We start from the raw sequence: 56,768 nt of genomic DNA on the forward strand, positions 1-56,768 counted from the left end.
TGCTCAAATTGTGCATCAATGCCGTAGTGATCGATCACTAAAAGCTTTACATGTAACGTTTTAATCAGCTCTATCAGCTCATCTGCATCGTTTGATTTTAAGATTCTGACTTCATAGGGAATGGAATCAATAATATTGCCTTCTAAGTTTTGGCAGGCAAAAATGACTTCACCTTCTAAGTTTTTGGCAAAGACAAGATTGCGCATGACATGTCCAAGCCCAATGGTGCTTGAACTATCACTCCGAATCAAAGTTTTCATGAAAGCAAAAGAGCTTTATACATAAATTCAGCGCGTATCCAGTCTTCAGGCGTGTCAATGTCTTGTACCAAGTGGCGAGGTAAAAGCACCGCCGTGGAGTGAGGTGCAAAGATCACTTGACCTTCCAACCACGCTTCGGGCGTTCCCCAGTAAAATTGTCCCGCATCGTGGTACGCTTCCTCTAAATCTTGACTCCTCGTGTTAAAGTGTTCAGGCGAGAACATCTCAACACGGTCATCTTTGGTGAGTCGAATCGCACGCTGAATGGGAAAAGGAAAACTGGTCGCACTAAACGCATAAGAAGCTTTGGTAGAGGCTAGTTTTTCATATGCTTCTTGGATGTACTTTGCTTGCACAAATGGTGCAGTGGCGTAGATACAACAGACCGCTTCAACATCGCTGATGTCGTGTACCGAAGCGGTAATCGCATGGGCGATGACGGGAATGGTTGCTGTGTGGTCATCGCTCAATTCTTTGGGGCGCATAAAAGGAACTTCAGCGCCCAATATTCGTGCCAAAGTGGCGATTTCTTCGTCGTCCGTACTCACGACAATTTTGTCAAAACAGCCACTTTTTTGGGCTGCTTCGATGCTATAAGCGATCATGGGTTTACCGCAAAATGCTTTAATATTTTTACGAGGAATACGTTTACTTCCTCCACGCGCTGGGATAATGGCAAGTCTCATAGATGGCATCCTTTGATGGAAGCGAGTGTTTCAAGCAGTGTGTCTGCTACCATACGTGCTTCTTCCATACTCATACCTTGATGGCAGGGGATAGAGAGTTCAGCTTTGTAAAAATCTTCCGTTGTTTCTAACCGTTGTTCACCAAAAAGCTTTTTGTAGTAACTAAATTGATACACAGGTTTGTAGTGGACTTGTACTCCAAGTCCTTTAGCGTGTAAAGCTTTGAAGATCTCTTCTTTGGAACACCACAAAGAACGATCAAGCAGAATAGGGTAGAGATGGTAGGTGCTTCTTTTAGATGTGTCGAGAGCAATTGTTGTAAAGTAAGGGTTTTTCGCAAATCGATCATCGTAGTAGTGTGCTATCTCTTTGCGTTTGTCGATAAAGGCGTCTAAACGTTTAAGTTGTGAAAGCCCCAATGCACACGCTACATCGCTAAGACGGTAGTTTTCACCCAGCGTAATCATGTCGGAATTCCAGAGCTCTTTTTTGACAATACCATGACTTCGTAACAGTTTTGCTTGCTCATAAAAGGCGGTATTATTTGTGGCAATTGCACCACCTTCAAACGTCGTGATCGGCTTGATGGCGTGAAAACTAAAGATGGTCATATCGGCAACAGTGCCTACTTTTTGCCCATTTATTTCACTGCCAAGCGCATGGCTTGCATCTTCGATGAGCAACAGTTTGTGTTTGTCACAAAGTGCTTTAATGGTATGAATAGGCAGTGGATTTCCGCCAAAATCCACAGGCGCTATTGCTTTGGTTCGAGGAGTGATTAACGCCTCTATTTTGCGCTCATCCATATTGCCATCATAACGAATATCGCAAAATACAGGAGTTGCCCCACATTGGATGGCAGTGTTCGAAGTAGCGGCAAACGTGAGAGGTGTTGTGATGATCTCATCACCCTCTTGAAGTCCGATGATCTGATAGGCGACATGTAAAGCTGAAGTGGCGGAGTTCATCACGCAAACGTGCTTTACGCCCAAGTAGTGTGCTAGCGCTTCTTCAAAGTCACTCACTTTTTTACCACCTGTGAGAAAATCGCCTTTCAGCGTCTCAACAACTGCATCTATATCGCTTTGGTCTATGCTTTGTTTGCTGTAAGGAATCATGCGTTTATCATCTCCATCAAGCCTTTGGCATCAAGCCACTGTGTATTGGTCTCAGAACTGTATTCAAAGCCGTATTTCACAGGCGTTCCTGTTTCTCCAATGGCATTACATGTAAAGTCGTTTTGTTGTGTAAAAAGAATGCTCGGTTGAATGACATAATGGTCATGAAATTCAAGTGTTAAGTGGCTGTCATCTTTAGGAACCATGACTTCGTGCATCTTCTCACCAGGACGAATACCGATGATTTTTACACCCAAATGCGGTGCCATACTTTTGGCTAAATCAACCATTTTCATAGAGGCAATTTTCGGGATAAATATCTCGCCACCCTTCATGCGTTCAAAGTTTTTAAGTACAAAATTGACCCCTTGCTCAAGCGTAATCCAAAAACGTGTCATCTCCGCTTCAGTAATAGGAAGTTCTTTAACACCCTCCGCAATGAGTTTTTTAAACAAAGGAACGACAGAGCCACGACTTCCTACAACATTGCCATAGCGGACAACAGAAAATTCGGTTCGTCTTGCCCCTCTGATATTATTGGCGGCGACAAAAAGTTTATCGCTAGCAAGTTTGGTTGCACCGTAAAGATTGATAGGATTGGCCGCTTTATCGGTAGAAAGTGCTATGACTTTACTCACACCGCATTCAAGGGCTGCATCGATGACATTTTGTGCACCATAGATGTTGGTCTTGATGCATTCCATTGGATTGTATTCTGCTATGGGGACGTGTTTGAGTGCTGCGGCATGAATGACATAATCAACACCATACATCGCATTTTTGAGGCGATCAACATCTCGCACATCGCCAATAAAAAAACGCATCACTGGGTCAGTGAATTGTTGTGCCATTTCGTACTGTTTAAGTTCATCTCTGGAGTAGATAATGATTTTATTGGGTTTGTATTTTTTTAAAAGAATTTCAGTATATTTTTTGCCAAAACTACCTGTGCCACCGGTGATAAAAATATTTTTTCCATTAAACACGATAACCCTTTGTGTCAATATTTTTGATTTTAAAGCAATTTTAATTCCGCTTCCTCTATTTGACATTCGTATGATAGGAGTAGTATAATGAATGTATCTTTAAACGAGGAGCATCTGATGAAAGTTTCCAGTAGTTCCAATACGCAAGTACTCAATTTAATTACCCAAAACAAGTCTCAAACAGACATTATGTTAGAAAAAATCAATGCGACAAAAGAGCTTAGTGGTAAAGATGGCGCTAACTTGGTGGTTTCCGATACGTTAGCTTCTCAAATTGCTTCTTTAAGCCAAGGTGTGCAAAATGCCAATGAAACCATTGGGATGTACCAAATAGCAGACGCTTCTGTTCAAGCTATCCAATCAGGAACGGACAAGCTGAATGATCTCTCTGTGCGTTACAACAGTGCGACGCTAGGATCTGATCAAAAAGCCATTTTAGAAAAACAGTTCAACGAGATCAGTAGTTCGATGCAAGACATTGTTGCACAAACGACATACAATGGTCAAAACCTCCTCAGCGGTAATTCTGGACTGAGTGTTTCTGGCGTCAGTGACTTAACGATAAAAGATCAAGAAGGTATCGCTAATTTTAGAGAAAACCTCAGTTCTCTTTCTTCAACCATTAGTTCTCAGCTCAACAGTGCAAGCAGTAGCATTACAACTTCATTGACCGCTATGACGAACTTAAGCAGTGCCAATGCGCAAATCTCAGAAAAACCACTCGATCAAAAGATTGCAGAAATCAACAGCGATCAGATCAAACTTAGCAGTTCTGTCTTAACCCAAATTCATCAAAACAGTATGATGCAACAAAATATTTCGGCACTTTTAGTTTAAAAGTGCCTTCCTTTATTTAGCCTCTTCCCATGCCACGAATCAATAATAAAATTTTTTATGAAAACGCTATAAAACGTTATGGCTGTACGGCTAAAGGCTTAAATTGGAACTCCAAACAGTCACAACATACACGTTTTGAAGTGATTCATGAACTTTTAGCAGATCACTTACCATCAAGCTCCATTATCGATGCAGGATGTGGCTTTGGCGATCTTTATCTTTTCTTGCAACAAAAAGGTTCTTTGCCACGTAAATATGTAGGCTACGATATGCTCCAAGAAGCTATCTTTGTTGCGCATAAGCGTACCAAACAACAGTGTGTGCATAAAGACATTTTAAACGATGACCTTGATTTTGCTGACTTTTATGTGGCGAGTGGTTCGATGAATATTTTGAACCGTGCGGAGACTTTTTTATTTATTCGCCGTTGTTTTGAAGTTTCGAAAAAAGGCTTTGTTTTCAACATGCTCAGAGGTGAAGAAAAAGAAGGGCATTTTAATTATTTTTTACCCGAAGAGATTGAAGAGCATGTGAGTGATTTTGTTTATGATGTTGAGATTTATGATGGGTATATGGACGGTGATTTTACGGTATTTTTGAAGAAGGAAGGTGTATGAAAAAACTTTTACTAGGAGTCATTGGACTCTATTTGGTAGCGATGGGGTATTTGTACTTTACTCAAAATGATCAGCTCTTCCCAGCCAAATTGATCGAAAAGCAAGCCAAAGTGAGTGGTGAAAACATTGAAGGACTCTCTCTACGTGTAAGCGATGCTGTCGTGTTGGATGGAGTCGTGCGCAAGGATGAAGCGAGCGATGCAGGACTGATTCTCTATTTTGGTGGCAATGCCGATGATGCAACACGTTTTGTTTTAGATGTCAAAGAACTTCAAGGCTATGATATTGTTGCTTTTAACTACCGAGGGTATGTTGGCAGTAGTGGAACACCCAGTGAAGAAGCTCTCTTTAACGACGCCCTAAAAATTTACGATACCTATGCCAAAGGTCGTAAAGTTGTTGTCATTGGACGAAGCCTTGGTACGGGGGTTGCGACCTATCTTGCAAGCAAGCGGGTGGTCGATGGTTTGGTTTTGCTGACACCGTATGATTCGATTCTTTCCATTGCAAAACTCAAATACCCATTCTTCCCGATTGACCTATTGCTACAAAATAAATTTGAAAGTGTTGACTACCTCCCTTTTGTAAAAGCAAAAATTGCAGTGATAGAAGTAGAAAATGATGCTACTATTCCACGGTATCATCTTGAAAAGCTTTTAGAAGCGATGCCCAGACGTCCTTTGCATGTCATTCTTGCCCATACTACACATGGAAAAGTGCTCGAACACCCAGCCTTTACTAGTGAACTTCAAATCATATTAGGAAAAATTAGTGAATAAAGTTTATATCAAACACTCCGTTGTCCCAAAATTAAGACGCTTTACCCCGTGGGTTTATGCTAACGAAATTGACTCTAGCTTAGAGGAGTTTCAAAGCGGTGAAGTCGTCGCACTCTTTTCCAAAAAAGATGGTTTTTTAGGAACAGCCTATGTCAATCCAAAATGTGCGATTTTCGCGCGCATTCTTAGCTTTGGCAAAGAGGAGATTAGTAAAAAGTTTTTCCATAATCGCATCAAAAGAGCCATCGCAAAGCGTGAAGCGTTACTTTCGGGGACAAATGCCGTACGTCTCATCCACTCCGAAGCTGACTTCTTGCCAGGGCTTATCGTTGACAAGTATGGAGACACGCTCTCCATTCAGATCAACACCGCTGGTATGGAAACTTTTCGTGAGCTAATACTCAGCACACTCAAACAACTCGTGAATCCTTCGTGGATTGTCGAAAAATCGGATGAGCACTCACGCGAAATCGAAGGATTAGAGAGTAAAAATGGCACACTTTTTGGTACACCTTCTAAAGAGTTTGAACTTAAAGAGAATGGGTTAATTTTTTTAGTGGACATCGAAGATGCCCAAAAGACGGGCTTTTACTTAGATCAGCGTAAAAACAGAGCGATTTGTGCGAGCTACATTAAAGAGAATGATACGGTACTTGATATCTGTTGTAATGCGGGTGGCTTTGGCATCTCTGCCCTTGCCAAGGGCGCTAAAAATGCCGTCTTTGTGGATATCTCCGAATCAGCTATAGAGCAAACCAAAGTAAATTTACAAGCCAACGCGATGGAAACGTATGAAACCTATGCTGCCGATGCGTTTACGTTTATGAAAGAGAAAAAATACAAAAACAATTTTGACCTAATCGTTCTTGACCCGCCATCCTTCGCAAAAACAAAAGAGCAAGCAAGCGGAGCTAAACGAGGATTTAAACACCTTTTGATGGAATCCACCAAAGCGGTAAAAGATAGTGGCTTAATCGCGCTGTTCTCATGTTCATTTCATGTCGGCAAAAAAGAGCTTTTGGAAATCGCTATGGAAGTGTCACACGATCTTAAAGTGCAATACATCCTCCTAGAGCAAATGCAACAAGACAGTGACCATCCGTGTTTGATTAATGCAAGTGCATCGTTTTATTTGAATGGGTTGTTGTTGAGGGTTGAGAAGTAGCTTTCTGGCTACTTCTCAAATGAGATTAAAAATTTCTGGCGTCGCAGTGAACATTTGCACAATGCGTGGGTCATCTTGACTGTATCCATAAACAGCAACATAAATCTTTTCAAGCCATCTTTGCAAGGTTGTTTTAGGAATTTTACGCACGTTTGGATGATAGACCAAAAGCTTCATCTCTGGAGGCGCTTCAACGCTTTGCAGTGCTAAAATATAATCAAACGAATCAATTTTCAATGCGCCCAAATGGCGGTAAAATTGTTCTCGTTTCTCACGGATTTCTTTATCGGGTGAATACTCCTCAGGCGATTCGATCTCAATGAGAAGCGCTCGTATGCCATGCATTTTAAAAAGCTGTTCAATGCTATTTTTTAAAAGTGTTGAGCCAAGACCTATGCCTCTTTGTGTCTCATCAATCGCCATGTATTCTAGCAAGAAAAAATCTTCATTGTGCGGATGATACATAATGCAAAATCCAACAATTTTTTCGTCATTGTATGCCAAGTAGATGGTATAAAAAGAGGCGTGAATCATTTGCAAAAGTGCGTTGCGAGATTTTTGTTCACTGAGTGGAAAAGCAGTAGAGTAGATGGCATAAAAGCCATCAAACTCGTGTGTATTATTTCTCTCTAAAGCGCTTACTTTTAAAGCCATAAGAGGTTATTTTAAAATACGTGGTAAGGTAATGCCTGTTTGACCTTGGTACTTACCGTGTTTGTCTTTATAGGTGGTTTCACATGGCGTGTCACCCTCTAAAAAGAGCACTTGCGCGATGCCTTCATTGGCATAAATTTTAGCAGGCAATGGCGTAGTATTTGAAATTTCGATGGTGATGTGACCCTCAAATTCTGGCTCAAATGGTGTGACGTTAACGATGATGCCACAACGAGCATACGTACTTTTGCCCAAACAAATGGCAAGGACATTTTTAGGAATTCTAAAGTACTCAACCGTACGTGCCAATGCAAAAGAGTTAGGTGGAACGATACAGATGTCACCTTCAAAATCGATAACATTTTTATCGTCAAATTCTTTAGGGTCAACGACCGTCGAATTAACATTGGTAAATATCTTAAATTCACGTCCTACACGGATGTCATAACCATAACTACTGACACCATAACTTACAACATCTTTGCCGACCTGACCGTCGCAAAAAGGCTCTATCATACGCTCTTTGAGCGATTTTTCTCGTATCCAACTGTCTGCTTTTAAACCCATAACTTCCCTTAAGTGATCGTATATATTTTGTATGGTATTATAACACATTTTATGTCATGCCAAAAAATGGCAAATATTTAGGAGAAACCGAATGGACAAAAATGAGATCAGAGAGTTAATACGTATTTTCGATAAAAGTGATATTACAAAACTGAAAATCAAAGAAGGTGATTTTAGCATTGAGTTACAAAAAGGTTTTGAGGGTGGTGTAACGTATACCGCTGCTCCAGCACCTGTTATGCAAGCAGTAAGTGTAGCTCCAGCAGCAGCTCCAGTTGCACAAGTGGTTGGAGGAGAAGCAAGCATTAATGCTGCACCTGCAGGCTTAAGTATGAAATCACCGATGGTAGGAACATTCTACAAATCTCCAGCACCTGGTGCGGCTCCGTTTGCAAAAGTGGGCGATATCATCCGTAAAGGTCAACCTATTGGTATTATCGAAGCGATGAAAATCATGAATGAAATCGAAGCAGAGTTTGACTGTAAAGTTCTAGAGATCCTTGTTGAAGATGGTCAACCCGTAGAGTACGACATGCCAATCTTCGCGGTGGAGAAAGTGTAATGAAGATTGAGAAAATTCTTGTTGCCAATCGTGGTGAAATCGCCCTTCGTGCAATAAGAACCATCAAAGAGATGGGGAAACAAGCGATTGCGGTTTATTCCACTGCGGATAAAGATGCACTCTATCTTCAACATGCCGATGCAAGTATCTGTATTGGTGGTGCAAAATCATCTGAGAGCTATTTGAGCATTCCTGCGATCATTAGTGCGGCAGAGATCAGTGGTTGTGACGCGATCTTCCCAGGGTATGGTTTCCTCAGTGAGAACCAAACGTTTGTAGAAGTGTGTAAACACCACAACATTAAATTTATTGGACCTTCTGTTGATTCTATGGTTTTAATGAGTGATAAATCAAAAGCCAAAGAAGTGATGAAAAAAGCGGGTGTGCCGGTTATTCTTGGTAGTGAAGGTGCCCTTGCAAGTGTTGAAGAAGCGAAAAAACTCGCCGAGCAAATCGGACTTCCTGTTATCGTTAAAGCAAGCGCTGGCGGTGGTGGACGTGGTATGCGTGTGGTTGAGAAGATGGAAGATTTGGAAAAATCATTTCTTGCAGCTGAAAGCGAAGCGCTCAGTGCGTTTGGTGATGGCACACTTTACATGGAAAAATACATTAAAAATCCACGTCACATTGAAGTACAAGTCATTGGCGATTCATTTGGCAATGTGGTACACATTGGAGAACGTGACTGTTCGATGCAAAGACGTCACCAAAAACTCATTGAAGAGTCTCCTGCTATTGCACTAGATGACAAAACAAGAGCACGCTTACATGAAGTTGCAGTTAAAGCAACCAAATATATTGGCTATGAAAATGCGGGTACATTTGAGTTTCTTTTAGATGCCGATAAAAACTTTTACTTTATGGAAATGAACACACGTCTTCAAGTTGAACACTGTGTCAGTGAAATGGTGAGTGGTATTGACATTATTGAGTGGATGATCCGCGTTGCTGAAGGTGAAAAGCTTTTTGATCAAAGTGCCTTAACATTCCGTGGACACTCTATTGAGTGTCGTATTACTGCTGAAGATCCTGTCAAGTTTATTCCAAGTCCAGGTAAGATTACGAAGTACATCATTCCTGGTGGACGTAATGTGCGTATGGACTCTCATGCGTATCAAGGATACTCTGTTCCACCACATTATGATTCGATGATTGGTAAGCTTGTTGTTTGGGGTGAAAATCGTACCCGAGCTATTGCGAAGATGAAACAAGCACTCAGTGAGTTACAAATTGAGGGTATTAAAACGGTAAGAGATTTTCATTTAAATATGATGGATAATGCAGATTTTGTTGAAAACAGATTTGACACAAACTATCTTTCTCGCTACTAAATTAACTAAGGTCGCCAAGTGGCGACCTTAACTTTTTACTTCTTTAACCTATGGTGCTCTTATAACTTGAATATTTGCAGAAGATTTTAATTTCTCAAAATACTCTTCAATTCCTTTTTGCTCTCTACCTTCGCCTAGTTTATTATAAATATAATTTTTTGCCTCATCAAATGAGACACTTTGAACGTTGAACTTATCTTTGACAAAGAACATGACATAGTTTGAATCGTTTTTACTAATAGACGTAAATTTACCTTTTGGTGTTTTATTCAAAAGTGTTAAAAGTTTTGGATCCGTTTTACCTGCGTCAATTTTGCCTTCTTGGAGTTGAACGTCATTGGCTGCACTCATTGGGTTGTTTTGAATAGCTGTTAGGCTTTGTTGATTTGCACTGGTATAAATGGTTACATCAAAAGAGCTAGCTTGCGAAAATTCGTGGAGATTGTCATTGTAATAAGCTTTAAGTTCGCCATCTCCAATTTGTTGCATTTTGGCATTAACAATTTTTTTATAGAGTTTGTCGCGTTGAAGTTTCTTTTTTAAATCTTCTTTGTATTCAGCAATGTCGATATTTTTTGAGCGAATCATATTTAGAAAATCATATTGGTTCATATTGTTACTGATTGCTAAGTTTTCGATGTATTGATCAATTTCAAAATTGTCAACGGTAATGCTTTGTTTTTTAATTTCAGACTCTTCTAATTTTTGTCTAACCAAAATATCTAAAGACTCTTTTTTAGAGATATTAAAGCGTTGAGAGTATTTGAAAACATCATAAAGTGTGATGGGTTCTTTATTAATAATCACAGAAACGCCATCAACGGTGCCCGCATTTGCAGGTGAAAAAAGAAGGCTTGCACCTAAAGTTACAAAAGTTAACACCTTTAGTTTAATCTTCATCAATAGTCCTTTGTTTTAAGAAAAATACCTATATAATCGTGCTGTATTATAAATAATAGGCTACGAATGATAACATTTTTTTTGACAAAAAAAATTAAAAAAATGTTTTTATTCTCGCTTCTGTGGATTTTTCGTTTCTCGCGTAACAAAATGATACATAATTTATACATAACTTATTAAAAATCAATCGTAAGGTATAGACATGGTTGTGACACGTTTTGCCCCTAGTCCTACGGGATATTTACATATTGGAGGGCTTAGAACTGCTCTTTACAGTTATCTTTGGGCAAAAAGAAACAGTGGAAAATTTTTGTTCCGTATTGAAGACACTGATCTTGCTCGAAATTCCAAAGAGGCCGCTGATGCCATTGTTGAAGCCTTTAAGTGGGTAGGTTTGGCACATGAAGGTGAGATCGTCTATCAATCTGAGCGTTTTGATCTCTATAAAAGCTATGTCAAAAAGCTTTTAGAAGAAGGAAAAGCGTATAAGTGTTATATGAGCAGAGAAGAGTTGGACGCACTTCGTGAGGCGCAATCAGCACGAAAAGAACGCCCACATTATGATGGTAGATACCGTGATTTTACAGGTACACCTCCTCTTGGGGTAGAGCCTGTTATTCGTATTAAAGCGCCAATGAGTGGGGTAATTTCTTTTGTGGATGGTATAAAAGGTGAGGTAAATTTCAATGCAAGCGATATGCTTGATGATTTTATTATCGCACGTAGTGATGGTACGCCAACGTACAACTTTGTCGTTGTCATTGATGATGCATTGATGGGCGTTAATGAGGTTATTCGTGGGGATGATCACCTCTCCAACACACCAAAACAGATCATTTTATATGAGGCTCTTGGCTTTGATATTCCAAAGTTTTACCATGTTCCGATGATCCTCAATCCAGAGGGTAAAAAACTCTCTAAACGTGATGGTGCAGTCGATGTTATGGAGTATAAACGAGAAGGGTATCTTCCAGAAGCATTGCTTAACTTCTTGATTCGTTTAGGATGGAGTCATGGCGACCAAGAAATTTTCTCTTTTGATGAGATGAAAGCACTGTTTGATCCTTCAAACATTAACAAATCCGCTTCTGCTTACAATCAAGAAAAACTTGTTTGGCTCAATGCGCATTATATTAAACAAGCAACATATACTCGTTTGATTGAAGAATTACGCTTTTTTGATCTTGACCTTTCGTTACATTCAAAAAAAGAGTTACTTATTGACGCACTCAGAGATCGAGCAAAAACATTGGTAGAGTTTGCGAGTTTGGCTAAACAAATTTTAGAAGCACCAATGTGTTACGATGAAAAAGCAGTTGAGAAGTTTTTAACAGTTGATGGCATAAGTGTTTTGGCGCAGTACTTGGTTGCACTAAAAAGTGAAAAAACACTTTTAATGGCGAGTGAATTTGAAACATTTACTAAAGCATTTTTAGAGGAACGTGGTCTTAAACTCAAAGATCTTGCACAAGCCATTCGTATAGCGATGGTTGGAAGTTCTGTAAGTCCTTCAATCTTTGAAGTGTTAGAAATTATCGGTTATGATGAAGTTGTCGAAAGAATTGAAAAATTAATATCTTATAAAAGGAGTTGAAAGTGAGTAATAAGGGAAAAGTAACTAAAGAAGAGTCTTTAGACTATCATATTGGCGGAAAAATTGCGATCAGTGTTAAAACACGTTGTGATACTGCTAGAGATCTTTCAATGGCCTACACTCCGGGTGTTGCACATCCATGCTTAGAGATTGAAAAAGATAATGAATTAGCGTACAAATATACCAACAAAGGCAATCTTGTTGCTGTTATTACCGATGGTACTGCCGTTCTTGGTCTGGGTGATATTGGCGCAATTGCAGGCAAGCCCGTTATGGAAGGAAAATCTGTTCTTTTCAAAAAATTTGCTGATGTTGATGCGTTTGACATTGAGCTTGATGAACACGATGCTGATAAAATCGTAGAGATTTGTAAAGCACTTGCTCCAACATTTGGTGGAATTAACCTTGAAGATATTAAAGCACCAAAATGTTTTGAAATCGAGACAAAGCTTCAAGCGGCAGTAAATATCCCTGTTATGCACGATGACCAACACGGCACTGCAATGATTACATCGGCTGGACTTATAAATGCCCTTGAAATCAGTGGCAAAAAAATTGAAGACATGAAAATCGTTGTATCCGGTGCTGGAGCTGCTGGTATTGCTTGCGCTAAAATGTACAAACTCTTAGGTGCAAAGAAAATTGTAATGATCGATACTAAAGGTGTTATTCACTCTGGTAGAACTGACCTTAATAAATACAAAGCAGAGTTTGCTCTTGAGACAAGCGATCGAACACTTGAAGATGCAATGAGAGGTTCCGATATGTTCCTTGGTCTCTCCGCTCCTGGTGTTGTAAGCCAAGAGATGGTTAAATCAATGAATCCTTACCCAATCATTTTTGCTCTTGCAAACCCAACGCCAGAAATTTTACCTGAAGAAGTACATGCAATTAGAGATGATGTTATGATGGGAACTGGTAGAAGTGACTATCCAAACCAAGTTAACAATGTACTAGGTTTTCCTTTCATTTTTAGAGGTGCTCTTGATGTGAAAGCAACAAAAGTTACTGAAGGTATGAAAATGGCAGCTGCTGTTGCTATGGCAAAATTAGCTAAAGAAGACGTGCCTGATTATGTTAAAGCGGCTTACAATGGCGAAGAGCTTAAATTTGGTATCAATTACATCATTCCAAAACCATTTGATAGAAGAGTTTTTGTATGGATTTCTGCTGCGGTTGCTGAAGCTGCAATCAAAGATGGTGTTGCACGTGTCAAAGATTTTGATATGAACGCTTATAAAGCAAAACTTCAAGCTATTATTGATGCGGAGCAAAAATAAGTGAAAAATGTTCATCTCATCAAACACCCTTTGATCGAGCATAAGCTTTCGATTTTAAGAGATGAAAAAACAGAGCCCTTTCAGTTTCGACTTTTAGTCGATGAAATCTCTTATTTGATGCTGTTTGAGGCTACAAGAGATTTACCATTACGTGATGTAAGTGTGCAAACACCTGTGGCTGTTGCAAATGCGAAAAAGCTTGATGTCAAGATTATGATTTGCCCGATTCTTCGGGCAGCTCTTGGCATGCTGGACAGTGTTTTTAAACTTATTCCTGATGCAAGTGTGGGTTTTTTAGGGTTTCAACGCAATGAAAAAACACTTGAAGCAGAGTTTTATTATGCAAAACTTCCTGTAGATCACACAGAGCGTACAGCGATTATTATTGACCCGATGTTTGCAACAGGTGGAACAGCGATTGATGCGGTGAATTTCTTAAAGAAAAAAGGTGTTCAAGATATTCGATTTCTATGTCTTGTTGCCGCTCCTGAAGGGCTTAAAAAGTTTCATGATGTACATCCTGATGTTTCTGTTTATACGGCATGTATTGACGATGGACTGAATGAAAATGGTTACATCGTTCCAGGTCTTGGAGATGCTGGCGATAGAGTTTTTAATACCTTAGGCGTATAAGAAGAGGGTTTCCTCTTCTTATACTGCTCCTTGGTCGATCATCGAGTCGGCTACTTTTCTAAATCCTGCAATATTTGCCCCTAACATCAAGTTTCCTTCGTTGTTAAACTCTTTGGATGTGTTGTAGGCGAGCTCAAAAATAGACTTCATAATGGCAAATAACTTGCTATCAACTTCAGCAAAGCTCCATTTTTGCATACTGGCATTTTGGCTCATCTCTAATTGGCTTGTTGCAACACCACCCGCATTTGCAGCCTTGGCTGGGCCGTAAAACATTTTGTGAGCAAGCATAAAGTCAATGGCTCCTGGGGTGCTTGGCATATTAGCCCCCTCATTGACCAATCGACAGCCATTTTTGTAAAGTATTTGAATGTCAGTGAGGTTAAGCTCATTTTGAGTAGCGCTTGGAAAGGCTGCAAAACAAGGAATTCCCCAAACACCATTTGTCCCCATAGGATAGTCACTTACGGGAATATATGTAGCCGTTGGATGGACTTTGGTGTATTCGCTTAAGTCTTTGCGCTCAATCTCTTTAATGGTTTTTAAAGAGTGAAAATGGATGCCATTTTTATCGTAAATCATCCCTTTTGAGTCACTGCATGTAACAGGAGTTGCCCCTAGCTCATAGAGCTTTTGAATAGTGTAAAGGGCTACATTTCCAGCACCTGAAACGGTGCAGGTTTTACCTTTGAGTGAGTCTCCCGCTTTGTTAAGAATGTTTTCTGCAAAATAGACAGAACCGTACCCTGTAGCTTCAGTGCGTGCGAGTGATCCGCCCCAGTTGAGTCCTTTACCCGTAAGCACTCCCTCAAAGTGACCTGTAAGGCGTTTGTATTCGCCAAACATATAGCCAATTTCACGCCCACCGACACCAATGTCACCGGCAGGAATATCTTTGGTTTCTCCGATATGTTTGGAGAGTTCGACCATGAAAGATTGGCAAAAGCGCATGATTTCACCCTCACTTTTACCTTTTGGATCAAAGTTGCTCCCGCCTTTTGCTCCACCAATGGCCAAACCTGTGAGTGAGTTTTTGAAAATCTGCTCAAAGCCTAAGAACTTGATGATGCCTAGATTGACACTCGGATGAAAGCGAAGGCCACCTTTATAGGGACCAATAGCTGAGTTAAACTGTACACGGTAGCCAATGTTGGTTTGAATTTTACCTTGGTCATCCATCCAAACAACACGAAAGAGAATTTGACGCTCAGGGATAACAATACGTTCTAATATATTGTATTGATCGTACTTAGGCTCGGATTGAAGAAGGGGTTCAAGGGTGGTCAAGACCTCTTCTACTGCTTGGTAAAATTCGGTTTGACCGGGGGTGCTTTGAATCGTGGATTTCAGAATTCTATCGATATCGCTCTTAACTGACATAAGGCAACTCCTGTAAGGATTTTACGATGAAGGCTTCTGGAGGCGTTTTGCTTTTTTTAAAAAGATGAAAAGTGCTTTTTGCTCTTTCTTGCCAATAGTATAGCTGATAAGTTTGAGATATTCTTTAATATCATCAGCTAAAATTCCTCGCTCTTGGGAGTATTTTTTCAAAATATAATTGGGAATTTTGATAGGTTGTTGAACAAATTTTTGAGAGAGTTTTTTGTAAAAGCCTTGGCGTTCGTTTACACAAAAACGTGCGAATACGAAAGGAAGATGGTATTTTTCATGCCATGTTTTTGCCAAATCAACGTAGTTCTCAGGGGCTTCTAAATAGAGCTTTAACGCCCGATCTCCAATAAAAACTTCGCCTTCAAGCCCAAGGACACGTGCTAGCATATTGGACGTTGCAGACGCAGGGTCTCTTTTGGCGTCACCTTCTTTAATGATGACACTTTTAACATTTTTTTGCGCCACAATACCAATAGGCAATGGCGTGATTGATTTGCGTTTACTTTCGATACTGGAAATAAATGCGGCATCCACAACACGTTTTCTAAATTTGCGATTTATATTGGACGGAACGGACTTCTGATGCTCACATGAACGTTTGAAAGCGTTGGGAAGGGAAGAGCGTTTCAAGAAAACATGAAAGGGAAGAAGATTGATATAATCTATCTTACCAAAAACCATACAGACTCCTTGTTTTGGGAAAAAGTATTATAACTTAGATAGCTTAACAAGATGATTTACTAAGAAGAGTTACTAAGAAGAGTTATACCCAAAAATTGGTACAATAAAATCAAAAGAATTGAGGATGTAAAGCGTATGTTAGAATCATTATTTACCCTTGAAGCGCTTATGGCATTATTGACATTGACCGCTTTAGAAATCGTACTCGGCATTGATAATATTATTTTTATTGCTATTTTAGTAGGTCGTTTACCTGCACATCAAAGAGATAAAGGTAGAATTTTCGGTCTTGCTCTCGCGATGATTACACGCATTTTACTTTTATTGTCACTCTTTTGGATTATGAAGCTTACAACACCTCTTTTCACGATTTTTGCCCAAGAAATTTCAGGACGTGATCTTATTTTGATTGTAGGAGGTCTTTTTTTACTTGCTAAGTCAACGACTGAAATTCATCAAGATATTGAAGAGGCTGGAGAAGAAGAGCATGAACTTAAAAAGGGATCACGCGGTTTTTTCAACACACTTATTCAAATCGCAATTTTAGATATTGTTTTTTCGCTTGATTCTGTTATTACCGCTGTGGGTATGGCAAATGACATTATCGTTATGATTTTAGCCGTTGTGATTGCTGTAGGTGTCATGATGTTTGCTTCAAAAAGTATTTCCAATTTTATTGATGCAAATCCGACTATAAAAATTTTGGCACTTTCCTTTTTGATTTTAGTTGGAGTTACGTTGATTGCTGAGGGGTTAGATTTTCATATCTCTAAGGCGTATGTCTATTTTGCAATGGCATTTTCTCTTGCTGTAGAATCTATTAATATTTACAGTCGCAAGAAAAAAGCTAAAAAATCTGTTCTTAAAAAAGAGGCGTAATGTTTTCTGCTTTTCGATCTTCTCAAGCTTTTGCGATTGACCTTGGAACAAATAATACATTGGTGTATCAGCCAAGTCGTGGCATCATTTTAGACGAACCAACTTCCATTGCGTTTGATAGCAAGCGAAGTTCTTTTTTTGATTGTGGAGCCTCATCGAAGCGTATGTGGGGTAAAAATCCAAAACATATCGAAGTGATGCATCCACTCTCTAAAGGAGCGATTGCTAATTTGACAGTGGCAAAAGCTTATATCAAAGAGGTGATAGCACGTATTACACAGAGCCGATTTTTTAAACCGACTATTGTGGTAAGCGTCCCGAGTGATCTGAATATGATGGAGCGTAATGCGGTCATGGAAGCCTGCAAAGATGGGGGTGCGCGTGAAGTCATGCTTATCAAAGACCCTTTTTCCGCAGCACTAGGCTCTGCTCAATCAATCGAGCGACCCAAAGGTGTTTTGGTCTTAGATATTGGTGCTGGTGTGAGCGATATTTCACTGCTTTCATGCAATGGGATTGTGATGTCTAAAACGCTACGTATTGCAGGTAATGATATTGATGAAGCCATAATTGAGTATTTTAAAGCGCATAAACGTATCCTGATTTCTCAAAATGATGCTGAAATTTTGAAAAAAGAGCTTGGGAATCTTTTTGAGATAGAAGAAAAAATGATGAAGATTAATGTCAAAAATCTTATTTCCCGTCTTCCAGAAAGTTTTTTAGCAAGTTCTTGCGATGTGCACCGCGCTATTTTGCCATTAGCGGACAAAATGGTTTCCCTCACACACAGTATGCTCTCTGAACTCCCACCATCCTTTGCACAAGATATTTACGACCAAGGCATTTTGCTCACCGGTGGCTCATCAATGTTACAAGGGCTTGATCGTTATCTTTCTCAAAAGTTAGAGATTGAAGTGAATCTTGTTGAAAATCCATTGCAGAATATCATCTTGGGCGCAGGTTACGCTTTGGAAGAAGCGCGATACAGGCCACTTTTCGGGGCTTAAAAAGCAAGCCTCGACACTTTATAAATTATGTCCAGAGAATACATATCAATATATCTTGATATAATGATAGTTTTATGCTACCATTTCATCATTACTTCCATGGAAAAGGTTATTTATGAAAAAAGTACTGATTTTATGCACAGGAAACAGTTGTCGAAGCATCATCGCGGAAGCACTTGTGAATGCCAAATTAGAAGGTATAGAGGCGCAGAGTGCAGGTGTGCGTGCAAGTGGTAAAGTAAATGCATATGCTAAAAGAGTCTTAGAAGAAGAGGGTATTTGGAAGGATTCATATCGTTCTAAAACACTGGATGAAGTGATCAATGATGACTTTGACTTAGTGGTAACCGTGTGCGATCATGCCAACGAAACGTGCCCGATGTTTCCTAAGCCCATTCCTAAAATCCATGTCGGATTTTCCGATCCTGATGGCAAAGATTATGGGGCGTTTATTCTAACCTACCAAGCGATTGAAGCGGAACTTTTACCGATTATCGAAGAAAAACTTTCATGAATTTGGAACAGGTGCTTATAGCGATGATCTCGCAGTTTGGGGCGTGGGCGATTGTGGCTTCCTTTGGCATTGGTCTTTTGACTTCTCTCGCTCCTTGTTCCATCATCACACTTCCCTTGCTTGCTGGCAGTGCGCTTGGTTTGTCAGGTGATTTAAGTCCAAAACAGAAAAAAGTCTTTATCTATCAGTATTCACTTTTATTTGTTTTGGGTTTGGTCATCAGCTTTTCACTTCTGATGCTTTTGGTTTCCAAAATGGGAATGATGCTCTCAGTTGCTCCCTTTTGGGCGTATTTGCTAGCATCGCTCGCAACCTTTTCTGTGGTGGCTTATGCGCTTGGTTTGATTCAAGGGTTCAATAAAGACAAAGTGGCACTAAAATTTTTAAGACTCAAACTTTTTGGAGCTTTAATCATCGGGCTTATTTTTGGACTGGTGAGCACACCATGTGCTTCAGCTCCTTTGGTTGCTATTATCACCATCGCAAGTACAAGTGGTTGGGTTTATTCGTATGCCCTTGTTTTGGCATTTGCATTAGGGCATGGCATGCTTCTTTTGGTTGCTGGGACTTCGATTGGGTTTACGCAAAGTGTGGTTTCAAGTAAAAAAATAAGTGTATTTAGCCGTTTTGTTAATGGCTTTTTTGTTTCGGTTTTGGTGGGAATTGGCTTTTATTTTCTCTATCAAACGTATCTTACATTTTAGGAAAAATCATGAAAAAAAAGATTGTTTTAGCTCTCTTAACGCTTCTTTTAGTCGGTTGTGGTGAAGCAAAAGTAGATGATAAAAAACCAATTCCTTCCCCATTAAGTCAGAGCAAAAAGATTGCCAATAGTTTGGACGCAACTCCTTATGCACAGATTAGCTCAGAAATTGGCAAAAAACCTATGCTTGTTGAGTTTGGTTCAACCAGTTGTGCTTCGTGTGTTGAGATGGGGAAATTACTCTATCGTGTGAAGCAAGAATACCCTCAAAGTGCGATCTATTTTGTAGAAGTTTACAATGATATGCCCACTGCTAACATCTATAAAATTCAGATAATCCCTACGCAAATTTATCTGAATAGTAAAGGCGAAGAGGTTGATAGACATATGGGTTTGGTCACGTATGAGCAATTAATCGCAAAGCTGCAAGAGCAAAAAATTATATAAAGACATTGGAAGGAATTTAAAGATGTTTGATTTTTGGGAAAAAATAGTTAATAACCTTGTTTATGGACTTTTGGGGCTTGATCCAACAGCTCAAAGTACACAAGCGTTGCACTTTTTTATCTTTGATACGGTAAAAATTTACATTCTTTTAGTTGGAATTATTTTTCTTATTTCATTTTTACGCACCTACTTCAATACCCAAAAAATTAGAGCGTATTTACAGCGTCAAAATACTTTCACAGGAAACATTCTAGCGGCACTTTTTGGCATTATTACACCTTTTTGTAGCTGTTCTGCCATTCCCCTATTTTTGGGCTTTATGCAAGCGCGCATACCGATGGGTATTACCTTTAGTTTTCTTATCTCATCTCCTATGAATAATGAAGTAGCGATTGCGCTTTTATTTGGGCTTTTTGGATGGAAGATCACTGCTTTATACATTGGATTTGGACTTTTGGTTGCTATCGTGGGTGGTTATGTGATTGGAAAATTGAAATTAGAACACTATGTTTTGATTCCTGTTATTCCGATGGACGGAGCGTTGGAGAGTGTACAAATTGAGCTTTCATGGCAAAATCGTCTTCGTGAAGCGTGGCAAAATACGGCTGATATTTTTGAAAAAATTTATCTATACGTTTTGCTTGGTGTTGGCGTGGGCGCATGGATACACGGCTACATTCCTACTGAATTGATCGTGGCATATACAGGGGAAAACCGATGGTACAGTGTGCCATTAGCTGTATTAATGGGCGTACCGATGTATGCTAGTGCTGCGAGTGTTATGCCTCTCATTGAAGTACTCACTTCCAAAGGTATGCTTCTTGGTACGGCGCTGAGCCTTATGATGGCAATTACAGCACTGTCGTTGCCTGAGGCGCTTATTTTAAAACGTATTTTACATGTCAAGCTTATTACGATTTTTTTTGGCATTGTAGCACTTGGTATCATGGGCGTTGGGTATCTTTTTAATGCACTGTTGTGACGATATTTGTAACACTTTGTTAGTATGTTTTGTGTTATAATCGCCTATCTAAGGAGATACCTATGCGATTAAAAACCAAAGTTGTACTCATCATAGCGGGACTACTCTTGTTTGTCTCTATTACAGGTTCTATCATTAACTACATGAAAAATGTGCATGATACACAAGCGCAACTGCAAAACACTTCGTTACCCCTTTCAGTAGATAATATCTATACCGAAATTCAACAGCGTATGATTGAACCGCTTTTGGTTTCATCCTTGATGTCAAATGATACGTTTTTACGTGATTGGATTTTAGAGGGTGAAACAGATATGAATGGTATTGTGCGGTATCTCACTGAAATACAGCAAAAATACGATATTTTTACGACATTTTTAGTTTCAGATAAAACGAAAAGCTACTATCATCCAAGAGGTCTTATTGATACTATTAACAAAGAAAATAGTGCTGATGCATGGTACTTTCGTTTTAAAGAGCAGAACGAACCCTATGAAATTAATTTAGATCATAATGCCAATTTAGGCGATTTTTTGGTGATGTTTATTAACTATAAAGTGATGGATTATCGCAATGAAACGATAGGTGTCACGGGTGTGGGCGTAAGACTTTTAAATATCGAAGAGATGCTCACCTCTTTTAAAACGCGTTACAAATACGATGTTTATTTTATTGATCAAAAAGGGGAGTTGACCCTCTTTTCCAAAGGCCTCAATAAACGGGGGAATATCGCTCATATCGAAGGGCTAAACAAGATTCAAGAGGCTATTTTTAGCGATAAACAGACCCAATTTGAGTATAAAGACAAAGACGGTGAATACCTTCTTAATACAAAATACATTGAAAAATTAAAACTCCATCTTTTTGTGGAGATCAATAAAAAAGAGTATTTGAATGAGCTTCAAAAGACGTTTTACATGAACCTCGCCATCTCACTTTTAGTCACGCTTTTGGTCACACTCATCATTATTTACACGATCAATATTTACCAAAAACAGCTTGTACAACTTGCCAGTGAGGATTCATTGACAGGGCTTGCAAACCGAAGAAAATTTAATGAACACTTTGAAAAACTCTATAAACTTTACCTAAAAAGAGTTCATAAACTGACACTTCTGTTAATTGATATTGATGATTTTAAAAGCGTTAATGATGATTTTGGTCATCTTGTGGGGGATCAAGCACTTATACGGGCTGCTGAAATTTTAAAAGCAGATCTTCGCAGTTCTGATTTGGTGGCTCGATGGGGTGGTGAAGAATTTGCCGTTTTACTCGTTGACGTCAATCCTGAAAAAGCTAGGGAAATTGCCCAAAAAATTTGTGATAGCATGAAGGAAGATGTTGTATTAAAAGAACTTTTACAACGCTCCCTTACGGTCAGCATTGGTGTTGGAGAACTGACCAGCTTGGAAAGTCAAGATGGGCTGGTTCATAAGGTTGACACGGCTCTTTATGCGGCAAAAGAAGCAGGAAAAGATCAAGTGGTTGTTGCTTAAGGATCAAAAATGAAAAAAATAATTGTGAGTCTGTTCGTCCTTTTTGGATTAATGCAGGCAGGAGAACTTAAAAAAGTGAGCTTTGAAGAGTACCTTTTGCATTTTGATTATAAAGAGCGTGAAACTATGAAGATCAAAACACCCGATATGCTTGCTCTGGTAGAAGAGGGCAAAGCTATTTTGGTAGATGTTCGTTTCAAAGAAGAGTTTGAGGTATGGCATATGAATTTTGCAAAAAATATCCCACTAAATGAGCTACCCAAACGTCTCAATGAACTCCCAAAAGATAAGCTCATTATTACGGCATGTCCGCATAATGACAGGTCAAATATTGCACGTCTTTTTTTAGTGCAAAATGGTTATAACGCAAAGTATCTGAACGATGGATTGTTGAAAACGGCTGATTTTTTACGTGGTGAAAATGCAAAAGAGTTTTTGGAGGAGTATAAAAAATGAAAATAGAGATTTTAGGAACAGGATGTGCGAAGTGCCAATCACTTGTGTTGCATGTAAAAGAGGCTGTTGCCCAAAAAGGTATTTTTGCACAGATAGAAAAGGTCGAAGATATTATGAAAATTATGGAATATGGAGTTACTTCTACGCCTGCGTTGATCGTTGATGGAAAAGTTCTAAGCAGTGGAAAGCTTTTGAGTGTTGATGAAATTGTTGTACTATTGGGGTAAGGAATTAAAATGAGTGAATCCGTAGAGCAAAAAGCGTTGGAGTATTTTTCAAATGGCTATGTCTGCAGTGAAGCGGTTTTAAAAACGATTGCAGAGCAACACGGCATAGATTCGCCTTTTATTCCTGCGATTGCCTCAGCTTTTGGAAGTGGCTTGGCTCGCAGTGAAGGTGGATTGTGTGGGGCATACAGCGGTGGTGTTATGGCACTTTCACTTCTTCAAGGACGCATCAAAGCAGAAACGCCTTTAGATGGGCTTTATAAAAATGTAAACATCTTCAAAGAGCATTTTGAAAAAGAATTTGGTACCTGTGAATGTGCTTCACTTTTAGGCTTTTCACTGAGTTCCCCTGATGCAGGTGTCAAATTTAAAGAGGGTAAGTGTAAAGCTTGTAAGTGTGACGGTTACGTGGTATTTGCGGTTAAAGAGGTAGAGGCACTTTTAGGCTCTTAATTATAAAGGGTTGTGATGGAACTTGTTTTGATTGCAGGTGTGGCACTGGGTGCTTCGTTGCTTACGTTTTTTTCGGGTTTTGGTTTGGGTACACTGCTGATGCCCATCATTGCGCTTTTCTTCCCTCTTCCTATCGCTATTGCGATAACGGCGATTGTTCATTTTTCCAATAATCTTCTCAAATTTGCGCTTCTTGCCCGTTACAGTAATCTCTCCATTTTGCTTCGTTTTGGCTTTCCTGCGGTCATCTTTGCGCTTTTAGGAGCAGGGTGTTTAGAGTTTTTAAGTGAGTGGAAATGGGAGTTTGTGTACACATTGTTTGGTTTTACACTCCATGTGACACCGCTTAAACTCATCATTGGCTTGGTGATAGCCCTGTTTTTAGTTTTAGAATCGAGTCCAACACTGCATATTCCAAATGCCTTTAAAAAGCTGTGGTTAGGGGGAATGCTGAGTGGCTTTTTTGGAGGACTGAGTGGTCATCAAGGAGCATTTCGCAGTCTTTTTTTAACTCAAAATGCTCTCTCAAAAGAGGTGTTTTTAGCCACAGGCGTGAGCATTGCCGTTGTTGTTGATCTCTCAAGGTTAAGTCTGTATGCTACCCATTGGCAAAGCGCGCTTGCTCAGTGGCAGATGATCGCAGTGGCGATAGGAAGTGCGTTTATAGGAACATTTCTTGGAAAACACTACCTCAAAAAAGTAAGTATTGAGTTTATTCGTTTTGTGGTCGCGTGGATGCTAGGAAGTGTGGCGTTTTTATTGATTTTAGGGATTTTGTAGCTTTACAAACAAAGCTACAAAAAGCTCTTTATCCTTTTTTACACGCTCTACCAAGAACCAACTTTCTTTGTCAGCCAATCAAATATATGCTAAAGTGTCATATTTATAATATCTCGTTTGTTGAAGAAATAAGGATGAAAATTGAGCGAAGCTACTGAACCAAACACTGAAAAAATCACGGAAAGTAATGGCTTTAAAGACTGGAAAAAGAGCTTTGTAGCTTGGTTAGAATTTATTTTTAAAGTGGGCTTAGCAGTTGGCTCAACAATAGCTTTTTTCTTTTATTCTTTTTATGTTGGGGCTATGCCATCTATAGGAAATATTGGAGATATTACAATTTTTCTTATTATGATAGCAGGTATTGGCATTATGATAGCAGTTGTATTTGTGGTTGCATTTATGCCTGCTCTATGGTTGGAAGATAAAAGCTATGTAAGATACTTAGAAAAAGAAGTAAATTTACGTATAAATATAAAAGTTACAAGCCTATTCTTTTGGCTTGTTGCTATTGTAAATATTGGGTTGATTTTTTTACTAAAATTATATCAGATTGATGATTACATCTCGTTTCTATTTTTTGGTTTATCGTTGTTATTCTTCGTATTACTATACATTAAATTATTCAAAGATAAACAAGATAAACAAGATAAACAAGATAAACAAGATCCAGTATCGTTTTTTATAATTACTTTTATTTATTTATTATCTATTTTTTTCTACTCATTGGAGTCTTTCATTAATTTCAAAGAATACAATGAACGAATGACTTATAGCATATTTTTTATTGTTTTTACGGCCTTGTTAAATCATATGATATTAAAAACTATACTAGAAAAAATAAAGAAAAAAAGGAATATATTATTATCAACGTCAGAAACAGTAAAAGATTTGAATGATAATACACAGCGAGATGAACAATTTTATCGGTTATTTCCTATTGTTAGTATTATTCTTTTATTCTTCATTATATCTATGGTTTGGGTCTACCAACGTATAGATGTCTTTTTTGTAACCAAACCTTTTGAGCTTCTCAATCTCGGGCATTATAACGCGACATTACAATTCAAGGAAGATTTTATTCAAAAAGACAATCCTTTTGGTAAAAGCAACCTATATAACTGTAAGGAAGGTCATTTTTTTATTCGCAGTAGTATAGGGGATGAATATATTTTAGAAGATTTAGAAGAACATGCCAGGTATACAAAAGAGCGTCAGGAAAACAACACTACAAAAAAACAATTTCAACCTACTGTATATCGTATCAAAAAAGAGTTTGTGCTTGCTGAAAGCAAACTATCATTTGATGTTAATGGAACTTGGGCAACAGATATTGGATGTGATAGCTACGAAAAAGTGACATTTAAAAAGGAGTTTATTAAAAATAATAACCCTTTTATAGAGAATGTAAAAGGCTGTTTGACGAGAATATTTTGGGTGCGAGATAGAGGTACTACGTTAGAATTAAAAGATATAAAAGAGAGAAATGACACCAATGACACAAAAAGTGAGCCATATCAAATCTCATCCTTATATATTATGAGCCGACAAAAAGCAACGGTGCAAGATTATAATGCAACTTGGGCAGATTGTCCACCTAAAGTATCAAAGCCAAATGCGCCTTCAGCTGTTTTGTGCCAAATAAAATGTGACAATAATCAGTCTAAGAATGATAAATAAAAAGAGCGGCATTGCCGCTCTTTTACGCTTCGATCCAACCGCCACCTAAGACTAAATCATCTTGATAGACCACAAGTGCTTGACCGCTTGCAAGACCGTAAACACCGTCTTCAAGTTCGGCGATAATTTTATCGCCCTCTATTTTGACATGCGCTTTGCTTTGTGGACTTCGATAGCGTACTTTTACACCATAGGTTCCCTCTTTAAAATCTTCTGGCAATGAAAAATTTTGTGCTACAACGCGTTTTTGCAAAAGCTCTTCTTTAGTGCCTGCGACAACGGTGTTGGTTTTTGCGTCAATGCCTACAACAAAATGCGGGTCATGTGCGCCATTGATGGTTAAACCTTTTCGCTTTCCGATGGTGTAATGCATATAGCCTTTGTGTTCACCGATGACATTACCATTTACATCTTTGACGACACCTTTTTGATCGACATTGTGATGTTTTTTCAAGATCTCAATGTACGTATCGGTGACAAAGCAGATCTCTTGTGACTCTTTGTAGGTTTCCAGTGTGCCAAGCCAAGGTAATTTTTCCAAAGCAATGGGTTTAATATCTTCTTTTTTCATGCCACCGAGTGGGAAAAGAATCTTCTCAATCACCTCTTTTTTGAGCCCAAAAAGGAAGTAGCTTTGATCTTTACTCATATCATAAGCTTCTTGAATGTGACCATTTTTCACACGTGCATAGTGACCTGTGGCAATTTTTTCACAACCCATTTCCATGGCTTTTTCAAAGGCAAAGCCAAATTTCATACGTGGATTACAATATGCACACGGATTAGGTGTGAGTCCTTGCTCGTAGGAGCGAACAAAGTAGTCATACACATGCTCTTTAAAAAGTGTTTTGGCATCAATAATATGTGTTTCAATCTCCAAATATTTGCTAACTTTTTCAATATTGGCGATGTTGATCGTATGTTTTTTCTCATCGTCATGGAGTTTAAGATAAATGCCTACAACCTCATGACCTTCTTGTTTAAGCAGATAAGCGGAGTAACTAGAATCAATCCCTCCGCTCATTAATAGTGCAATTTTCATAGATGTATTCTCTTTTATTTACAATTTCGACGTCTAAAGAGTAAAAGTCTTTACGTTTCGTGTTAGCCCTAAAATAGGGCACCTATATGTTAAAAATCGAGCAGATGTGGTTTATCTGAAGCTGCTTCATTACTTACGACAGTTTGCTCTTCTTTAACAAGCGCTTGGTCAATGTCGGCGATCAAGTCTTCTAAATCCTCGATGCCTACAGAAAGGCGTATCATGCCCTCGCTCAGTCCAAAACTGGCTTTTTGCTCGTTAGAGTACTCTGCATAAATCGTATGATAGGTTGCGATGATAAGCGATTTATTGTCTTGGACGTTGGTGCCTCGTTTGATGATGTTTAGGCGATTTAAAAAGGCGTAAGCACTGGCTTTATCGCTAAAGCTAAAGCTTACAATGCCACCACCTGCACTAAAGTGTTTTTTTGCATTTTCATACGAAGTAGAGTCTTCTAAAAAGGGATATGAAACGTTGGTAATTTCAGGTTTGGTTTGAAGATGCTTTGCCACGGCTAGGGCATTGTCACAGCTTCGTTTGACACGCAAATCCATCGTCTCAAGACCTAAGGATAGCAAGTATGCGCTTTGAGGCGAGAGTGTTGCACCAAGGTTTCGGTAGGTCTCTTTGCGAAGGCGTAAGATGAGCGCATTGGGACCAAATTTTTTGTAATAAGGGGCAAGCGTTGCATGGTTGCCCCAGTTATAGGTACCATTATCGACGATCAGTCCACCGAGAACGTGTCCACCGCCTGAGATATATTTTGTAGCGGAGACGATCTCTACATCCACGCCGTGTTTTTTCGCATCAAACAGATTCCAAGGGGTTGCCGTGGTATCGACGATGAGAGGAACATTGTTCTCTTGAAGAAGGCTTTTTATAGACTCAAAATCAGGCACGATAAGATGAGGATTGCTGATACTTTCACAAAAAAGAAGGCGTGTTTTAGCGTCAATATTGGCTTTTATTTCCTCCAAATTGTTCAAATCAACATAACGCACCTCGACATCAAAATCACTCAGAAGCGTTTGGAAAAGTGAGAGGGTATTGCCAAAGAGGTACTTTGTTGTAATGATATTATCGCCACTTTTCAGCAGAGCAAACAGCATATTGGAAATGGCAGCCATACCTGTTGCGGTGGCTAGAACACCCAGTGCTCCACTGACGGTTCTGATTTTGTGTTCAAACTCTTCAATCGTTGGGTTGGTTGAGCGAGTATAGACATGACCGTATTTGAAGCCTTTAAACACCGCTTCTAAATCTTCTGCTTTTTCAAATTCAAAAGCAGAACTTTGGTAGATGGGGAAGCGCATCGCGCCATGGGCATCTTTTGCTAAAGGTTGTGTATGCAATGCTTTGGTTGTAAATCCCATAAAATCCTCTTTATATGTAAATGATTTTACCGCTATTATCTGCGGGTAAAATGTTCTCTTTTGCGACACACTCTCCGATGATTAAGACCGCTGGTGTGGCACACAATGTTGCCATTTTATCCAATTTTCCCACAGTTCCCACTATGGTGACTTGATCAGGCAGGTCAATTTTGGAGACAAATGCAGCAGGAAGATTGGGGTCAATGCCCTGTTTAGCTATGGCATCTTCGATTTTTTTCGCAAAACTGTGTGCCATCAAAACAACCACCGTATGCAACGGCTGTTTTAAAATGCTCACCCAATCATCATTAAACAAGGTCTCTCTTAAATGTGCAGAGACAATCGTCACGCCTTTAGAAATGTCGCGAATCGTAGGAACAATGCCTGAGACGGTACACGACCTTAGCGCTGAGGTAATGCCATTGATCACTTCAAAAGCGATGCCATGTTGCACCAATACCTGCTTTTCTTCACCTAAACGACCAAAGAGAAGCGGGTCACCACCTTTAAGGCGTCCGACAACCAAGCCTTGTTTGGCATATTCGAGTAAGAGTGCGTTGATTTCATCTTGCGTTTTAGAGTGAAAACCCTTTTTTTTGCTCACATCCACTACTTTACATGAAGCGGGGATGAGGGCTTGAATCTCTTTAGAGACTAAAGCATCCACCAAGGCAACATCTAAAAGCTCGAAAGCATTCAGTGCATCCAAGGTGAGATTGCCCACATAGCCTGTTCCACAGCCGATGAGAAAGACTTTTCCCGCACCAATTTTCGCAATATCTCGAAGTTTTTCGAGGTCACGGTCAGGTTTCTTTCGCTCGTTTTTAAGGCGTTCAATCAGTGATGTTAAATCACGTGGTAAAATCCGTTCAATCTTATCGCGGATCACTTGTGCCAATGTTGGAGAACTCCCTCCACTGCTGACAGCGACTTGAATGTCGCCACGACGGGTGAGCGCGCTAAAGTAAAAATCGCACAATTCAGGTACATCAACGACATTGAGCCAGAAATGATGCAGTGGTTTAAGTGCTACAAGACGGTTGGTCACATGTTCGTTGCCTGTTGCATCGATAATGACCTCAAACCCTTCTGCATCACCATCCTCGAACGTTTTACATGTAAAGATTTTGGAATCAAAATAGGCATCGAGCCTTGATTCTGCGACGATTTCATACGCAAAATCAAGACTGTCCAGTACGCGCGCTTTCTGTGCGGCGACTTTGCCCGCCCCAATTAAAAGCGTGCGTTTTGGTGTGAGTGCGATGCCTAAGGTACTCATTTTTTTACGATCCTGACACGCCAGCCATTACCTTCTTTAGTCGTCGCTTCGACGGTGTGTCCTTCGCTTGCGACTGATTTTGGCACGTTGTCAATCGGTGCGCCATCGTCGAGCAAAATCTCCAAGACTTCACCGCTTCCAATTTTGGAGAGTTCCATCTTTGTTTTGACAAAGTTCATCGGGCACGCCACGCCGCTAAGGTCTTTAAAATGGGCGGATTTTGCTTCAGTCTGCGTAGCCGCGGCTGCTGCTAACTCTTTTTCTTTGGCAAATTTCAGTGTATTGTCCATTGTTTCGTAAAGTTTGATCACTTCTTCAGCTAGCTCGATCGATTTTTCATCCGCATCGCCCTCTAGCATCGTGCCAAAGTAAGCGTTGAGCAGTGTCGTATCGACAAAAAGTGTTTTAAAGGCTTTGAGAACACCTGCTTTATCCCTAGCGTCTTCACCACGTGTGACGAGTAGCATACGAGCGGCCAAAAGACGAATCAACTCATAGTCTTTTTCCTCTTTCTCAAGTGCTTCTTTAAGTGCCTTTTTATCGGCTTCGATGAGGTCGTACATACCTGCACTACACTCGCCTGTGCCTCTTCCTTTTAACGAGAAGAGTTCCATCGCGTCATAGTCAAAGTAAGGGTTTTTATCCTCTTTGAATGAAGGAATATCGACGTATTTTTTGCTGATTTCGGTGATGATGGAAAGTCCACCATCATCAATCCAGTCTGCAAAACTCTCATAAGCCTTTACATGTAAAAGCCACGTATCCAAAACTTCTTCCACAAAAGCAGGGACATGAAAAGCTGCAACATCACCCGCTTTTTGGGCGTACACACTGCCTTCGCCTGATGTGCGTGAACCTGCTACGACGTTGTAAGCAGGGTATGAGTAGCCTTCATTGCGTTGCACTTTTCCGAAAAAGCCAAGATCGCCGATAAGGTGTTTACCACAACTGTTTGGACAACCTGAAAAATGGATTTTAAAGCCTTGAAGGGCGTCATAGTCACGCTCATCGATGAGTTTATTGAGACGTTTTTGAATCGCATCGACTGCACCACGAGGGCGAGCGATGCCAAGTTGACACGTTGCTGCACCGGTACACGCGACCATATCGCCAAAGAGCGTTGGTTTAGAAACTTCAACAGAAAATTTTTGCAAGATGTCGTGCAAACTTGCCATTTGAGGCGCTGTTAGGTTCCTTATGTAAAGGTTTTGATCGCCTGTAAAACGAAGCACGTCTTCACCAAAAGCTAGAAGTGCATTGGCAAGGTTGCGTGCATTTTCAAAGTGAATATCACCTAAATGCACAGGCACTTTACAACCGTAAAGCCCCTCTTGTTTTTGGGCGTAAACGTAGCGATTCCACCATTTTTTAATGTTTTCAGGAACAACGAAAGGTTCATGCGTCGTGTCGCCAACGGTGCGCTCAATTTCAGTGATAGGCATCTCCCAGTCACCTTTGTCTTTGACCGCTTTAAGCTCTACATCAAGGAGTCTGTTAAACTCTTCGAGACCTAGATCTTCAAATAAAAAGCGAAGGCGTGCAGCATGTTTGTTTTTGCGGTTGCCGTATTTGTCGAACACTTGTTTGATCGCTTGAGAGTACAAAAAGACTTCGGTATCTGGCACAAAGTCACGCAACAGGGTTCCCAAACGAGATTTTGCACCCATACCACCAGCGGTAAAGAGTTTAAAGCCTTTCACGCCATCTTGAATCTTAGCGATAAAGCCAACATCGTGAATCGTAGCATAACCGCGGTCTGCTTCTGAGCCACTAAAGGTGATTTTGAACTTTCGTGGAAGTGCGAACGAGTCTTTTTGCTCTAGCATTTTAGACGTCATCGCAAGGGCGTAAGGAGAGACATCAAAAATCTCATCTTTGGCTGTGCCTGCAAGTGGGTCTGCCATGACATTACGAACAGTATTTCCACCACCACCACGACCACTGAGGTCGATGCTGTGCAAGGTTGTGATAATGTCGATGATGTCTTCAATCTTGACATAATGAAGCTGTGCGCCACCACGTGTGGTGATGTGAATCGCTTCGTGCGCGTACTTTTGGGCTAAGTCTGCAAGCGTTAAAAGTTGTTTGGGGGTTAAAATACCGCCAGCGAGTTTAATGCGCACCATAAAGGTGTTGGCAGCACGTTGTTCATACACACCAAAAGGGACACGCATCGTTTTAAAGGTAAGCTCATCTAGTGTTCCAGCCAAAAACTCGGCATGGTTTTTTTTAAAAACTTCAAGGTCTTCATAGACCATTTCAGGGATAGTATATCTGCTCATAATCGTAACTCCTTTGATGTTACATGTAAAAAAGTAAAGCAGTTCAGAGTAAAACGCGGAGAAATGACCTGAAAGAGACACTTTGAGCCGATGGGACGAAAAAGCGGAGCGTTTCGGGGCTCCCATCGTGTCTCAACCGTGTCGATAGAAGGTTGTTTCGTAAGCTGTTTTACATTTTTCAACGCGCTTTACGGACTTTAAATAATTTCAATTTCTTCTTTTTCAACCGTTTTATTTTTAATAATAAATGACTTCATATCAGGAACCTCGCCTGCAAGTGAGACGATAATATAACTGACATTAGGATCGAACGCTAAACGAATGTCCTCTTCGCTCGGACGCGCAGGTGTTTCTGGGTGAGAGTGATAAACTGAAATCAGTCTAAGCCCCTCTTTTTGCGTTTTTTTAAACGCGTCAAACTGCTCTTGTGGATCAAAGCTGAAGTGTTCATTGCTTGCATCCGTATTTTTCATAGGGATGGCGTATTTCACTTCGCCATTGATGCCTGCAAGATAACCACACGCTTCGATGGGTGTATCTTTGAGTGCGTGTGCGACGATTTCATCGTACACGCTTTGGGACATTTTGATCATAGTTTTGCCTCACAGACAACCGCTTCGTAGTCTTTAATCTCTTTTATACCTTCCCCTCCACATACACGACATTTCGGGTTTTTCTTGAAGTTAACATTTCTAAAGTTCATTGTTTTGGCATCAAAGGTTAAGAGTCTGTTATAAAGTGGTTCACCCACACCGACGATGTATTTGAGTGCTTCTGCGGCTTGGATGGTTCCAAGCATTCCTGCAACGGCGCCTAAAATACCTGCACTTGAACATGTAGGAATAGCATTGGCTGGAGGAGGGCTGTCAAACACACACGCGTAACATGCACTCTCGTGAGGTTTAATGGTCATCGTTTGTCCGCCAAAACGCAAAATTCCGCCGTGTGAATAAGGGACGTTTGCCAACACACACGCATCGTTAATCAAAAATTTCGCCGAAAAATTGTCGGTTCCATCGATCACGAAGTCATACCCTTTAACGATATCCAAAATATTAGAAGCATCTAAAAAGTGTTTGTACACGGTTACTTTCACATTAGGGTTGATCGCTTCCATTTTTGCTTTGGCAGAGAGAACTTTCGCTACGCCAATGTCTGCTGTTGCATGGATGACTTGACGTTGAAGGTTTGAAAGATCGACTACATCGCCATCAACGATACCAATTTCACCAACACCTGCTGCTGCTAAGTAAAGTGCTACAGGGGAACCAAGCCCACCTGCACCGATCACTAAAATTTTAGAATTAGCAATTTTCTCTTGACCTTCAATGCCGACATCTTGGAGGATGATGTGACGTGAATAACGCTCTAATTCTTCATCGCTAAACTCTTTCACGCGCCACCTCCCATGAAGTATAAAAAGTTAATTTGATCGCCATCTTTAAGCGTAATTGTTGGATACTCATCTTTGGTTAAAAACTCGTCATTGAGTTGGACGGAGACCATATCTGGTTGTTCAACATCTTCGATGACCAATAATTCTGAAAGAACGATTCCGTCCTTAATCTCTTTTACGTCGCCGTTAATTGTAAGTTTCATTTTCTTCCTTTTTTTTATTTTTATAACGCCAAAAAAGCAAAGCTTCTTTGGCTACGCTTACCTCAAAGAGGCAGAATTTTATGTAAATTGGTGCGGGAAATATTTACGAAGGAGGGCAAAAAGTTCCTCTTCAAAATCCGCATTTTCACCTGCTTTGTCAACAAGTACATTGCTTATACTTGAGCTTTTAGTGCGACGTGTTGTGTACTGCTCTAATACCTCAGTAATGATACCACCACCAGCGATGTCAAATTCATCGACGATGACAAAACGACCGAGCTTTTGGTTCTCAGCAAAAAGTTCCATCGCTAAAAGATCGTGTACTCTAAAGATAACGCATGCTGCTTCATGACGTCCTACACTTGGCTCATCGGCGCGATCCAGCGTATCGCCATCAATCACGCGTTTAATCTCTTCAAGATAGATGGTACTTTGCGCTGAGCCTATCTTGATTTTGTACGGTTTATCAAGCTCAAGTGGTTTTGCACCCAACCAAAAGAGGTTCGCTTCAAAGCGATTACTGACTTTTGGGGCACTTTGGTCTGCACGCGCTACGACATCACCATTTTTCACATAAATTTGTGTTTGAAGTGTAAAGCCAATCGCTTCACTCTCTTTAACACTTGTTTTTACTTCGGTATTGAAACTCTCGATGCTTGCAACTTTAGAACGTTTGAGTGAAGGGTAAAAAACCACTTCATCGCCGACATTTAGTTCACCACTGGTAACGGTTCCCGCATAGATACGTCGGTCATCGTTATCGCGTGTAAATTTATAAACATCTTGCAATGGCATTCTAAAGTCATCATTCGCTTTTTCTTCCACGCTTTTGAAACTATCTAAAATTTCTAAAACGGTTGGTCCTTTATACCAAGGTGTTGAAGCAGAGTGTTCGATGAGGTTGACACCTTCTCTCGCACTGATTGGTATAAAGATGTCGCTTTTAATGCCCAGTGTTGCAAGGTATTCGCTGTACTCCACTTTTAGTTTTGTAAAGGCGATTTCACTAAAGTTTACCAAGTCCATTTTGTTAACGACAATCGCCACTTGTTTGATGCCCAAAAGGGAAAGAAGCATTCCATGACGTTTGGAGTTTTCAGCCACACCCTCTTTAGCGTCGATGAGAAGCAAAGCCGCCTCAGCACGGGACGCCCCACTGATCATGTTTTTCAAAAATTCGATGTGACCAGGTGCATCGATGATGATGTACTCTCGTTTTTTACTTTGGAAAAAGACGCGTGCACTGTCAATGGTAATGCCCTGTTTTTGCTCATCTGCTAGAGCATCGAGCAAGAAGGCATACTCAAACGGACGTGCGTTGTTTTCGCACATCTTTTTGACACTCTCAAGTTTTCCTTGTGGTAATGAGTCGGTATCGGCAAGAAGACGTCCAATGAGCGTACTCTTACCGTGATCAACGTGTCCTGTGATGACAATATTTAATCGTTGCATTACATATATCCTTCTTTTCTAAGTGCTTCAAGCGTTCCACCGCCGTCTTTATCTTGGGCACGACCAGAACGCTCTGCGATATCTTTAAACTTACCACTGGTGAGCTCTTCGATGATCTCTTTTGGGTTGGTCGCGTGTGAGTCGACAGGCGAAGTACACGGATAACATCCAAGTGATCGGTAGCGTTTGCCATTCCCTTGATCAAAATAGAGGTTGATAATAGGAATATTTTCCCTCTCGATGTACTCCCAAATATTGAGCTCCGTCCACTCTAACAGTGGGTGAATGCGCACATGCGTTCCCGGAGCGAAATCGGTTTTGTACTGATTCCAAAGCTCTGGCGGTTGCGTACTTGCATCCCATTCGCTTTTTTCATCACGTGCTGAGAAGACGCGCTCTTTAGAACGACTTCCCTCTTCATCGGCACGAACACCAACGATAACACCTGTATATGGCGAGCCGTTTAATTCATCTTCCCATGTCTTTTTGTAAGGATTCCATTTACGTCTTGCCCATGTACCATCAAGGGTATTTTTGAGCGCGTCGCTTTTGAGCTTTTTACAACAACTGAGGCGATCGAGTCCATTGACAAACGTTTCACCTTTTGCAAGGGCTTCTTTGTTTTGTCCTACAACAAGGTTAAGATCCCACTGTACGGCGATTTCATCGCGGTATTTGATCATCTCAGGAATTTTAAACGCTGTATCAATATGCACGAGTGGATACGGTACATGTCCAAAAAATGCTTTTCGTGTGAGCCACAACAGTACGGTGCTATCTTTACCGATGCTCCAAAGCATGGCAAGGTTTGGGAAGCTTCGATACGCTTCTCGCAAAATATAGATACTCTGAGCTTCGAGTCTGTCTAAATGATCCATTACTATCCTTTATTTCATTTTTAACACGTATCACAAGCAAAGCTCGCGATACTGCGCTAACGCTGAGTTTACCTCGGCGGTAAGCCCACGCTTCGCTTTTATTTTTCCTTATGCAGATGCAATCCGCACTCTTTATGTTCAGGGTTTTCCCACCACCATCTGCCCGCTCGTATATCTTCGCCCTCTTTAATGGCGCGTGTACAGGGCTTACAGCCGATGCTTTTAAAGCCTTTAGCGTACAAGGCATTTTGAGGTATAGCGTTTTCACGCATATAACGTTCCACGTCCTCATCGCTAAAATGGGTGAGGGGATTGAATTTTAGAAGCTTGAAATTCTCATCAAACTCCATTAACTTTGTGTCGCTTCTGGTGATTGACTGTGCGATGCGAATACCGCTAATCCAACCATGATACCCTTTTAATGCCTCAGCCAAAGGGACAAGTTTTCTCACTCTACAACACTCTTTACGAAGGTTGATGTCATCAAAGATGCCGTATTCTCCGACTTTTTCTTCTAAATCTTTGATCTGCTCATCACTAGCGCTAAAGCTTTTAATCTTTACGCCAAAAAAGGCTTCGATCTCTTTTTGATAGGCTAAAGATTCATCAAAAAGTTTATGTGTCTCCAATGTAAAAACGTCAAAATCTATTTCCGCTTTTTGGGCAAGAGAGATGTTGATAGCATCTTCACTTTGATGGCTAAATGCCAATGTCACTTTAAGTGCTTTAGCACCAACAAGTTCTTTAAGTGAATGAATCGCTTCTGCGACTTTTATTTCGTAGCTTTGGCTCATATTTGATACTCTAATTGTGTTTTTTCTCTACCAAAAGCGATCCTATTCCACGCTCTTTCATGGAAATAGTATAGCAATGTTTTGGTGATAAGCTCAAATGCCCCGATAGATACGGCAGCAAGTGGGCTTCCCGTGACGATAAAACTGATCAACATGGTGTCAACAGTTCCGAGTGTTCTCCAAGAGATTGCTTTAACGATACTTCGTTTTTTGTTCTCTACCATGTTGCCTCCTTTTTGATTTTTAGAATAATAGCATTTTACTCGGGTATTGTCAAGTAAGTTTATCAAAATAGTAATGTATAAAATTTGAAACTGATTACATAAGAAAAGCTTTCTTTAAGAGAGCGTTAAGGACGAAAAAAACTGAAGAATTTTACGATAGTACTATGAGGTGAAAAGAGGCATAAAAGTGAGAAAAGAGAGGAGCTTCCTCCTCCCTTCGAGAGTGAAATTATTAGATACGACACGCTAACCGTCATTGTTATGCATTGCTGTTGCCAAAGATTGAAGAGTACTGCTTTGGTTTTAGCATAGCAAAAAGGGTGAGGGAGCGTGTTACGCTATAAAGGCTAAAGAGAGCTTTTTGATCATGAATCCCTCCTAATAAGTTGAAATTGAATTAATTCTACTCCAAGATATTTGAGGTTTATTTAACACTTTAGGAGTAGTTGGTATGGCTAAGATTGTTCTTGGGTTTGAAAAAATAAAAGAAACTTGAAGTTTTTAATTGATAATGGTTATTATGACTTGTTAAAGATGTTTCTATGTATGATTCCATCACAAAATCAGATAAAGGATAGATATAATGAGCGTTTCATCCACTCTATTAAAAACATTTTTAGGGCTTAGCCTAGCATCAACTCTTGCACTCGCAAGCGAAATTAATGTGTATTCACATCGCCACTACGATAGTGATAAAGCCCTATTTAAGGCATTTGAAGAAAAAAGTGGCATTAAAGTCAATGTGATTACTGCAAAAGCAGAAGAGCTTGTTTCAAAGCTGAAAATTGAAGGCTCTAACAGTCCTGCTGATATGCTCATTACTTCAGATATTGGTAATTTATATGAAGCTAAAGAAGAGGGGCTGTTGCAAAAAATTGACTCAAAAGTGCTCACATCCAACATTCCAGCGCATTTAAGAGACAGTGACAATGAATGGTTTGGTCTAACAAAGCGTGCACGTATATTTGTGTATAACCCAGATAAAATCTCTGAAAAAGAGCTTGGAAGTTATATGGATTTAGCTGATCCTAAATTTAAAGGCAAAATTCTTACGCGTAGTTCATCCGCTGCGTACAATAAATCGCTTTTAGCGTCTATCATCGCAAATCATGGTGAAGCCAAAGCGTTAGAATTTGCCAAAGGGTTAGTCGCAAACTTTGCGAGAGATCCAAAAGGAAATGACAGAGACCAAATCAAAGCCGTAGCAAGTGGTGAAGGGGATTTGGCGATTGTTAATACCTATTATTTAGGCATAATGCTGAACAGTAAAGATCCTAAAGATGTTGAAATTGCAAAAAGTGTTAAGCTCTTTTTCCCTGCACAAAATGCTGAAGGTACGCACATCAACATCAGCGGTGCAGGTGTAACCAAGTATGCTAAAAACAGAGAAAATGCGATTAAATTGATTGAGTTTTTAAGCAGTCCTGAGGCGCAAACCATTTTTGCAGAAGCAAACCATGAGTACCCTGCAAACCCAGCAGTCAAAGCTTCTGGAACGGTCGCAACGTTTGGGGCGTTTAAAGAGGACACATTACCACTTTTGGAAGTAGGCAAATACAACAAAAAAGCAGTTGAAATCGCAACAAAGGCAAACTGGAGATAATGCAAACGTTTAAATATTTACTAGCCCCTCTTTTGGGGTTGGTAATCGCACTTCCTATTTTTTCACTTGTCGTCTACTTTATCGCACAGAGCGATTTTTCGATGACTTCGATTAACACTGCTGAGCTTTTACTTTACAGTAAAAACACAGCGTGTGTCCTTTTGGGCACAGCCTGTTTGGTGCTCATCTTAGGCATCAGCAGTGCGTTTATGAGTGCACGATTTGTTTACGTTGGAAGTCGATTTTTTAGCCTTGCCTTTGTCCTTCCTTTAGCCTTTCCAGCCTATATTTTAGGGTACAGTTATGTGGGTTTCTTTGAATTTCATGGCATCTTTGCCACACTTTTTTCACTTCCAAAGTTCAAATTTGACGTTTTAAATATCTACGGTGTTATCGCTATTCTCTCCTTTGCAATGTTTCCGTATGTGTTTATTTTGGCGCGCATCTCGTTTTCTTCCATCTCTTCAACGGTGGTAGAACTCGTTTCACTTAAACAGCTTCCCTCATATAAAGCCTTTTTCACGGTCTATCTGCCTTTGGCATACCCCGCCATTTTTGCAGGACTTGTCCTTGCTATGATGGAAGTACTCAGTGACTACGGCACGGTAGCCTACTTTGGTGTCGATACCTTTAGTGTGGGCATTTTCAAAAGTTGGTTTGGGTATGGCAATTTAAGTGAAGCGATTAACCTTGCGATTATCATGCTTGTTATGGTTTTTGCCATTATGTTTGGTGAATCACGCCTAAGAGCACGGTTTCGGTTTATCAGCTCTACGCACAGCAGTAACAAAGCGCCTAAAATGGTACTTCGAGGTTGGCATAATGCTCTAGCTTTCGGGCTTTCATTGGTTATTAGTACCTTTACGCTTTTCATTCCAGCGGGTGTACTGCTGTACTGGTTTTATCTTGACATGAATACCCTTGATTGGGGTGCTTTGGGCTATCTTTACCGCACACTGAGTCTTAATGGTCTCTCTGCCTTGCTCATCATCGCTTTAGCCTTTGTGATGGTTTATGCTTCACGTTTTTACCCAAGTAAATTAGGCAGCATTAGCCATAAACTCTCGATGCTTGGCTACTCCATTCCAGGTGCTATTGTCGGTATAGGCATTTTACTTTTTACCAATTTTATCGACCAAAGTTTAGGCAAAGTCGTACTGGGTGGCACTTTTTTTGCGCTGATTTTTGCCTATTTGACGCGCTATTTTGCGGCCAGTATTGGCTCGGTTGAAAATGGTTTTAGCAAAATCGATAAAACCATTGACGATGCAACCATCATTTTTGGAACGAGCGAGCTAGGGCGTATGTTTAAAGTTTATTTGCCACTCATGCGACCCTATTTGTTGAGCGGATTTTTGATTCTCTACATTGACCTTGCAAAAGAACTTCCCGCAACCTTGCTTCTAAGACCGTTTAACTACGACACCATCGCCATTCGCATTTATGAGCTCGCGAGCAATGAGATCCTTTATAAAAGCGCCTTCCCGTCGCTCTTATTGGTCGGTACAACCGCCATTGCGGTTTTATTACTCAATTCAAAATTTGTACGAGGTAGAAGATGAAACCTATCGTAAGCATCGAAAATTTACACAAACGTTTTTGCAAAGGCACTGTCTGTGTCGCTAATGAGATTGGTTTCTCCATCAATGAAGGTGAAATTTTTACCATTTTAGGCAGAAGTGGCAGTGGTAAAACGACTCTTTTACGGATGCTCTCAGGGCTTGAAAATCCCGACAGTGGAACCATTCGCATTGGCGATAACGTTGTTTTTGATGCCAATACAAACCTTCCTCCCAATCAACGCCAAATTGCCATCGTTTTTCAAAATTATGCACTGCTACCGCACCTTAGTATCGCCCAAAACATCGCTTTTGGAAGCAAAGCAAGTCAAGAAGAGGTTTTACAGGTAATGCAAAAAACCAAGATAGAAATGCTCTCTTCCAAGTACCCGCATGAGATAAGCGGTGGTCAGCAACAACGTGTTGCATTGGCACGTGCCATCTTGGATAAGCCTAAGATTTTACTGCTCGATGAACCACTGAGCAACATTGACACCGAACTAAGAGCCATTTTAAGGGCTGAGCTTAAGGAGATGATCAAACTCTTTGGTATCACAGCTCTTTTTATTACCCATGACAAAGAAGACGCGTTTTTTCTTTCCGACCGCATTGCCATTATGGATGGGGGTGACATTTTGCAAATCGGCACACCTAAAGAGATTTACAACCATCCTAATTCTCTCTACTGTGCTAATTTCTTGGGCAAAATAAATGCGCTCCCAAAATGCCTGAGTATCGATGAAAAAGAGGTCTATTGTCGTTTGGATGCCGTGCGATTAACCCCTGATTTGAAGCATAAAGCCGTGATTAAAGAGATTGTTTTTTACGGGAGTTTTTATGAAATTGCGTTGGCGTTTGAAGATACAACATTGATGGCATATAGTTTTGATGACACACTCAATGTTGGTGACACGATAGGCTTTGAGATCGATGAGAGTAAACTTATAACGTTTGCGCTAGAATAATTTTATCTGTATTTCATAAAAGGATTTTTATGGATAGACGCCAATCGATTCTTACATTAGCTTTTCTTGGTGCGAGTGTGCCATGGGCTCTTTATGCCAGTGATGAAAAAGCATTGGTTATTGAGTCTGACAATGAAGCTTTAAAGTTTAAAGTAGGCAAAGATGCCTTTATGCTCAGACCAAAGAGCAAAATAGAACTTACCCACGATGGGATTTTTACCAAAACGCTTAAACTTGTTGGCGGAAGTGTTATGGGTGTTTTCGGTGGTGGTGAAAAAATAATAGAGACAAAGACATTTACTGCGGGTATAAGAGGTACAGGAATTTACCTACAAGAGTATGCTTCTGATGCGGTGTATAGTTGCTTGTGTTATGGTGTGGCGGATTATAAAAATCCACTCAACGGCGATACTCTTTTTTCACTGAGCTCAATTTATCACGATAGACCCGTAGAAATTGTGAAAACACATCTGGGAAAGATCGAAGTTCAAAACTCAAATATCAACAATCACAATGACGATGAGTTGCGCTATTTAGAGCATCTTTGCCAACGAGAAGTTCCATTTGAGGAGTATTTAAAAGCAGAAAAAGCAAAACGACACTCCTAAAACAAGACACTAAATGTAGAGCCTTCTTTTTCGATGGAGGTAATTTCAAGTTTAAATCCATTGGTTTTACAGATAGTGTTTACGATGTCTAAACCAATGCCAAAGCCACCTTTGTCAGCGTTGGCTCGTTTATAGCGTTTCGTAATGTCGCCTAGTTTTGAGCTTTGTATTCCTATACCTGTGTCTTTAACACACAATTTCTCAAAATCCAGTCTAACTTCAATGCTTCCTTCAAAATGATTGTACTTAATCGCGTTAGAGAGTAAATTGTCTATGAGTTTTGTAAGACTCTCTTCGTTGATATGTAAAAATTTTTCTTCTAGGTGTAGGATTAAGTCAATGTGCTTACTTGCCATCAAATCTGCACAGTATTCGAGGCGTTCAACGATGAGTTTTTTCACATCGACATCGCTTTTTCCTTCGTTTTGTTTATCGTGTAGAAGCATGTAACTCAGGTTACTATACAACGTTGCGATGCGTTTGGCACTCAGTTCGATGCGTTTTCGTTTTTTCTCGTCCACATCTTTAAGCGTACTAATGCTCATCAAAATCGCTGTAATAGGCGTGTTGAGCTCATGTGTGGAGTCTTTGATGAAAGTGTCGAGTGTTTCGATCTCTGCTTTAATGGGTTTTAAAAAGAGTTTGGCAAGCACATAACCCAAAATCGTAGCAAACGCAAGACTTAGCACTAAATAAAGCAGTATTTGCAAGCGCAGCGTTTGGATCATACTCGCGCTGTGAGTATGTTTGAGAACAATGGTCTGAATGCCAAGATGTTTTTGGCTGCTTTCATCGAGCGCGTAAAAGCTGTTGCCTTCAAGGTAAAATGTTTTAGAAAAATCCACAGACTCAGGAAAACTGACGTGTAAAGGTTTATTATGTTCATCAAACAGTCCTAGTTGGTACTCTTTTTCCAAGCCAAAGCACGTCTCGGTAGGCTTTTCAGCAAGGCATTTGTGAAGTGTGTCATCTTCCATCATATGTGCGGTGACGATTTTGTGCGCGATGCTTGAAGCGGTAGAGCGCATTTTAAGGGCATAGTTTTCATGCAAATTTTTGATCTCAATGGTATAAAACATCCATGCGAGTAGGCAGATGAATGTATAAATAGAGCCAAGATAGATGAGTAAAAACCTCAAAAGCGAGCGTTTTTCATAAGCACTTAAAACGATAACCAACTCCTTTGATGTTCTCTATAAGGCTCTCAAGCCCATAGCTACGCAGGTTTTTAATGTAGGTTCGAAGCGTCGAGTGTGTTGGCACTTCACCAAAGCGCCACACCTCTTCGATGATCTCTTCAAAACTCAGAAGACGATTTTGGTGTGCTAAAAAATACTCCAAAAGCTGAGCCTCTTTTTTACGAAGTTTATACGACGTTTCAGGCGTGAATATCTGATAGTTTTGCGGATCGTAATGAATAGTTGAAGAGAGTTTTAAGAGCGCATTTTCTTCGATGTGGTGCAACTTTTTCGTGCGCTCGATGCGCACCAAAAGCTCTTCAAGTTCAAACGGTTTTTTGAGGTAATCCTCCGCTCCCAAAGCAAACCCTTTTTTCACATCGCTGATTTGATCCAGTGACGTGATGAAAATGACAGGCGTGGCGATGTTCGCCTCTTTGAGTGTTTTTAAAAGCTCAAAACCGCTCAGGCTTGGGACGTTGATGTCCAAAACCAAGATGTCAAACTTGTCCTCAAAAATGGCATCAAGCGCTTCTTTACCATCATAAAAGAGTTTAACATGCAAGCCATGCTCGACTAAAAACTCTTCAATAATTTCGCTAAGAATGGGGTCATCTTCTAGGAGTAATAGTTTCATGAAAGCATTATACATGAAATTGAGCAGAGGCTTATAGTATTGTTTTATTTATACATGTAAAAATTTGGTTGAAAAATTAGCCCTATTTCTTCACATTTGTATCATAGTGTATGCTAAAAAGTGTAACGATAGGCTAAAGAGATTTGGCTATTTTTGCTCTTAAGTGCAGCCGAATTTTCCCAATAATAGGCCTTTCCCACATCTGTGAAGACTCTATCTCTATCACCTTTTTCAAAATCATAGCGGGTTAAAGCATAGGAGACAATAATGTTTTGATGTGTACTGAGCTGATAGGTCGTTCCAAAATGGAGGGAAACCATGGATGTATCATTAAAATGACTGTTTTCGACAAAAGGGCGTTTATGATGTATATCTGTATATGAAACGTTCATAAATGGGCTGTATTGTAGGCTAGAATCGAAGATAAAATCGTCGTATTGATACGATGTTCCCATACCAATATAAGGTCCTTTGTACTCTTGCTCAAATGTGATCAGTAATCCTCCGTATCCTATCTTATCAAACTCGAAATAGTACCCATCATAAATTCCGAAACCATTATAGCTTTGAAATTTGGCCTTTTCATCTTTATACCCAAGGCTAACCCATAGGGGGAGATCTTCAAAAAGATTCAAAGAATACTTCAATCCAATATCCAAAAGCGAAACATTGGTGTTTTTAGTCTCTTCGTGGTGTGACCACATTGATAGTATCGTAGGGTCATCCTCTAACCAATCGTAATCATCCATTAAACTATTATTGTTTGAAATATTTTTTTTATACTCAATGTAAGTTTCTAAAGTATTATTTATCTTATAGCGTGTTTCTACACCTAATAGCTTGACATTTTTTGCTTTCCATACAAGTTCACTAACTTTTCTATTTACATCCATATCATAAAGATATTCGTTGGTGGTTGAATTAAACATAGATAATGAAACACCAAGCGTTAAGCCCTGAAAATCGTACTCTTCTTTTTGGAGAACATTTTCCGTTGCAAGCAAAGAACTTGCAGTTAGTATAAAAGTTAAAAGTAAATTTTTACAGTTCATAGACTTAACTCCTTGTTCCTAAAAGTATAACAATTTATTTTTAAAGTAATAAATATTCAAATTTTGCATCTCAAAAATTATACATTATTAAAAAGGTAGATATAATTGACATTAATAGGTGTTTGTGGTATTATTGTGACAATTTTACAACAAGGAGTTTTACCATGACATTTAACTATGCTTTTTTTCATGGTAGAATAAAGCTTGTTTTATGCCTCATGCGTTGCTGCTAATATACTAAAATATTTCCAAAACCTTCAAAAAAATTTCATTTTGATCTAAAATTTACGATCAAATCACACAGAATAAGAGATACGAATAATGAAAAAAGAAATAAAATACGAATTAAAATACGGGCGCATTAGCCCTATAACCGAACTTCCCGATAGACAACGTTTTCTCAATACATTGGAGCATTCCAATGCCAACAAACTAGCCCTTTTAAATATTAATGGCTTTTGGAATTTCAACCATGTATTTGGCTACAGTGTTGGTGATGAGATCTTAAAAATCATCTCTGGACGCTTACAAAAACGCTTCCCAAACTCCGTTGTTTTTCACTTAGGTGGCGATAACTTTGCGGTACTTGCAGGTAAAGAAGTGGGCAAAGAAGCCTTTTTACAAGCCATAAATGCGTGTATGTGGTATTTTGGGTATTCTCCTATTGAGATTGAAGAAGAGAAAATTTACGTTGCGATTCGCGTGGGCGTTGCCATCGACTATGTTGATCTTTTTCTCAATGCCGAATTTGCCATCAAACAAGCCAAGCGCATCGGCAAGGACATCGTGGTCTATGATTCATCCAGTGTCACACTGTGCCGACCAACCCATACGAGTGCTAGAGCAGACTTGGAGTGGCAAAAAGCGATTCGCCAAGCATTGCTCAAAGATCGCTTTGAGGTGTACGCGCAAAGCATTCAAGGTGGTAAAGTCAAAAAGTTTGAGTGCTTGGTGCGTATGAAAAGCACTAACGGTGGGGTCATCTCTCCGTATCAGTTTTTGGCACATGCCAAAAAGGCGCATCTGTACACGAGCATCACCAAAGTGGTCGTTCAAAAATCATTTGAGTTTTTTGCCGACAAAGAGGCAGAGTTTTCCATCAACCTGACACTGAGCGACATACTCGATCAAGAGACGACCAATTTTATCATCGAAAAAATGAACGCTCACCGAGTCGCCAATCGTTTGACGATAGAGCTTGTGGAGAGTGAAAACATCGAAAATCACCCTGAGGTTTTTGCATTTCTCTCGATACTCAAAAAACACGGTGTGAAAATCGCCATCGATGACTTTGGTACAGGCTATTCGAACTTTGAGTATGTGGTCAAGCTTCAAGCCGATTACATCAAGATCGACGGTTCGCTCATTCGCAACATCAACAAAAACGCCACACACCGAGCTGTGGTCGAAGCTATCGTCACCTTTGCGAAAAAAGTGGGGATGCAAACGGTCGCGGAGTTTGTCTCAGACTACGACATTTACGAAGCGTGCCAAGAGCAGAAAATCGACTACTTTCAAGGCTATCTCTGGAGCGAGCCTCAGCCGTTGCATAAGCTGAATTTGTGAGAGGAAAGTGGCTAGAGATAGCCACTTTTTGTTTTTATATGCCTTGATTTCTTAATCATCAAAATCTTTTGAAAGCATCATTGATGCAACTGAGGCCTCTACTAAACTACCATTGTCTGATATTGTTCTAGCCATTCTATATCCAACATCACGATACTTTTCTAAACTTTTACTTAGCTGTGTAACGCTTTGTGTATTAATAACCATTCGAATAGCAGTACCTTTAAAATTAGTAGGAATATCTTTTTTTGACCCTTTTTGTAATAATAAACCACTTTCTCCACTACAAATAAAAAAGCTACCTCCATTTCTACATATTCTGTTAGTCATATATAATCCAAAACCAGAGTTTTGCCAAATATTTTTTTTATTCTTTGTAACGCCTTTATACATTTTCCCTGATATGCTAGGCATAAGAGCTAATTGTAAAGCCTCTCTATCATTATTAATATTTAAATAGGGGTTTTTTGATAAAGAATTTTTAACTCCTATGCCAGAGTCTAACACTACAATTTCAACTTTATGTTTTGTAGGCCAATACTGAGCACAATATTCTAGTATTTTTGAGTCAGAGTGCTCAACTACATTTCTCATAATTTCACGAAATGAAAATGTAAGGGTATCAACCAAGTTAGATTCTTCTTGCCTAGTTAGCATTTTTGCAAAAGAGTTAGAACGGTTTTCTATAGTTTGCCCTACATGTTCGTAAGTATCAATTGCTTCTTGCCTAAGGTCTTCAACATTTAAAATGGTGAGAGGAAGATATGTAGTACTTCCATTAGCTTCACCAGGAGCATTTCCATGTTTCAATCCAAAAGCTCTGAAAAATCCCATATGCGCGGCATAATCATGATTTTCATGATTCATAGCTTCAAAACTAGTCTCATGTCTTGAATCTCGAAAACGTTTAATTTCTGTTGCAACATAAGCCATAGAAAAAGGTTCAATATTTTTTAAATTAACAAAATTAAATATAAATTTTTCTACAATTGGTTGACTCCATAAACCATTGCAAAATTCTATTGCATGTAGTAAATCTAAGTTACTAGGAAGTCTTATTTCAATTTCCATATTCATTCCTTGTCTATATATATAAAACTTGATTTATTATAACAAAAATTATCACAGCTCTTTTTCACTCCACAAATATTCCACACACGCCCTCTATACTTTCCCTATAACTTTACAAGGAGTGCGTGATGAAGAAGATTTTAGGTGTGTTTTTAGCGGTGGCGTTGAGCCTTAGTGCTGTTTTCGCGGCAGATGCTTTGTCTAAAAAAGGAATGGCTGGTCCATTAGAAGTGGAGTATAGCAGTGAAAAGCCACTCTCTCAGGGCATGAACATGATCAACATCAAAGTCAAAGAGAATGGCAAAGAGATCAAAGATGCGAAAGTAAGCGTAACGGCTGCGATGCCAGCAATGCCAGGCATGCCAGCAATGGAGCAAATTTCCGATGCAATGTTCGTCAATGGTGCGTATATGGCGCATGTTGTGCTTTCAATGAACGGTACATGGCAGCTTAACATCGTCATCGAAACAGTTGATGGTAAAAAACAACGCTTAAAATCAAGCGTAAACCTCTAATGAAACGCGTCATTTTAATGCTCGTAGCCCTCACGGGCTACGCTTTGGCGCAAAGCGAGTTGACCTCTTTAGCCTACAGTCATAATTATGAGTTAAAAGCGTTAGAGGCAGAGGTGAGCGCACTTGAAAAAGAGGTTGATATAAGCAAGATTTGGGAAAACCCTATGCTCTCTCTTGGGGTCAACGACATCTTTTTAAATGAGCCTCTCACACGAAATAAAGAAGCCCAAAATGAGGCGATTTCGCTTTCTCAGAAGATTCCAACGGGTGGAAAGCTCGACATCAAAGAGTCGATTGCCTTGCAAGATTTGGCGATTAAAAAGCTGGAGCTGAGAGCCAAAAAACTCGAAATGCAACGTGAAATTGGCGTGTTGGAGCAAAGTTACATCCGCATCAACCAAGACCTTTCTTTAGTCACAAAGTATGAAAAAGTGTTGGAAGACCTGAAAAATGCTCACCTCTCGTATAACACCACGAGCGCGCACTATGTCGATACATTGAACAATACAATTTTACAAAAAAATCTTGCCATTGAGAAAAAGACACTGCTTCGCGATAAAGCTTCCATAGAGCGAAAGCTAGAGAGCATCATCGTTACGCAAATGCCTGAGATGAGAGCACATGAGGGCTTGTTACCTTATAAACTGAGCGACGAAGAGAAGCTTTTGGAAAAATCACCCAAGCTTCAAGTTCAAAATATGCAAAGTGCCAAAGAGCTGTTGAACTTGCGTTATGAAAAAGCGAACAAAACACCCGATGTAACGGTAAGTTTGGGTTACAACCGAAGGCAAGGCAGAGATGACTACGCCTTTATAGGTGTTTCCGTACCGCTTCCGATTTACGGCAAAGAGAATGCCTCCATCCAAAAAGCCACACTCACCCATGCCGCGTCCGAACAGAGTGTGCAGTCGGTGCATAAAAGTTTGCTGTTTGAGCTAAGAGATGAACTTCTTAACAAAGAGCTTCAGTACGACAAAATCTCGCTTGCCAAAGAAGTTTTGCATGAGAATGAGAAGATGTACCAAGTGCTTCAAAGCACGGCTCTTAGCCAAAATGAAGCACTGTTAAGCCTTCTCAATGTACTCAGTCAAATCATTGAAGCACAAAAACAGATCAACGCTAACACGTTCGCGTATAACGAGTCTATCATCAAAATCTACACCCTTTTAGGAGTCGAGCTATGAAATACACCCATCTCATTTTAGGGGCACTTTTACTTTTCGGTGCCACGCTTGATGCCAAGCAGATTTTCAATGTCAAAACCATCGAAGTCAAAAAAGTGTTGGAAGGCTCTGCCAAAGAGTTTTACGGTTACACCAAAGCGAACGAAGAGAGTGTCAAAGAGGTAAGCTTGCGTTATGACGCGTTTATCGAAACACTGTATGTGAACAAGAGCTTTACCAGCGTTAAAAAAGGCGAACCACTCGCAAAGCTCTATTCGCAAGAGATTTATACCGCGGAGCTTGAACTTATCAACGCGCTACGCATCAAAAGTGACAGCATGGTTCAGAGCATTACCCAAAAGCTCAAACTTTTAGGGGTCGATGAAAAGACCATCCAGAAGATCATCGCCGATAAAAACGTGCCTGAAAACATCACCATTGTTTCGCCCTACAGTGGCATCGTAACGGCAAAAGCGGTCAATCAAGGTGCGTTCGTTCCCAAAGGAACCAAACTCTACGAGATCAGCGACTACACAAACTTATGGCTCATCGTCAAAGTGTATGAAAAAGACCTTGAGTTTGTCAAAACGGCTCAAAGTGCTGACATCTTTTTTGATATGCGTGCAAAGCCTTACAAAGCCAAAATTGATTTTATCTACCCAAAAGTCGACCCGCAAACGAAAAGCGTGGACGTGCGCTTAGTCATTGAAAACAAAGACCTTGAGATTTACGAAAACGCATTCGCCAAAGCGCGTTTTGGAACAGCCAAGCGAGAGTATTTAGCCCTTCCAAAAAGTGCGGTGATGACCAAAGGTGCGAAGACGAGCGTGTTTGTCAAAGGCGAATTTGAGGGCGAATACGAGCCACGCGAGATCGAAGCGAAACGCCTTAACAACGACACTTTTGAAATTATCAAAGGGTTAAAAGAGGGCGATATGGTTGTCTCAAACGCGCTCTTTATGTTTGATGCCGATGCCCAAAATAACGCAGGGGCGATGAAATGATCGAGAGTATCATTGAAAAAAGCGTCAAAAACAAGGCGCTTCTTCTCTTAACTTTACTCATTGCAGCATTTCTGTCATTCTGGGCGATTCGGCAGACACCACTGGACGCATTGCCAGACCTCACGCCACCGCAAGTCATTGTCAATGTGAAGTACTTGGGGCAATCGCCAAAAATCATCCAAGATCAACTCGTTTACGAACTGACCAATGCGTTGCTCTCGGTCGCAAAAACCAAAACTGTGCGTGCGTTTACCTCGTATGAAAATGCCATTGTTTACATCATTTTCGAGGATGGCACCGACCTTTACTGGGCGCGAGACAGGGTCAATGAAGTCATCCAAAATGTCTCTAAAAATGCTCCCAAAAACGCAACCATCAAGCTAGGTCCTGATGCCACGGGTATTGGTTGGGCGTTTGAGTATGCACTAACATCACAAAACAGAAGTTTAGATGAGCTTCGAAGCATTCAAGATTATCTCTACCGTTATGCGCTTTTAGGCGTTGAAGGGGTGAGTGAAGTGGCGAGTGTGGGTGGTTTTGTGAAAGACTATGAAGTCACATTACGCCAAGACGCACTCTACAAATATGACCTAAGCATCGACGATCTTATGGGGGCACTCTCCAAAAACAACAGTGACCTAGGCGGGCGAGTAGTGCTTGAAAATGGCTTTGAGCAGATCATCCAAGCCAGAGGTTTTGCCTCCTCGTTGGAAGACCTTTCAAACATCACCATCAAAACGGTGGGTGGCATTCCACTCAAGCTCTCTGACATCGCGGATGTGCGTGTTGTCCCCACCTACCGAAGTGGTTTAGCAGAACTTAACGGTGAGGGCGAAGTGGTCGGAGGCGTTGTGGTTGTGCGCCACAAAGAGAATGCTTACAAGGTGATTCAGGCGGTCAAAGAGAAGCTAGAATCTTTACATGTAAACGATGTGGAAGTGGTCACAACGTACGATAGAAGCGATCTCATCACCAAAGCGATCAACAACCTCAAACGCGCCCTTTTGGAAGAGAGCATCGTTGTTTTGGCGGTGGTTATGCTTTTCTTACTTCACTTTAGAAGCGCATTGGTTGTCATCATTGTTCTGCCACTCACCATTGCTCTGACTTTTTTGGCGATGAAGCTTTTTGGGTTGGAGTCGAACATAATGAGTTTAGGTGGCATAGCCATTGCTATTGGTGCGATGGTCGATGCGTGTATCGTGATGATTGAAAATGTGCATAAAAAGCTTTCGCACGGCGAGCCTAAAAGTGAAGAAGAGCGCAAAGCTATCATCATCGCTTCGTCCAAACAAGTCGGTCGCCCGATCTTTTTTGCGCTTTTGCTTATTGTGGTGAGTTTCTTACCGATTTTTGCTCTCTCTGGGCAAGAAGGGGCGCTCTTTAAGCCGTTGGCATATACCAAAACCTTTGCGATGCTCATCGGTGCGGTACTTTCCATCACCCTTGTTCCGCTTTTGATGCTCTTTTTTATCAAAGGCAAAATCCTTGAAGAGCATAAAAATCCGCTCAATAACCTTTTTATTTGGCTGTATGCACCGCTTTTAAAACTGCATATGCGTTTTTGGTATGTCGCTATAGCCCTATTTATGGGCTTTTTGGTGCTGGGGTATCACACTTATACCAAACAGCGTTGGGAGTTTATGCCACCACTCAATGAGCAGACGTTTATGTACATGCCCGTCACTCCATTTGGTATCAGCATAGAGATGGCAAAAGAGTACGCGCAAAAGAGCAATGAAGTCATCAAAAGTTTTCCCGAAGTGCTCAGTACCTTTGCCAAAGCAGGGCGAGCGGAGAGTGCAACAGACCCAGCTCCCCTTTCGATGATCGAGACCATCATACAGCTTAAACCCAAAGAGCAGTGGAGAGAGGGCATGACGTATGAGAAGCTTCGTGATGAGATGAACGAACAGCTTCAAATGTTGGGGCTGACAAACTCATGGACATACCCGATTCGAGGGCGCATCGACATGCTCATAACAGGCATACGAACCCCTCTTGGCATCAAACTCTACGGCGACAATGACCAAGCGTTGGAAGAGAGTGCAAACAAAATCGCCAGTGTGCTTGCAAACTACGAGGGAACCAAAAGCATTTTTGCGGACAAAGCGAACAGTGGTTACTACCTCAATATGACGCTAAAGCCTGAAAATATCGCATCTTATGGTCTTACCAAAGAGGAAATTTTAAACTTCGTTGACAACGCCATCGGTGGCTCGAAAGTCACGACCTTTTACCAAGGCATTGAGCGTTATGCGATCACGCTAAGACTTGAAGAAGAGAGCCGCAAAGATATCAATGCCATCAGTGAGCTGACCATCAAAACGCCGTATGGTTTCCAACGCCTCGGGCACTTTGTGGAACTTAGCTACGACGTAGGTGCGAGTGAGCTCAAGTCTGAAATGGGCAAAAAAGTGAACTACATCTACATCACGCTCAAAGAGGGCTTTTCGTCTAAAACCTATAAAGAGGAAGCCAATAAAATTCTAAAAGAGAGTGTAGAGCTTCCAACAGGTTTTTACATCGGTTGGGCAGGGGAGAGCGAGTACCTAGAGAGTGCCATGGAGCGCTTGCAGTTTATTCTTCCGCTCACGCTTTTGGTCACGTTTGTGCTGATCTACCTCGGTCTTGGATCGTTTAAAAATGCACTTTTGGTCTTTTTGACCTTGCCGCTTGCCGCTGTGGGTGGGTTTTTGTATGTGGATTATCTCAACTTCAACCTCTCCATTGCCGTCATTGTAGGCTTTTTGGCACTTATCGGCATCGCGGTGGAAACGGCGATTGTGATGATTATTTATCTTGAAGAAGCCATTTTACATGTAAAAGAAAGAACGGCAAAAAATATTCAAGAAGCCATCTTTGAAGGCGCGGTGCTGAGAGTCCGCCCGAAACTGATGACCGTGTTTGCCATCCTTGGAGGACTTTTACCGATTATGTGGTTGGATGGTGTCGGAAGTGAAGTCATGCAACGCATCGCCGCCCCGATGATCGGTGGTGTGGTAAGTTCGGCTATATTGACGCTTTTAGTGATTCCTGTATTGTATTATCGGATGCGGAAAATTGAGGAGTGAGAAGGTTTACATGTAAGGAAAAATCCTTACATGTAAAAGCATTTTTCACCTTGACATATCATGATATTATCATTATAATATCTACATGAAAACGCTCACATTTGAATGGGATCAAGTCAAAGCAGAATCAAACATCAAAAAACATGGCATCTCATTTGAAGAAGCCAAAACAATTTTTGATGATGACAACGCAAGGTTTATGCTTGACCCTGACCATTCTGAGAAAGAAGAGCGATTTATCTTGCTGGGGATGAGTTACACACTCAAAATTTTGACGGTTGTTCATTGTTACAGAGATAATGAAGGTGTCATCCGAATCATCTCCGCACGAAAATCAACCAAAAATGAAGCAAATCAATATAAGGAGTTTTTATCATGAAAAAAGAGTACGATTTTAGCCAATCTGTTAAAAATCCTTACGCAAAAAAGGTTAAAAAACAGATTTCACTTAATGTGGATATTGAGACCATTGACTACTTTAAAGCCCTTTCTGCCAAAGTAGGAATGCCTTATCAAACGCTGATTAACTCATTTTTGATGGACTGCGCGCAAAGGCATGTTGAGCCTAAAATTCAGTGGTGAGTTTAGTAAATAGAAGAAAAAGTAAAAGTTTAGCTCTATTTGAGTATTGAAAGGAATTCAATGTTAGATATACTGAAAATAGAACAGTGGGAAAAGTATGTAAGGTCTATTCTAGACAAACCTACATTTAGCGATTGGATAGCAATCTTAGGGGTTATTGTTGCTATAATAATTCCTGTATGTATACATTTTCTTGGTTCAAGCAAGGTAAAACAAGAAATCAATTCTACCAAGATAAAAAATGAAATAAATTCTGCTTTAATTGAATTCCAAAGTAATCTACAGCAAATTAAATATGTAAGGGAAAAGTATAATCCAGGAAATGTTTACTTAGGAACACAAGATGGTATATTAGATGCTGTTGATAAGCTAAATGCCTACCATAAAGAAATGCATGAACCTGTAAAATTTGAAAAAATTTACCAATTAACAAAAGATTATGGTAAGAAAAAAACAAATGATAGACTTTCTGAAGTTTCAATTCTTGTTAAAGATAAAACAATGGCACTTACTTTGTATGTTGCATCCATAAAGCCAGCTCAAATAAATGGACAACAAGAATTTGATAAAATCAATAATAAGTATATTAGTTTGGTCAATGAAGTTTCATCTGCTTATGCTGAATATCACGGTTTTATACAAGGCTTGACACTTGAAGATTTTGAGTATTAGTAAAAAAGGCTAAACTCTAAACTTTTGCAAATCTAAGGTTTAAACCTTTCTTTTATTATTCCAAAAAATCACCATTATTTCTGCGAAATCCCTACAAATTGGCTCAATATTCTCTGCAAACTTCCCTCTTCAACCTCTTTTTGAGGTGTTGTGACAATCTCTCTGGGTGCGACAATGGCTCCTAGTCTTGAAAACTGGGTTCGCATGGCGTTACAGACGTCATTGCCGCCACTTCCTGAGTGGGTGGCGAGTTGGACGTATTTGAGCGCAAAGAGTTCTCTAAAACTCTCACTGCTTCTGGATAACCATGCGATGACATTGGTAAGGGACGGTGGAATGGAGTAGTTGTATTCGGGCGATACCACGATGTACCCTTTGGCGTTTTTTATGGTGTTTGAAAGCTCCGTGATTTTGCTTGGGATGCCATCATTGGTCTCTTTGGAAGAGTCATATAGGGTGATGTTTAAATCGACCAGATTGATGATTTGACTTTGAACGCCTTGTGTTTCTAGATTTTTTTCTATCCTTCGTGCCAATTGCATATTTTCATTGAGACTTGCAACTAATATTAAATACATAATCAATCCTTATTGAGATAGCGTTGGAATTATTATATGACTAACATATGTCAGGGTCAAGAATAAAACGTTGCAAATTCACTCACTGCAATGCGCGGTGTTCGGTAGCTGTTGATAAGCGCTTCTTTATCTTCGTATCCTAATGCGATGCCGCAGAGCAGAAGCTTATGGGCTTCGATGTCTAGTTCTTGTTTGACGATACTTGGAAACTCAGCTAAAGCGGCTTGTGGGCAAGTTGCTAAGCCTTTTTCTACGCAACTTAGCATAATGGATTGCAAAAACATACCATAGTCGAGGTATGAGCCTTTTTCTAAACTTGCGTCGATAAAAAAGTAGAGTACGACAGGAGCATCAAAGGCGCGGTAGTTAAGCTTCCACTGCTCCATCTGTCTTACCTTGTCTTCTTTGGAAATGCTAAGTGTGCTGTACATCAACAGTCCTGTCTCTTTGCGCCTGCTTTTATAAGGCTCTTCCCACATGGAAGGGTAGTACGCATAGTCCATGACTTCTTTATGCCCGTTTTCAAACGCTTCGATGACTTTTTGCTCCAGCGTGCGTTTTTTTTCACCACTCACAACACAAACGTGCCACGGTTGCATGTTGACACCAGAGGGCGCATATTTGGCATCTTCAAGGATCTCTTTTATAACCTCTTGTGGCACTGCTTTGGGTAAAAAAGCGCGTGTGGATTTTCTCATTTTGAGTGCTTCAGATACATTCATGGCATTGCCTTTAGGTGTATTGTTGGTGCTTCATTGTACGAAACTTTTTTGAAATTAAATGAAATAGTTTAAAACTAACCTCCATTTTTTATTCTGAACACGTTTTTAAAGCAAAGCTCTAAAAACTACGTTAACACTGGGTTTTCCTCGGCGGAATGCCCACGCACCCTTGGTGCTTTCAATAGTGTGTGGTTATAAATAAGATATAATTCTTCTTTGTTTAAAGGATGTAACGTGGCTTCTGCAGTTGATTTTTCCATCATGGCGATTTTTCTTCCCACCTTCTTTTTTGTCTCCGTAACACCTGGAATGTGCATGACACTTGCGATGAGCCTTGGCATGAGCATTGGGCTAAAGCGTACGTTTTACATGATGGCAGGGGAACTTGTCGGTGTGGGGATTGTCGCACTCTCTTCAGTTGTGGGAGTGGCGACTATTATGATAAAACATCCCGATATTTTTACGATTTTTAAGTACGCGGGTGGGCTCTATTTGGGTTATTTGGGTGTGCAACTTTGGCTCAATCGTGGCAAGATGGCACTCTCTAAAACGGAGACTTCTGTCTCTATCTCGGCGACGTCATTAGCGGTTCAAGGCTTTGTTACGGCGATTGCTAACCCTAAAGGTTGGGCATTTTTTATCGCACTCCTTCCACCCTTCATTAACCAAACGAAGGCACTTATTCCTCAAATTTCGGTGCTTTTAGCGATTATTTTAACCCTTGAATTTATCTGTATGATTATCTACGCCAGTGGTGGCAATACCTTGCGTAAATTTTTGCAAAAAGGTGACAATGTTAGGCTGATGAACCGCATTGCAGGGACATTGATGTTAGGCGTTGGGGTTTGGTTAGCCCTTGGATAATCTTTACATGTAAAGAGACAAAGCTACGTTTCTAGCTTTGTCTCTTTGAAAAAAATCACGCTATTGGAAACTATTCGCCAACGCACTCATTTCTTTCTCAAACGCTAGAAATTTTTGAGCCAGTTGTTTTTTTAACGCATCTTTCTCTTTTTTTGTTAAAAACGAATAGTTGATGCTGTTGTAGACATATTCTTTAATGGTCTCATAGCTTGGATGGTAACGACTGGCAAGCAGGACGTATTCATGGCTTAGGTTATTTCTGGAAACGCCTGAATCGTCCGTAGAGATGACGATAGGTACGCCATACTTGGCATAGATAGAGTAGGGGTGTTCACTGCCTGCAACTCCTAAGATAAAGTCATTGCTTGTGAGGTTGATCTCAATAGCAACTTCGTTTTTTTTGAGGTTTTGAAGGAGGGCAATGGAGTTTTTTTCATACGGCAGATCAACCCCATGACCGATGCGTTCAGCCCCAGCAATGTTGCGTGCTTCATTGATGTGAAAGAGAAGCTCTTTTGGCTCAACCATACCTAGGGTAAGCTCACCTGCATGCAGTGAACGATGCACATTGGGATATTTACCGTTGAGGAAGGCGAACATACGCATATGAAGTGTATAGTCATCAATCGCTACAACGCTATTTTCAGGTGCTACAATGTTGACACCTACGATTAAAGGGGAGTTTTTTGCTGCTGCATAGCCTGAAAGAAGGTCAGTAAACACTTGTAATGGTTCGTTGCCTCTTGATGCATAGGTTTGGTAACGCATC

61 protein-coding genes (2 of these 61 cut by a window edge) are annotated in these 56,768 nt (G+C 40.2%); 34 read left to right on the forward strand and 27 right to left on the reverse strand.

Annotation, left to right across the window (positions count from 1 at the left end; all coding sequences use genetic code 11):
* The 4 genes in view from pseG to pseB are tightly spaced (each overlapping or abutting the next) and all read right to left on the reverse strand, a layout consistent with a single transcriptional unit that may run on beyond the window.
* On the reverse strand, nt 1-260 hold the start of the coding sequence (pseG, locus tag V7Q04_RS09475; protein ID WP_333804782.1) for a UDP-2,4-diacetamido-2,4,6-trideoxy-beta-L-altropyranose hydrolase. 604 nt of this gene lie to the left of the window's left edge; only the first 260 of its 864 coding nucleotides appear in the window; it begins with the start codon at nt 258-260; its stop codon lies off the left edge, out of view.
* Complete coding sequence (pseF, locus tag V7Q04_RS09480) at nt 257-946, reverse strand: pseudaminic acid cytidylyltransferase (RefSeq protein WP_333804783.1); 690 nt, start codon at nt 944-946, stop codon at nt 257-259. The genes pseG and pseF overlap by 4 nt, the downstream gene beginning before the upstream one ends.
* Complete coding sequence (pseC, locus tag V7Q04_RS09485; RefSeq protein ID WP_333804784.1) at nt 943-2,064, reverse strand: UDP-4-amino-4,6-dideoxy-N-acetyl-beta-L-altrosamine transaminase; 1,122 nt, start codon at nt 2,062-2,064, stop codon at nt 943-945. Before pseC ends, pseF begins: the two co-directional genes overlap by 4 nt.
* A complete protein-coding gene (pseB, locus tag V7Q04_RS09490; protein WP_333804786.1) occupies nt 2,061-3,050 on the reverse strand; it encodes a UDP-N-acetylglucosamine 4,6-dehydratase (inverting) in 990 nt (329 codons plus the stop codon). Before pseB ends, pseC begins: the two co-directional genes overlap by 4 nt.
* Nucleotides 3,051-3,167: 117 nt before the next feature.
* Here pseB and V7Q04_RS09495 point away from each other — a divergent pair, with 117 nt between their 5' ends.
* From V7Q04_RS09495 to V7Q04_RS09510, 4 genes are read left to right on the forward strand one after another with little or no spacing between them, the layout of a single operon-like run.
* Nucleotides 3,168-3,887, forward strand: a complete 720-nt coding sequence (locus V7Q04_RS09495) for a flagellin (protein ID WP_333804788.1) — start codon at nt 3,168-3,170, stop codon at nt 3,885-3,887.
* Between the two features lie 29 nt (nt 3,888-3,916).
* Nucleotides 3,917-4,504: a class I SAM-dependent methyltransferase gene (locus tag V7Q04_RS09500; protein ID WP_333804789.1), complete on the forward strand. Its 588-nt coding sequence runs from the start codon at nt 3,917-3,919 to the stop codon at nt 4,502-4,504.
* Nucleotides 4,501-5,283: an alpha/beta hydrolase gene (locus V7Q04_RS09505; RefSeq protein ID WP_333804790.1), complete on the forward strand. Its 783-nt coding sequence runs from the start codon at nt 4,501-4,503 to the stop codon at nt 5,281-5,283. The genes V7Q04_RS09500 and V7Q04_RS09505 overlap by 4 nt, the downstream gene beginning before the upstream one ends.
* Nucleotides 5,276-6,448 (forward strand): class I SAM-dependent rRNA methyltransferase, encoded by a 1,173-nt coding sequence (locus V7Q04_RS09510; RefSeq protein WP_333804792.1) that lies wholly within the window; start codon nt 5,276-5,278, stop codon nt 6,446-6,448. The genes V7Q04_RS09505 and V7Q04_RS09510 overlap by 8 nt, the downstream gene beginning before the upstream one ends.
* A 15-nt stretch (nt 6,449-6,463) precedes the next feature.
* On the opposite strand, the gene V7Q04_RS09515 is transcribed toward V7Q04_RS09510, so the two are convergent.
* Both V7Q04_RS09515 and dcd read right to left on the reverse strand, forming a co-directional pair.
* The gene (locus V7Q04_RS09515; RefSeq protein ID WP_333804794.1) at nt 6,464-7,102 is read right to left on the reverse strand and encodes a GNAT family N-acetyltransferase; all 639 of its coding nucleotides are present in this window, start codon (nt 7,100-7,102) and stop codon (nt 6,464-6,466) included.
* 6 nt (nt 7,103-7,108) lie between these two features.
* Nucleotides 7,109-7,669, reverse strand: a complete 561-nt coding sequence (gene dcd, locus V7Q04_RS09520) for a dCTP deaminase (protein ID WP_333804795.1) — start codon at nt 7,667-7,669, stop codon at nt 7,109-7,111.
* A gap of 91 nt (nt 7,670-7,760) precedes the next feature.
* On the opposite strand from dcd, the gene accB reads away from it, so the two are divergent.
* Nucleotides 7,761-8,231, forward strand: a complete 471-nt coding sequence (accB, locus tag V7Q04_RS09525; RefSeq protein WP_333804796.1) for an acetyl-CoA carboxylase biotin carboxyl carrier protein — start codon at nt 7,761-7,763, stop codon at nt 8,229-8,231.
* Nucleotides 8,231-9,562, forward strand: coding sequence for an acetyl-CoA carboxylase biotin carboxylase subunit (locus V7Q04_RS09530; protein WP_333804798.1), 1,332 nt, complete (start codon nt 8,231-8,233; stop codon nt 9,560-9,562). Before accB ends, V7Q04_RS09530 begins: the two co-directional genes overlap by 1 nt.
* A 48-nt stretch (nt 9,563-9,610) precedes the next feature.
* Here V7Q04_RS09530 and V7Q04_RS09535 read toward each other — a convergent pair whose 3' ends face one another.
* A complete protein-coding gene (locus tag V7Q04_RS09535) occupies nt 9,611-10,462 on the reverse strand; it encodes a peptidylprolyl isomerase (RefSeq protein WP_333804799.1) in 852 nt (283 codons plus the stop codon).
* A gap of 202 nt (nt 10,463-10,664) precedes the next feature.
* Between V7Q04_RS09535 and gltX the strand changes: the two genes are divergently transcribed.
* Genes gltX through upp form a run of 3 tightly spaced genes read left to right on the forward strand, consistent with a single transcriptional unit; the run spans nt 10,665 to nt 13,969 of the window.
* Nucleotides 10,665-12,056 (forward strand): glutamate--tRNA ligase, encoded by a 1,392-nt coding sequence (gene gltX / locus V7Q04_RS09540; protein WP_333804801.1) that lies wholly within the window; start codon nt 10,665-10,667, stop codon nt 12,054-12,056.
* 2 nt (nt 12,057-12,058) lie between these two features.
* Nucleotides 12,059-13,336: a malic enzyme-like NAD(P)-binding protein gene (locus V7Q04_RS09545; protein WP_333804802.1), complete on the forward strand. Its 1,278-nt coding sequence runs from the start codon at nt 12,059-12,061 to the stop codon at nt 13,334-13,336.
* A complete protein-coding gene (gene upp, locus V7Q04_RS09550) occupies nt 13,337-13,969 on the forward strand; it encodes a uracil phosphoribosyltransferase (RefSeq protein WP_333804804.1) in 633 nt (210 codons plus the stop codon).
* 18 nt (nt 13,970-13,987) lie between these two features.
* On the opposite strand, the gene gdhA is transcribed toward upp, so the two are convergent.
* Together gdhA and V7Q04_RS09560 are read right to left on the reverse strand one after the other, a co-directional pair.
* A complete protein-coding gene (gene gdhA / locus V7Q04_RS09555) occupies nt 13,988-15,349 on the reverse strand; it encodes an NADP-specific glutamate dehydrogenase (RefSeq protein ID WP_333804805.1) in 1,362 nt (453 codons plus the stop codon).
* A gap of 21 nt (nt 15,350-15,370) precedes the next feature.
* Nucleotides 15,371-16,042, reverse strand: a complete 672-nt coding sequence (locus tag V7Q04_RS09560; protein WP_333804806.1) for an MqnA/MqnD/SBP family protein — start codon at nt 16,040-16,042, stop codon at nt 15,371-15,373.
* Nucleotides 16,043-16,177: 135 nt separating this feature from the next.
* Here V7Q04_RS09560 and V7Q04_RS09565 point away from each other — a divergent pair, with 135 nt between their 5' ends.
* The 12 genes from V7Q04_RS09565 to V7Q04_RS09620 all read left to right on the forward strand — a co-directional run bounded on the left by V7Q04_RS09565 (nt 16,178) and on the right by V7Q04_RS09620 (nt 25,663).
* On the forward strand, nt 16,178-16,921 hold the full coding sequence (locus tag V7Q04_RS09565) for a TerC family protein (RefSeq protein WP_333804808.1): 744 nt from the start codon (nt 16,178-16,180) through the stop codon (nt 16,919-16,921).
* The gene (locus V7Q04_RS09570; RefSeq protein ID WP_333804810.1) at nt 16,921-17,928 is read left to right on the forward strand and encodes a rod shape-determining protein; all 1,008 of its coding nucleotides are present in this window, start codon (nt 16,921-16,923) and stop codon (nt 17,926-17,928) included. The genes V7Q04_RS09565 and V7Q04_RS09570 overlap by 1 nt, the downstream gene beginning before the upstream one ends.
* Before the next feature lie 115 nt (nt 17,929-18,043).
* Nucleotides 18,044-18,442, forward strand: a complete 399-nt coding sequence (locus tag V7Q04_RS09575; protein ID WP_333804811.1) for an arsenate reductase ArsC — start codon at nt 18,044-18,046, stop codon at nt 18,440-18,442.
* The gene (locus V7Q04_RS09580) at nt 18,439-19,146 is read left to right on the forward strand and encodes a cytochrome c biogenesis CcdA family protein (RefSeq protein ID WP_333804812.1); all 708 of its coding nucleotides are present in this window, start codon (nt 18,439-18,441) and stop codon (nt 19,144-19,146) included. The genes V7Q04_RS09575 and V7Q04_RS09580 overlap by 4 nt, the downstream gene beginning before the upstream one ends.
* 8 nt (nt 19,147-19,154) lie before the next feature.
* Complete coding sequence (locus V7Q04_RS09585; RefSeq protein ID WP_333804813.1) at nt 19,155-19,592, forward strand: thioredoxin family protein; 438 nt, start codon at nt 19,155-19,157, stop codon at nt 19,590-19,592.
* Nucleotides 19,593-19,614: 22 nt separating this feature from the next.
* Nucleotides 19,615-20,574, forward strand: a complete 960-nt coding sequence (locus V7Q04_RS09590; protein WP_333804814.1) for a permease — start codon at nt 19,615-19,617, stop codon at nt 20,572-20,574.
* Between the two features lie 62 nt (nt 20,575-20,636).
* Complete coding sequence (locus tag V7Q04_RS09595; RefSeq protein ID WP_333804815.1) at nt 20,637-22,070, forward strand: sensor domain-containing diguanylate cyclase; 1,434 nt, start codon at nt 20,637-20,639, stop codon at nt 22,068-22,070.
* Nucleotides 22,071-22,079: 9 nt separating this feature from the next.
* Entirely contained in the window at nt 22,080-22,526 is a 447-nt protein-coding gene (locus tag V7Q04_RS09600) for a rhodanese-like domain-containing protein (RefSeq protein WP_333804817.1), read from the forward strand.
* The gene (locus V7Q04_RS09605) at nt 22,523-22,753 is read left to right on the forward strand and encodes a thioredoxin family protein (protein WP_333804818.1); all 231 of its coding nucleotides are present in this window, start codon (nt 22,523-22,525) and stop codon (nt 22,751-22,753) included. Before V7Q04_RS09600 ends, V7Q04_RS09605 begins: the two co-directional genes overlap by 4 nt.
* Before the next feature lie 9 nt (nt 22,754-22,762).
* Nucleotides 22,763-23,206, forward strand: coding sequence for a C-GCAxxG-C-C family protein (locus V7Q04_RS09610; protein ID WP_333804819.1), 444 nt, complete (start codon nt 22,763-22,765; stop codon nt 23,204-23,206).
* Between the two features lie 15 nt (nt 23,207-23,221).
* On the forward strand, nt 23,222-23,986 hold the full coding sequence (locus V7Q04_RS09615) for a sulfite exporter TauE/SafE family protein (RefSeq protein WP_333804820.1): 765 nt from the start codon (nt 23,222-23,224) through the stop codon (nt 23,984-23,986).
* A gap of 141 nt (nt 23,987-24,127) precedes the next feature.
* A complete protein-coding gene (locus tag V7Q04_RS09620; RefSeq protein WP_333804821.1) occupies nt 24,128-25,663 on the forward strand; it encodes a hypothetical protein in 1,536 nt (511 codons plus the stop codon).
* A 22-nt stretch (nt 25,664-25,685) separates the two neighbouring features.
* Here the strand turns inward: V7Q04_RS09620 and mnmA are convergent, their stop codons facing one another.
* The 11 genes from mnmA to V7Q04_RS09675 form a co-directional block, all read right to left on the reverse strand.
* Entirely contained in the window at nt 25,686-26,705 is a 1,020-nt protein-coding gene (gene mnmA / locus V7Q04_RS09625) for a tRNA 2-thiouridine(34) synthase MnmA (RefSeq protein ID WP_333804822.1), read from the reverse strand.
* Between the two features lie 89 nt (nt 26,706-26,794).
* On the reverse strand, nt 26,795-28,078 hold the full coding sequence (locus V7Q04_RS09630; RefSeq protein WP_333804824.1) for an aminotransferase class V-fold PLP-dependent enzyme: 1,284 nt from the start codon (nt 28,076-28,078) through the stop codon (nt 26,795-26,797).
* Nucleotides 28,079-28,088: 10 nt separating this feature from the next.
* Complete coding sequence (gene cobA, locus V7Q04_RS09635) at nt 28,089-29,357, reverse strand: uroporphyrinogen-III C-methyltransferase (RefSeq protein WP_333804825.1); 1,269 nt, start codon at nt 29,355-29,357, stop codon at nt 28,089-28,091.
* A complete protein-coding gene (locus V7Q04_RS09640; RefSeq protein WP_333804826.1) occupies nt 29,354-31,639 on the reverse strand; it encodes a sulfurtransferase TusA family protein in 2,286 nt (761 codons plus the stop codon). Before V7Q04_RS09640 ends, cobA begins: the two co-directional genes overlap by 4 nt.
* Nucleotides 31,640-31,836: 197 nt before the next feature.
* The gene (locus V7Q04_RS09645; protein ID WP_333804827.1) at nt 31,837-32,232 is read right to left on the reverse strand and encodes a M67 family metallopeptidase; all 396 of its coding nucleotides are present in this window, start codon (nt 32,230-32,232) and stop codon (nt 31,837-31,839) included.
* Nucleotides 32,229-33,035 (reverse strand): HesA/MoeB/ThiF family protein, encoded by an 807-nt coding sequence (locus V7Q04_RS09650; protein WP_333804828.1) that lies wholly within the window; start codon nt 33,033-33,035, stop codon nt 32,229-32,231. The genes V7Q04_RS09645 and V7Q04_RS09650 overlap by 4 nt, the downstream gene beginning before the upstream one ends.
* Nucleotides 33,032-33,238, reverse strand: coding sequence for a sulfur carrier protein ThiS (gene thiS, locus V7Q04_RS09655; protein WP_333804829.1), 207 nt, complete (start codon nt 33,236-33,238; stop codon nt 33,032-33,034). The genes V7Q04_RS09650 and thiS overlap by 4 nt, the downstream gene beginning before the upstream one ends.
* Before the next feature lie 78 nt (nt 33,239-33,316).
* A complete protein-coding gene (locus V7Q04_RS09660) occupies nt 33,317-34,690 on the reverse strand; it encodes a sulfate adenylyltransferase subunit 1 (RefSeq protein ID WP_333804830.1) in 1,374 nt (457 codons plus the stop codon).
* On the reverse strand, nt 34,690-35,568 hold the full coding sequence (cysD, locus tag V7Q04_RS09665; protein ID WP_333804832.1) for a sulfate adenylyltransferase subunit CysD: 879 nt from the start codon (nt 35,566-35,568) through the stop codon (nt 34,690-34,692). Before cysD ends, V7Q04_RS09660 begins: the two co-directional genes overlap by 1 nt.
* Nucleotides 35,569-35,666: 98 nt before the next feature.
* Nucleotides 35,667-36,362, reverse strand: a complete 696-nt coding sequence (locus V7Q04_RS09670) for a phosphoadenylyl-sulfate reductase (RefSeq protein ID WP_333804833.1) — start codon at nt 36,360-36,362, stop codon at nt 35,667-35,669.
* On the reverse strand, nt 36,359-36,586 hold the full coding sequence (locus V7Q04_RS09675; protein ID WP_333804835.1) for a DUF2061 domain-containing protein: 228 nt from the start codon (nt 36,584-36,586) through the stop codon (nt 36,359-36,361). Before V7Q04_RS09675 ends, V7Q04_RS09670 begins: the two co-directional genes overlap by 4 nt.
* 583 nt (nt 36,587-37,169) lie before the next feature.
* On the opposite strand from V7Q04_RS09675, the gene V7Q04_RS09680 reads away from it, so the two are divergent.
* Genes V7Q04_RS09680 through V7Q04_RS09695 form a run of 4 tightly spaced genes read left to right on the forward strand, consistent with a single transcriptional unit; the run spans nt 37,170 to nt 41,321 of the window.
* Entirely contained in the window at nt 37,170-38,189 is a 1,020-nt protein-coding gene (locus V7Q04_RS09680) for a Fe(3+) ABC transporter substrate-binding protein (protein WP_333804837.1), read from the forward strand.
* Nucleotides 38,189-39,751: an ABC transporter permease gene (locus V7Q04_RS09685; RefSeq protein WP_333804838.1), complete on the forward strand. Its 1,563-nt coding sequence runs from the start codon at nt 38,189-38,191 to the stop codon at nt 39,749-39,751. Before V7Q04_RS09680 ends, V7Q04_RS09685 begins: the two co-directional genes overlap by 1 nt.
* Entirely contained in the window at nt 39,748-40,713 is a 966-nt protein-coding gene (locus tag V7Q04_RS09690) for an ABC transporter ATP-binding protein (protein WP_333804839.1), read from the forward strand. Before V7Q04_RS09685 ends, V7Q04_RS09690 begins: the two co-directional genes overlap by 4 nt.
* A gap of 29 nt (nt 40,714-40,742) precedes the next feature.
* Nucleotides 40,743-41,321 (forward strand): hypothetical protein, encoded by a 579-nt coding sequence (locus tag V7Q04_RS09695; RefSeq protein WP_333804841.1) that lies wholly within the window; start codon nt 40,743-40,745, stop codon nt 41,319-41,321.
* On the opposite strand, the gene V7Q04_RS09700 is transcribed toward V7Q04_RS09695, so the two are convergent.
* The 3 genes from V7Q04_RS09700 to V7Q04_RS09710 form a co-directional block, all read right to left on the reverse strand.
* Nucleotides 41,318-42,499 carry a sensor histidine kinase gene (locus tag V7Q04_RS09700; protein WP_333804843.1) on the reverse strand — a complete coding sequence of 394 codons (1,182 nt, stop codon included), beginning with the start codon at nt 42,497-42,499 and terminating at the stop codon, nt 41,318-41,320. The two genes, V7Q04_RS09695 and V7Q04_RS09700, sit on opposite strands and share 4 nt — an antisense overlap.
* Entirely contained in the window at nt 42,474-43,136 is a 663-nt protein-coding gene (locus tag V7Q04_RS09705) for a response regulator transcription factor (RefSeq protein ID WP_333804845.1), read from the reverse strand. The genes V7Q04_RS09700 and V7Q04_RS09705 overlap by 26 nt, the downstream gene beginning before the upstream one ends.
* Nucleotides 43,137-43,249: 113 nt before the next feature.
* Nucleotides 43,250-44,188 (reverse strand): omptin family outer membrane protease, encoded by a 939-nt coding sequence (locus tag V7Q04_RS09710; RefSeq protein ID WP_333804846.1) that lies wholly within the window; start codon nt 44,186-44,188, stop codon nt 43,250-43,252.
* 321 nt (nt 44,189-44,509) lie between these two features.
* Between V7Q04_RS09710 and V7Q04_RS09715 the strand changes: the two genes are divergently transcribed.
* Nucleotides 44,510-45,754, forward strand: a complete 1,245-nt coding sequence (locus tag V7Q04_RS09715) for an EAL domain-containing protein (protein ID WP_333804847.1) — start codon at nt 44,510-44,512, stop codon at nt 45,752-45,754.
* 51 nt (nt 45,755-45,805) lie between these two features.
* Here the strand turns inward: V7Q04_RS09715 and V7Q04_RS09720 are convergent, their stop codons facing one another.
* Complete coding sequence (locus V7Q04_RS09720) at nt 45,806-46,825, reverse strand: hypothetical protein (protein WP_333804848.1); 1,020 nt, start codon at nt 46,823-46,825, stop codon at nt 45,806-45,808.
* A gap of 128 nt (nt 46,826-46,953) precedes the next feature.
* Here V7Q04_RS09720 and V7Q04_RS09725 point away from each other — a divergent pair, with 128 nt between their 5' ends.
* The 7 genes from V7Q04_RS09725 (at nt 46,954) to V7Q04_RS09755 (ending at nt 53,835) form a co-directional block, all read left to right on the forward strand.
* On the forward strand, nt 46,954-47,340 hold the full coding sequence (locus V7Q04_RS09725; protein ID WP_333804849.1) for a FixH family protein: 387 nt from the start codon (nt 46,954-46,956) through the stop codon (nt 47,338-47,340).
* Entirely contained in the window at nt 47,340-48,524 is a 1,185-nt protein-coding gene (locus tag V7Q04_RS09730) for a TolC family protein (protein ID WP_333804850.1), read from the forward strand. The genes V7Q04_RS09725 and V7Q04_RS09730 overlap by 1 nt, the downstream gene beginning before the upstream one ends.
* Entirely contained in the window at nt 48,521-49,507 is a 987-nt protein-coding gene (locus tag V7Q04_RS09735) for an efflux RND transporter periplasmic adaptor subunit (RefSeq protein ID WP_333804852.1), read from the forward strand. Before V7Q04_RS09730 ends, V7Q04_RS09735 begins: the two co-directional genes overlap by 4 nt.
* Nucleotides 49,504-52,581: an efflux RND transporter permease subunit gene (locus V7Q04_RS09740; protein ID WP_333804853.1), complete on the forward strand. Its 3,078-nt coding sequence runs from the start codon at nt 49,504-49,506 to the stop codon at nt 52,579-52,581. The genes V7Q04_RS09735 and V7Q04_RS09740 overlap by 4 nt, the downstream gene beginning before the upstream one ends.
* A gap of 85 nt (nt 52,582-52,666) precedes the next feature.
* Entirely contained in the window at nt 52,667-52,960 is a 294-nt protein-coding gene (locus V7Q04_RS09745) for a BrnT family toxin (RefSeq protein ID WP_333804854.1), read from the forward strand.
* On the forward strand, nt 52,957-53,163 hold the full coding sequence (locus tag V7Q04_RS09750) for a BrnA antitoxin family protein (RefSeq protein ID WP_333804856.1): 207 nt from the start codon (nt 52,957-52,959) through the stop codon (nt 53,161-53,163). Before V7Q04_RS09745 ends, V7Q04_RS09750 begins: the two co-directional genes overlap by 4 nt.
* 60 nt (nt 53,164-53,223) lie before the next feature.
* Nucleotides 53,224-53,835, forward strand: a complete 612-nt coding sequence (locus V7Q04_RS09755; RefSeq protein ID WP_333804857.1) for a hypothetical protein — start codon at nt 53,224-53,226, stop codon at nt 53,833-53,835.
* 74 nt (nt 53,836-53,909) lie between these two features.
* Here V7Q04_RS09755 and V7Q04_RS09760 read toward each other — a convergent pair whose 3' ends face one another.
* The gene (locus V7Q04_RS09760) at nt 53,910-54,413 is read right to left on the reverse strand and encodes an NADPH-dependent FMN reductase (RefSeq protein WP_333804858.1); all 504 of its coding nucleotides are present in this window, start codon (nt 54,411-54,413) and stop codon (nt 53,910-53,912) included.
* Between the two features lie 56 nt (nt 54,414-54,469).
* Complete coding sequence (locus V7Q04_RS09765; RefSeq protein WP_333804859.1) at nt 54,470-55,135, reverse strand: nitroreductase; 666 nt, start codon at nt 55,133-55,135, stop codon at nt 54,470-54,472.
* Nucleotides 55,136-55,369: 234 nt separating this feature from the next.
* Between V7Q04_RS09765 and V7Q04_RS09770 the strand changes: the two genes are divergently transcribed.
* Nucleotides 55,370-55,999 (forward strand): LysE family translocator, encoded by a 630-nt coding sequence (locus V7Q04_RS09770; protein ID WP_333804861.1) that lies wholly within the window; start codon nt 55,370-55,372, stop codon nt 55,997-55,999.
* Nucleotides 56,000-56,059: 60 nt separating this feature from the next.
* On the opposite strand, the gene V7Q04_RS09775 is transcribed toward V7Q04_RS09770, so the two are convergent.
* Nucleotides 56,060-56,768, reverse strand: partial view of a hypothetical protein gene (locus tag V7Q04_RS09775; RefSeq protein ID WP_333804863.1) — the final stretch only. The gene runs 809 nt beyond the window's last position; 709 of the gene's 1,518 nt are visible here — the last part of the coding sequence; the start codon falls outside the window, past its right edge; the stop codon is at nt 56,060-56,062.

Origin of the sequence: Sulfurospirillum sp., from assembly GCF_036802865.1 — a bacterium.
GTDB lineage: Bacteria > Campylobacterota > Campylobacteria > Campylobacterales > Sulfurospirillaceae > Sulfurospirillum.

Coding starts and splice junctions, on each gene's coding strand:
- pseF (WP_333804783.1), bottom strand. CDS start 946: ATGAGACTTGCCATTATCCCAGCGCGTGGAGGAAGTAAACGTATTCCT.
- pseC (WP_333804784.1), bottom strand. CDS start 2,064: ATGATTCCTTACAGCAAACAAAGCATAGACCAAAGCGATATAGATGCA.
- V7Q04_RS09495 (WP_333804788.1), top strand. CDS start 3,168: ATGAAAGTTTCCAGTAGTTCCAATACGCAAGTACTCAATTTAATTACC.
- V7Q04_RS09500 (WP_333804789.1), top strand. CDS start 3,917: ATGCCACGAATCAATAATAAAATTTTTTATGAAAACGCTATAAAACGT.
- V7Q04_RS09505 (WP_333804790.1), top strand. CDS start 4,501: ATGAAAAAACTTTTACTAGGAGTCATTGGACTCTATTTGGTAGCGATG.
- V7Q04_RS09515 (WP_333804794.1), bottom strand. CDS start 7,102: ATGGCTTTAAAAGTAAGCGCTTTAGAGAGAAATAATACACACGAGTTT.
- dcd (WP_333804795.1), bottom strand. CDS start 7,669: ATGGGTTTAAAAGCAGACAGTTGGATACGAGAAAAATCGCTCAAAGAG.
- accB (WP_333804796.1), top strand. CDS start 7,761: ATGGACAAAAATGAGATCAGAGAGTTAATACGTATTTTCGATAAAAGT.
- V7Q04_RS09530 (WP_333804798.1), top strand. CDS start 8,231: ATGAAGATTGAGAAAATTCTTGTTGCCAATCGTGGTGAAATCGCCCTT.
- V7Q04_RS09535 (WP_333804799.1), bottom strand. CDS start 10,462: ATGAAGATTAAACTAAAGGTGTTAACTTTTGTAACTTTAGGTGCAAGC.
- gltX (WP_333804801.1), top strand. CDS start 10,665: ATGGTTGTGACACGTTTTGCCCCTAGTCCTACGGGATATTTACATATT.
- gdhA (WP_333804805.1), bottom strand. CDS start 15,349: ATGTCAGTTAAGAGCGATATCGATAGAATTCTGAAATCCACGATTCAA.
- V7Q04_RS09560 (WP_333804806.1), bottom strand. CDS start 16,042: ATGGTTTTTGGTAAGATAGATTATATCAATCTTCTTCCCTTTCATGTT.
- V7Q04_RS09565 (WP_333804808.1), top strand. CDS start 16,178: ATGTTAGAATCATTATTTACCCTTGAAGCGCTTATGGCATTATTGACA.
- V7Q04_RS09570 (WP_333804810.1), top strand. CDS start 16,921: ATGTTTTCTGCTTTTCGATCTTCTCAAGCTTTTGCGATTGACCTTGGA.
- V7Q04_RS09575 (WP_333804811.1), top strand. CDS start 18,044: ATGAAAAAAGTACTGATTTTATGCACAGGAAACAGTTGTCGAAGCATC.
- V7Q04_RS09580 (WP_333804812.1), top strand. CDS start 18,439: ATGAATTTGGAACAGGTGCTTATAGCGATGATCTCGCAGTTTGGGGCG.
- V7Q04_RS09585 (WP_333804813.1), top strand. CDS start 19,155: ATGAAAAAAAAGATTGTTTTAGCTCTCTTAACGCTTCTTTTAGTCGGT.
- V7Q04_RS09590 (WP_333804814.1), top strand. CDS start 19,615: ATGTTTGATTTTTGGGAAAAAATAGTTAATAACCTTGTTTATGGACTT.
- V7Q04_RS09595 (WP_333804815.1), top strand. CDS start 20,637: ATGCGATTAAAAACCAAAGTTGTACTCATCATAGCGGGACTACTCTTG.
- V7Q04_RS09600 (WP_333804817.1), top strand. CDS start 22,080: ATGAAAAAAATAATTGTGAGTCTGTTCGTCCTTTTTGGATTAATGCAG.
- V7Q04_RS09605 (WP_333804818.1), top strand. CDS start 22,523: ATGAAAATAGAGATTTTAGGAACAGGATGTGCGAAGTGCCAATCACTT.
- V7Q04_RS09610 (WP_333804819.1), top strand. CDS start 22,763: ATGAGTGAATCCGTAGAGCAAAAAGCGTTGGAGTATTTTTCAAATGGC.
- V7Q04_RS09615 (WP_333804820.1), top strand. CDS start 23,222: ATGGAACTTGTTTTGATTGCAGGTGTGGCACTGGGTGCTTCGTTGCTT.
- mnmA (WP_333804822.1), bottom strand. CDS start 26,705: ATGAAAATTGCACTATTAATGAGCGGAGGGATTGATTCTAGTTACTCC.
- V7Q04_RS09630 (WP_333804824.1), bottom strand. CDS start 28,078: ATGGGATTTACAACCAAAGCATTGCATACACAACCTTTAGCAAAAGAT.
- cobA (WP_333804825.1), bottom strand. CDS start 29,357: ATGAGTACCTTAGGCATCGCACTCACACCAAAACGCACGCTTTTAATT.
- V7Q04_RS09640 (WP_333804826.1), bottom strand. CDS start 31,639: ATGAGCAGATATACTATCCCTGAAATGGTCTATGAAGACCTTGAAGTT.
- V7Q04_RS09645 (WP_333804827.1), bottom strand. CDS start 32,232: ATGATCAAAATGTCCCAAAGCGTGTACGATGAAATCGTCGCACACGCA.
- thiS (WP_333804829.1), bottom strand. CDS start 33,238: ATGAAACTTACAATTAACGGCGACGTAAAAGAGATTAAGGACGGAATC.
- V7Q04_RS09660 (WP_333804830.1), bottom strand. CDS start 34,690: ATGCAACGATTAAATATTGTCATCACAGGACACGTTGATCACGGTAAG.
- cysD (WP_333804832.1), bottom strand. CDS start 35,568: ATGGATCATTTAGACAGACTCGAAGCTCAGAGTATCTATATTTTGCGA.
- V7Q04_RS09670 (WP_333804833.1), bottom strand. CDS start 36,362: ATGAGCCAAAGCTACGAAATAAAAGTCGCAGAAGCGATTCATTCACTT.
- V7Q04_RS09675 (WP_333804835.1), bottom strand. CDS start 36,586: ATGGTAGAGAACAAAAAACGAAGTATCGTTAAAGCAATCTCTTGGAGA.
- V7Q04_RS09680 (WP_333804837.1), top strand. CDS start 37,170: ATGAGCGTTTCATCCACTCTATTAAAAACATTTTTAGGGCTTAGCCTA.
- V7Q04_RS09685 (WP_333804838.1), top strand. CDS start 38,189: ATGCAAACGTTTAAATATTTACTAGCCCCTCTTTTGGGGTTGGTAATC.
- V7Q04_RS09690 (WP_333804839.1), top strand. CDS start 39,748: ATGAAACCTATCGTAAGCATCGAAAATTTACACAAACGTTTTTGCAAA.
- V7Q04_RS09695 (WP_333804841.1), top strand. CDS start 40,743: ATGGATAGACGCCAATCGATTCTTACATTAGCTTTTCTTGGTGCGAGT.
- V7Q04_RS09705 (WP_333804845.1), bottom strand. CDS start 43,136: ATGAAACTATTACTCCTAGAAGATGACCCCATTCTTAGCGAAATTATT.
- V7Q04_RS09710 (WP_333804846.1), bottom strand. CDS start 44,188: ATGAACTGTAAAAATTTACTTTTAACTTTTATACTAACTGCAAGTTCT.
- V7Q04_RS09715 (WP_333804847.1), top strand. CDS start 44,510: ATGAAAAAAGAAATAAAATACGAATTAAAATACGGGCGCATTAGCCCT.
- V7Q04_RS09720 (WP_333804848.1), bottom strand. CDS start 46,825: ATGGAAATTGAAATAAGACTTCCTAGTAACTTAGATTTACTACATGCA.
- V7Q04_RS09725 (WP_333804849.1), top strand. CDS start 46,954: ATGAAGAAGATTTTAGGTGTGTTTTTAGCGGTGGCGTTGAGCCTTAGT.
- V7Q04_RS09730 (WP_333804850.1), top strand. CDS start 47,340: ATGAAACGCGTCATTTTAATGCTCGTAGCCCTCACGGGCTACGCTTTG.
- V7Q04_RS09735 (WP_333804852.1), top strand. CDS start 48,521: ATGAAATACACCCATCTCATTTTAGGGGCACTTTTACTTTTCGGTGCC.
- V7Q04_RS09740 (WP_333804853.1), top strand. CDS start 49,504: ATGATCGAGAGTATCATTGAAAAAAGCGTCAAAAACAAGGCGCTTCTT.
- V7Q04_RS09745 (WP_333804854.1), top strand. CDS start 52,667: ATGAAAACGCTCACATTTGAATGGGATCAAGTCAAAGCAGAATCAAAC.
- V7Q04_RS09750 (WP_333804856.1), top strand. CDS start 52,957: ATGAAAAAAGAGTACGATTTTAGCCAATCTGTTAAAAATCCTTACGCA.
- V7Q04_RS09755 (WP_333804857.1), top strand. CDS start 53,224: ATGTTAGATATACTGAAAATAGAACAGTGGGAAAAGTATGTAAGGTCT.
- V7Q04_RS09760 (WP_333804858.1), bottom strand. CDS start 54,413: ATGTATTTAATATTAGTTGCAAGTCTCAATGAAAATATGCAATTGGCA.
- V7Q04_RS09765 (WP_333804859.1), bottom strand. CDS start 55,135: ATGAATGTATCTGAAGCACTCAAAATGAGAAAATCCACACGCGCTTTT.